General features: G+C 67.7%; 37 protein-coding genes, 1 tRNA gene and 1 other RNA gene. 20 read left to right on the top strand and 19 right to left on the bottom strand.

What is annotated here, in order from left to right; all coding sequences use genetic code 11:
- Positions 1-253: 253 nt before the first annotated feature.
- From AVE30378_RS28140 to AVE30378_RS28125, 4 genes are read right to left on the bottom strand one after another with little or no spacing between them, the layout of a single operon-like run.
- Positions 254-1,081: an IclR family transcriptional regulator domain-containing protein gene (locus AVE30378_RS28140; RefSeq protein ID WP_129245856.1), complete on the bottom strand. Its 828-nt coding sequence runs from the start codon at positions 1,079-1,081 to the stop codon at positions 254-256.
- Positions 1,081-1,722: a 3-oxoacid CoA-transferase subunit B gene (locus AVE30378_RS28135; protein WP_129245854.1), complete on the bottom strand. Its 642-nt coding sequence runs from the start codon at positions 1,720-1,722 to the stop codon at positions 1,081-1,083. Before AVE30378_RS28135 ends, AVE30378_RS28140 begins: the two co-directional genes overlap by 1 nt.
- Positions 1,723-1,732: 10 nt before the next feature.
- Positions 1,733-2,413 carry a 3-oxoacid CoA-transferase subunit A gene (locus tag AVE30378_RS28130; protein ID WP_129245852.1) on the bottom strand — a complete coding sequence of 227 codons (681 nt, stop codon included), beginning with the start codon at positions 2,411-2,413 and terminating at the stop codon, positions 1,733-1,735.
- A 47-nt stretch (positions 2,414-2,460) separates the two neighbouring features.
- Positions 2,461-3,480 (bottom strand): Bug family tripartite tricarboxylate transporter substrate binding protein, encoded by a 1,020-nt coding sequence (locus AVE30378_RS28125; RefSeq protein WP_129245850.1) that lies wholly within the window; start codon positions 3,478-3,480, stop codon positions 2,461-2,463.
- Between the two features lie 424 nt (positions 3,481-3,904).
- Here AVE30378_RS28125 and AVE30378_RS28120 point away from each other — a divergent pair, with 424 nt between their 5' ends.
- A complete protein-coding gene (locus AVE30378_RS28120; protein ID WP_129245862.1) occupies positions 3,905-4,927 on the top strand; it encodes an amino acid ABC transporter substrate-binding protein in 1,023 nt (340 codons plus the stop codon).
- Between the two features lie 112 nt (positions 4,928-5,039).
- Here the strand turns inward: AVE30378_RS28120 and AVE30378_RS28115 are convergent, their stop codons facing one another.
- The 4 genes from AVE30378_RS28115 to AVE30378_RS28100 are packed head-to-tail and all read right to left on the bottom strand — an operon-like array spanning position 5,040 to position 9,238.
- Positions 5,040-5,450 carry a Zn-ribbon domain-containing OB-fold protein gene (locus tag AVE30378_RS28115; RefSeq protein WP_129245848.1) on the bottom strand — a complete coding sequence of 137 codons (411 nt, stop codon included), beginning with the start codon at positions 5,448-5,450 and terminating at the stop codon, positions 5,040-5,042.
- Between the two features lie 3 nt (positions 5,451-5,453).
- A complete protein-coding gene (locus AVE30378_RS28110; protein ID WP_129245846.1) occupies positions 5,454-6,623 on the bottom strand; it encodes a thiolase domain-containing protein in 1,170 nt (389 codons plus the stop codon).
- A 14-nt stretch (positions 6,624-6,637) separates the two neighbouring features.
- Positions 6,638-7,618: a Bug family tripartite tricarboxylate transporter substrate binding protein gene (locus AVE30378_RS28105; protein ID WP_129245844.1), complete on the bottom strand. Its 981-nt coding sequence runs from the start codon at positions 7,616-7,618 to the stop codon at positions 6,638-6,640.
- Positions 7,619-7,666: 48 nt separating this feature from the next.
- A complete protein-coding gene (locus AVE30378_RS28100) occupies positions 7,667-9,238 on the bottom strand; it encodes an AMP-binding protein (protein ID WP_129245842.1) in 1,572 nt (523 codons plus the stop codon).
- Between the two features lie 183 nt (positions 9,239-9,421).
- Between AVE30378_RS28100 and AVE30378_RS28095 the strand changes: the two genes are divergently transcribed.
- Together AVE30378_RS28095 and AVE30378_RS28090 are read left to right on the top strand one after the other, a co-directional pair.
- On the top strand, positions 9,422-10,030 hold the full coding sequence (locus tag AVE30378_RS28095) for a TetR/AcrR family transcriptional regulator (protein WP_129245840.1): 609 nt from the start codon (positions 9,422-9,424) through the stop codon (positions 10,028-10,030).
- A 171-nt stretch (positions 10,031-10,201) separates the two neighbouring features.
- Complete coding sequence (locus AVE30378_RS28090) at positions 10,202-11,761, top strand: acetolactate synthase large subunit (RefSeq protein WP_129245838.1); 1,560 nt, start codon at positions 10,202-10,204, stop codon at positions 11,759-11,761.
- A 14-nt stretch (positions 11,762-11,775) separates the two neighbouring features.
- On the opposite strand, the gene AVE30378_RS28085 is transcribed toward AVE30378_RS28090, so the two are convergent.
- On the bottom strand, positions 11,776-12,732 hold the full coding sequence (locus AVE30378_RS28085) for a LysR family transcriptional regulator (RefSeq protein ID WP_129245836.1): 957 nt from the start codon (positions 12,730-12,732) through the stop codon (positions 11,776-11,778).
- A 108-nt stretch (positions 12,733-12,840) separates the two neighbouring features.
- Here AVE30378_RS28085 and AVE30378_RS28080 point away from each other — a divergent pair, with 108 nt between their 5' ends.
- The 6 genes from AVE30378_RS28080 (at position 12,841) to AVE30378_RS28050 (ending at position 19,017) form a co-directional block, all read left to right on the top strand.
- Positions 12,841-13,962, top strand: a complete 1,122-nt coding sequence (locus AVE30378_RS28080) for an ABC transporter substrate-binding protein (RefSeq protein WP_129245834.1) — start codon at positions 12,841-12,843, stop codon at positions 13,960-13,962.
- A 9-nt stretch (positions 13,963-13,971) separates the two neighbouring features.
- Entirely contained in the window at positions 13,972-15,612 is a 1,641-nt protein-coding gene (locus tag AVE30378_RS28075) for an amidohydrolase (protein WP_129245832.1), read from the top strand.
- Between the two features lie 3 nt (positions 15,613-15,615).
- The gene (locus tag AVE30378_RS28070; RefSeq protein WP_129245830.1) at positions 15,616-16,443 is read left to right on the top strand and encodes an ABC transporter permease; all 828 of its coding nucleotides are present in this window, start codon (positions 15,616-15,618) and stop codon (positions 16,441-16,443) included.
- Entirely contained in the window at positions 16,440-17,243 is an 804-nt protein-coding gene (locus AVE30378_RS28065; RefSeq protein WP_129245828.1) for an ABC transporter permease, read from the top strand. Before AVE30378_RS28070 ends, AVE30378_RS28065 begins: the two co-directional genes overlap by 4 nt.
- Positions 17,240-18,340: an ABC transporter ATP-binding protein gene (locus AVE30378_RS28060; RefSeq protein ID WP_129245826.1), complete on the top strand. Its 1,101-nt coding sequence runs from the start codon at positions 17,240-17,242 to the stop codon at positions 18,338-18,340. Before AVE30378_RS28065 ends, AVE30378_RS28060 begins: the two co-directional genes overlap by 4 nt.
- 233 nt (positions 18,341-18,573) lie before the next feature.
- Complete coding sequence (locus AVE30378_RS28050; protein ID WP_129245824.1) at positions 18,574-19,017, top strand: MaoC family dehydratase; 444 nt, start codon at positions 18,574-18,576, stop codon at positions 19,015-19,017.
- 32 nt (positions 19,018-19,049) lie between these two features.
- Here the strand turns inward: AVE30378_RS28050 and AVE30378_RS28045 are convergent, their stop codons facing one another.
- The 3 genes from AVE30378_RS28045 to AVE30378_RS28035 form a co-directional block, all read right to left on the bottom strand.
- Positions 19,050-20,039 (bottom strand): TRAP transporter substrate-binding protein, encoded by a 990-nt coding sequence (locus tag AVE30378_RS28045; RefSeq protein ID WP_129245822.1) that lies wholly within the window; start codon positions 20,037-20,039, stop codon positions 19,050-19,052.
- Between the two features lie 210 nt (positions 20,040-20,249).
- A complete protein-coding gene (locus AVE30378_RS28040) occupies positions 20,250-21,443 on the bottom strand; it encodes an acyl-CoA dehydrogenase (protein WP_129245820.1) in 1,194 nt (397 codons plus the stop codon).
- Positions 21,444-21,572: 129 nt separating this feature from the next.
- Positions 21,573-23,255 carry a thiamine pyrophosphate-binding protein gene (locus AVE30378_RS28035; RefSeq protein ID WP_129245860.1) on the bottom strand — a complete coding sequence of 561 codons (1,683 nt, stop codon included), beginning with the start codon at positions 23,253-23,255 and terminating at the stop codon, positions 21,573-21,575.
- Between the two features lie 184 nt (positions 23,256-23,439).
- Between AVE30378_RS28035 and AVE30378_RS28030 the strand changes: the two genes are divergently transcribed.
- The 4 genes from AVE30378_RS28030 to AVE30378_RS28015 all read left to right on the top strand — a co-directional run bounded on the left by AVE30378_RS28030 (position 23,440) and on the right by AVE30378_RS28015 (position 26,592).
- Positions 23,440-24,345: a LysR substrate-binding domain-containing protein gene (locus AVE30378_RS28030; RefSeq protein WP_129245818.1), complete on the top strand. Its 906-nt coding sequence runs from the start codon at positions 23,440-23,442 to the stop codon at positions 24,343-24,345.
- Between the two features lie 15 nt (positions 24,346-24,360).
- Complete coding sequence (gene xerD / locus AVE30378_RS28025) at positions 24,361-25,344, top strand: site-specific tyrosine recombinase XerD (RefSeq protein ID WP_129245816.1); 984 nt, start codon at positions 24,361-24,363, stop codon at positions 25,342-25,344.
- Between the two features lie 38 nt (positions 25,345-25,382).
- Positions 25,383-25,874, top strand: coding sequence for a Cys-tRNA(Pro) deacylase (gene ybaK / locus AVE30378_RS28020; RefSeq protein WP_129245815.1), 492 nt, complete (start codon positions 25,383-25,385; stop codon positions 25,872-25,874).
- A gap of 139 nt (positions 25,875-26,013) precedes the next feature.
- A complete protein-coding gene (locus AVE30378_RS28015) occupies positions 26,014-26,592 on the top strand; it encodes a DJ-1/PfpI family protein (protein WP_129245813.1) in 579 nt (192 codons plus the stop codon).
- A gap of 67 nt (positions 26,593-26,659) precedes the next feature.
- Here the strand turns inward: AVE30378_RS28015 and adhP are convergent, their stop codons facing one another.
- Positions 26,660-27,685, bottom strand: coding sequence for an alcohol dehydrogenase AdhP (adhP, locus tag AVE30378_RS28010; RefSeq protein WP_129245811.1), 1,026 nt, complete (start codon positions 27,683-27,685; stop codon positions 26,660-26,662).
- A 242-nt stretch (positions 27,686-27,927) separates the two neighbouring features.
- Here adhP and AVE30378_RS28005 point away from each other — a divergent pair, with 242 nt between their 5' ends.
- Positions 27,928-28,314: a ribbon-helix-helix domain-containing protein gene (locus tag AVE30378_RS28005; protein ID WP_129245809.1), complete on the top strand. Its 387-nt coding sequence runs from the start codon at positions 27,928-27,930 to the stop codon at positions 28,312-28,314.
- A 76-nt stretch (positions 28,315-28,390) separates the two neighbouring features.
- On the opposite strand, the gene pbpG is transcribed toward AVE30378_RS28005, so the two are convergent.
- The 6 genes from pbpG to AVE30378_RS27975 all read right to left on the bottom strand — a co-directional run bounded on the left by pbpG (position 28,391) and on the right by AVE30378_RS27975 (position 34,755).
- Positions 28,391-29,566, bottom strand: a complete 1,176-nt coding sequence (gene pbpG / locus AVE30378_RS28000) for a D-alanyl-D-alanine endopeptidase (RefSeq protein WP_165360332.1) — start codon at positions 29,564-29,566, stop codon at positions 28,391-28,393.
- A gap of 323 nt (positions 29,567-29,889) precedes the next feature.
- Positions 29,890-29,964: transfer RNA gene (locus tag AVE30378_RS27995), tRNA-Arg, on the bottom strand.
- A 165-nt stretch (positions 29,965-30,129) separates the two neighbouring features.
- Positions 30,130-30,786 carry a response regulator transcription factor gene (locus AVE30378_RS27990; RefSeq protein ID WP_129245808.1) on the bottom strand — a complete coding sequence of 219 codons (657 nt, stop codon included), beginning with the start codon at positions 30,784-30,786 and terminating at the stop codon, positions 30,130-30,132.
- Between the two features lie 7 nt (positions 30,787-30,793).
- Positions 30,794-32,749, bottom strand: coding sequence for an acetate--CoA ligase (gene acs / locus AVE30378_RS27985; protein WP_129245791.1), 1,956 nt, complete (start codon positions 32,747-32,749; stop codon positions 30,794-30,796).
- Positions 32,750-32,767: 18 nt separating this feature from the next.
- Positions 32,768-34,444 carry a cation/acetate symporter ActP gene (gene actP / locus AVE30378_RS27980; RefSeq protein ID WP_129245789.1) on the bottom strand — a complete coding sequence of 559 codons (1,677 nt, stop codon included), beginning with the start codon at positions 34,442-34,444 and terminating at the stop codon, positions 32,768-32,770.
- Positions 34,441-34,755: a DUF485 domain-containing protein gene (locus tag AVE30378_RS27975; protein ID WP_129245787.1), complete on the bottom strand. Its 315-nt coding sequence runs from the start codon at positions 34,753-34,755 to the stop codon at positions 34,441-34,443. Before AVE30378_RS27975 ends, actP begins: the two co-directional genes overlap by 4 nt.
- A 248-nt stretch (positions 34,756-35,003) precedes the next feature.
- Here AVE30378_RS27975 and AVE30378_RS27970 point away from each other — a divergent pair, with 248 nt between their 5' ends.
- The 6 genes from AVE30378_RS27970 to dnaX all read left to right on the top strand — a co-directional run.
- Entirely contained in the window at positions 35,004-36,203 is a 1,200-nt protein-coding gene (locus AVE30378_RS27970) for an MFS transporter (RefSeq protein WP_129245785.1), read from the top strand.
- A 22-nt stretch (positions 36,204-36,225) separates the two neighbouring features.
- On the top strand, positions 36,226-36,390 hold the full coding sequence (locus AVE30378_RS32660; RefSeq protein WP_165360331.1) for a hypothetical protein: 165 nt from the start codon (positions 36,226-36,228) through the stop codon (positions 36,388-36,390).
- Between the two features lie 88 nt (positions 36,391-36,478).
- Positions 36,479-39,142, top strand: a complete 2,664-nt coding sequence (locus AVE30378_RS27965; protein ID WP_129245783.1) for a PD-(D/E)XK nuclease family protein — start codon at positions 36,479-36,481, stop codon at positions 39,140-39,142.
- A 3-nt stretch (positions 39,143-39,145) separates the two neighbouring features.
- Positions 39,146-42,595, top strand: a complete 3,450-nt coding sequence (locus AVE30378_RS27960; protein ID WP_129245781.1) for a UvrD-helicase domain-containing protein — start codon at positions 39,146-39,148, stop codon at positions 42,593-42,595.
- Between the two features lie 553 nt (positions 42,596-43,148).
- An RNA gene (gene ffs, locus AVE30378_RS27955) (signal recognition particle sRNA small type) lies at positions 43,149-43,246 on the top strand.
- A 227-nt stretch (positions 43,247-43,473) separates the two neighbouring features.
- Positions 43,474-44,673, top strand: a 1,200-nt coding sequence (gene dnaX / locus AVE30378_RS27950; RefSeq protein ID WP_129245779.1) for a DNA polymerase III subunit gamma/tau, incomplete at its 3' end; no start/stop codon positions are given.

Genomic DNA, 44,673 nt, shown 5'->3' with positions numbered 1-44,673 from the left:
TGGATGGGTGTGTCCCGATCCCCAGCTCCCACTGAACACATTTCGGTGGGGGCTACAGAACCATACAAGGATGGGTGGAGCGCGAGATCCTCTCCACAAGAACGCTGCTCTTCAGCGCGCGAAACCCATGCTGTTGTGAGCAGACTGTTTTCAGGCCGCTGCCAGCCACCGTCTGCCCACAACAGCATGGGTTTCGCGCGTTGGAGGGCGGAGTCCTAGCTTAAGAACTCTCGCGCTCCACCCATCCTACCGGTCACGCTGCCAGGAATTCCCCTATCCGTTCCACCGCTTGCCGCAAGGGCGGCAGGAACTCGTCCGTCAGCCGGTTCAAGGGCACCCTGGCGGCCTTCACGCTGACGTTGACCGCGCCGCAGGCCTTGCCGCTGGCCGAGCACACCGCGACCGAGATGGCGCGCACGTTCAATTCCAGTTCCTGGTCGGCGACCGCGTAATCCTGCTCGCGGATGCGCGCGAGTTCGGCGCGCAGCCTGTCCTCGGTGGTCAGGGTGAATTCGGTATAGGGTTGCAGCTCGGTCGCGGCGAAGTAGCGGGCGAGGGCGGGCTCCGGCAATTGCGCCAGCAGCACGCGCCCGATGGACGTGCAATAGGCCGGCAGCCGGCTGCCCAGCCCCATCGAGGTGGCCAGCAGGCGGTTCACTTCCGAGCGCGCCAGGTACAGCATTTCGTGGCCTTCCATGATGGCCAGCGCGCAGGTTTCGTTCACCGTGGCGCTCAGTTCCTCCAGCACGGGCTGGGCCAGCGACACGAAGGGCGTCGATGAGAAGTACGCATAGCCCAGGCCCAGGATGCGGGGCGTCAGCACGTAGAGCCTGCCATGCTGTTCGGCCATGCCCAGCAGGATCAGCGTGTGCAGGCAGCGCTGCACGACGGCGCGGGGCAGGCCGGCGCGGCGGCTGAGTTCGGCGGCGGTCTGCGGCTGGCGGCGGGTGCCGAAGGCGCGGATCACGTGCAAGCCGCGGGCGAGCGTCAGCATGTAGTCCGGGTCGCCCCGCAACTGGTCGGGATGGTCTTCCGCCGCCGGCGGCGCGGCGTAGCCGGGAGGGGGAAGGTTGGGCCGCATCAGTCCGCGCGCAGGGGCGCGCCGGTGCGGCCTTGCAGTTCTTTCAGGGTCATGCCGTCGATCATATCCCGAACCCGCAGCCCGTCCGGCGTCACGTCGATGACGGCCAGGTCGGTATAGATGCGGTCCACCACGCCCGCGCCGGTCAGCGGATAGGTGCAGCGCTCGACGATCTTGGGATCGCCGTTCCTGGCGTTGTGCTCCATCATGATGTAGACGCTGCGCGCGCCCACCGCCAGGTCCATCGCGCCACCCACGGCGGGCGCCTCGCCCGGCCGGCCGAGCGACCAGTTGGCCAGGTCGCCGTTGGCGGCCACCTGCATGCCGCCCATGACGCAGATGTCCAGGTGGCCGCCGCGCATCATGGCGAACGAATCCGCGTGGTGGAAGTACGCGCCGCCTTCCAGCAGGGTCACCGGCTGCTTGCCGGCGTTGATCAGGTCGAGGTCGGCGTCGGCCTCCGCCGGGGGCGGACCCATGCCCAGGATGCCGTTTTCGCTGTGCAGCACGATCTCGCGGTCCGGCGGCAGGTGCGCGGCCACCAGCACGGGCATGCCGATGCCCAGGTTCACGTAGCTGCCGTCGGGGATGTCCCGGGCCAGGCGGCGCGCCATGGCCTCGCGGGTCAGGGGCTGGAACATGCGGACTCCTTCAACTGGAGAAGGCGGCGTCGGCCACCTGGGTGACGCGTTGCACGAAAATGCCGGGCGTGACCACGGCCTCGGGCGAGAGTTCGCCCAGCGCGGCCTTGGCGCGCACCTGCGCGATGGCGGTCTTGGCCGCCATGCACATGACGGGTCCGAAATTGCGGGCGCTTTTGTTGTAGGTGAGGTTGCCCCAGCGGTCGCCCAGCTCGGCCTTCACCAGCGCGAAGTCGCCGTGCAGGGGCTGTTCGAAGACATGGCCGCGGCCGTCGATCATGCGCGTTTCCTTGCCGCGCGCGAGTTCGGTGCCGTAGGCGGTGGGCGTGAAGAAGCCGCCCAGCCCGGCGCCGGCCGCCCGCAGGCGTTCGGCGATGGTGCCTTGCGGCACGCATTCGAGTTCGATGCGGCCCTGGCGGTAGAGATCGTCGAAGACCCAGGAATGCGACGCCTTGGGAAACGAGCAGATCACCTTGCGCACGCGCCCGGCCTTGATCAGCGCGGCCAGGCCGGTTTCCCGGTTGCCCGCGTTGTTGCTGACCACGGTAAGGTCGCGCGCGCCCTGTCCGATCAGCGCGTGGATGAGTTCCGTGGGCATGCCCGCGCCGCCGAAACCGCCGATCAGCACGGTGGCGCCGTCGTGAATATCCGAGACCGCGGCCTCGGGACTGTCGTAGAACTTGTCGATCATGATGAAGTCCCGTCCGGGCGGAGCGCGGCCGGCGCGCCCCGCCGCGTTCAATTCACTGTGATGCGCGCCTGCTTGATGATCTCGGCGTACCGCGCCGAGTCTTTCTCCATCAGCGTCGCGAACTGCCCGGTGGTGCCGCCCGCCGGCAGGAAGCCCGCGTCCAGGAACTTCTGCCTGACGTCGGGTTCCTTGACGATCTCGCTGATTTCGCGCGCCATGCGCTCGATGATGGGCTTGGGCGTGTTGGCGGGAGCCATCAGGCCGGCCCAGGAGCCCGTGACGAAGCCGGGCAGGCCGGCTTCCTCCATGGTGGGAATCCCGGGCTCGGTCGGCCACCGTTCCTTGCCGGTGAACGCCAGGGCCTTCAGCCGGTTCTGCTTCACGTACTGCATCGGAACCAGGATGGGATCGAACACCATGGACACGCGCCCGCCCAGCAGGTCGGTCAGGATGGGGGCGCTGCCCTTGTAGGCCACGTGCGTCATCGTGATCTTGTTTTGCAGGGCGAAGTCGGCGCCGGTCAGGTGCGCGCTGGACCCGTTGCCGCTGGAGGCGTAGGTCAGCTTGTCCGGATTCTTGCGCGCGTAGGCGACCAGGTCCGCCACCGTCTTCACCGGCAGGTCGTTGGCCACGAACAGGAACAGGGGCAGGTCCGCCATCTGCACCACCGGCGTCAGGTCGGCCGGGCTGTAGGTCAGCTTGTACAGGTGGAAGTTGATGATGTAGGCCGGCAGCATGGACAGGAAGGTGTAGCCGTCCGGCTCCGCCTTGGCGGCGATGGCCGAACCCACGCTGCTGTTGGCCCCGGGCCGGTTCTCGACGACGATGGTCTGCTTCAGGCGCGGGCCCAGTTTTTCCATCACGATGCGGGTGACGATGTCGGTCGATCCGCCGGGCGTGTAGGGCACGATGATCTTGATGGGCTTGCTTGGCCAGTCGTCCGCCGCGTGGGCGGAGCCGGCGGCCAGTCCCGCCATGGCGAGGACGGCGCACAACAGGGTCTTCAGGGTGTGACGGCGAGGGGGTGCCGCAAGGCGGCGAGCCCCCGGTTTGCTTGCATATGCCATGGAATTTGTCTCCTCCATGAATCGGCCGACTAGGAATGCGCGTCCGGACGTCGAGCTGGCATGCTCTTTTTTTTCCGTCGGGCCGCCCCAAGGCAAAGAGCGCTCCGTTGGGAGCAGCAAGTACGCGCGGCACGGGGCATTTTTTGCGTTGGCGGCCATGGCGGCGATGGCCAAAGCGCAAAAAAAGTATGGCACGCAAGGGAAGACGTCCGCGCCGTATGATGGGGCGATAAAGTTCGATCACCGGACAGCGGAGAAACCCAGGGGCAAGCCGTCATTTCTCCTCGGGTTTCCACTAGGCAGCGTCGCGTTGTTCACGCCGTGGACATCGCTTAATCTGGCGGCCGGCCCCGTAAAGCAGGGCTCGGTTTCAACCGCAGCCGGCTTACAAGCCGGCGCGGCATCCATCTCAGGAGAGGCAATGATGAAGCGGTCTATCTTGTTTGCAGCCGGCGCTATCGCCCTGGCTTGCGCGTCCCAGGCGGCGGTGGCCGGTCCCACCCTGGACGCGGTGAAGAAAAAGGGATTCGTGCAGTGCGGCCTGACCGACGGGGTCTCGGGCTTCTCCGCGACGAACAGCAAGGGCGAATGGGAAGGCATGGACGCGGACATCTGCCGCGCCGTCGCCGCGGCCGTGTTCGGTGATCCGACCAAATTCAAGGGAACCGCGCTGTCCACCCAGCAGCGCTTCACCGCGCTGCAATCGGGCGAGGTGGACGTGCTGCTGCGCACCGTCACGCTGACCCAGACGCGCGATACCTCGCTGGGCCTGTCGGCCGTCGCCGCCAGCTTCTACGACGGCCAGGGCATCCTGGTGAACAAGAAGCTGGGCGTGAAAAGCGCCAAGGAACTCAACGGCGCCACGGTCTGCGTGCAGCCGGGCACCACCACCGAACTCAACCTGGCCGACTGGTTCCGCTCCAACAACATCGAATTCAAGCCGGTCGTGATCGACAAGGTCACCGAAGTGGTGCGCGCCTTCGAATCCGGCCGCTGCGACGCCTTCACCGACGACGCCTCGCAGCTTGCCGCCGTGCGCGCCACGCAGGTCGCCAACCCGGACGACTACGAAATCCTGCCGGAACGCTTCTCCAAGGAACCGCTGGGCCCGATGGTGCGCCAGGGCGACGAGAACTGGCTGGGCATCGTGCGCTGGACGCTGTTCGCGCTGATGGAGGCCGAGGAATACGGCATCACGCAGAAGAACGTGGACGAGATGCTCAAGAGCAACAACCCCAACATCTCGCGCATCCTGGGCGTGACGCCGGGCGCCGGCAAGAACATGGGCCTGGACGAAAAGTGGGCCTACAACGCGATCAAGGCCGTGGGCAACTACAGCGAAGTCTTCGAACGCAACGTGGGCAAGGACAGCAAGCTGGGCTTGCAGCGCGGCACGAACGCGCTGTGGAGCCAGGGCGGCGCCATGTATCCGTGGCCGATCCGCTGATCCCGCGCGCTATGCCCCGCTGCGGGCCATAGTGCGACGAACCTCCGGCCTCTGCAAATCGTACGGTGATTTGCAGAGGTTTTCGTTTGGAGAGACGAGAGAAGCTCGCGGCCTACGCAAGGCGTGTAAAAAAGGGCGCGTATCGGCCATCCGGCGTTTGCCGGAATACGGCGGATACCCGCTGTCCGATCTTCGCGGCGCGAATATCGCAGTCGACGAGATTGCTCAAGATGATCGGACCCTCGTCCAGTTCGACATAGGCTAGTGCGTAGGGCGGATCGGCGCGTTCGATGATGCTGAACGCATAGAGACTGCCTTGGCCGCTTGCAGGCTTCCAGTCCGTGTCGTCACTGGCGCATAGCGGGCATACGATGCGCGGATACCAATGGGCGCGGTTGCATTGATTGCAGGTTCTCAGAAGCAATTGCCCCCGTTCCGCGGCGGCCCAGAATGGAGCGGTTTCCGGGTAGGCCTGGGCATAGGGATCGTTCAGGTAGGTGGAAAGCTCGCTTTGGCGGTTCACGCGTTACTCCCGTTCGAAAATCAGAGTGGAATGCGCATGGGCGACCCCCATGACCAAACCGGGCCCGGCAGCCAGCGCGAGATTGCAACCGGGGACTTGCACGGCGGGATGCGCTTCACCACGGAGTTGGCGCACGGCTTCGATCACTTTCGTCATGCCCCCCCGATTTGAGGGATGGTTGTTGCACAGCCCCCCACCGTCCGTATTGAAAGGCAGTTGGCCCCGGCCGGAGATCAAATTGCCTTCGGCTACGTAGGGGCCGGCCTGCCCCTTCTTGCAGAATCCCAGGTCCTCCAACTGCATCAACACCATGATGGTGAAGTTGTCGTAGAGGGAGGCGTAGTTGACGTCGCCGGGCGCGACGCCTGCTTCGGCGAACGCCAGCTTGCCGCTTGTGACGGCGCCCGAGGCGGTGAGCTCGATGTAGCCGCCCCGGCTGGTCTTGATGCTCTCGCCGGCCCCGATCAGCTTGACGAGAGGCCGTGACAGGCTCCGGGCGATCTCCGGACTCGTCAGTACCAGCGCGCCACCGCCGTCCGTGATGACGCAGCAATCCAGGCGGTGCAACGGACTGGCAATAATGGGCGACGCCAGCACGTCCTCGACGGTGACCGGCTTGCGCAACGCCGCAAACTCGTTGTGTTGCGCATGATGCGCCGCGGCCACCTTGACGGCGGCGAGCTGTGCGGAGGTCGTGCCGTACTCATGCATGTGGCGTTGGGAGAGCATCCCGTATATGCCGGTGATGGTGGAGCGATAGGGCCTGTCCCAGGGCGTTTCGGGCCGTTCCGGTCCCAGCTCGCGCGGCGCGGTTCCCGTCGCCATGCCGCTGCTTTTGGGCTTGCCCGCCAGCGTGATCAAGGCGACCGAGCATTTGCCTTGCGCGATGGCGAGCGCAGCGTGGCGCACATGTACCATGTACGAGCATCCACCTAGCTCGGTGCCGTCTACCCACTTCAGGTCCAGGTTCAGGTACTCCACCATGGATAGGGGATTGCCGCCCGGCGCGTCGCCCGCGCAGAAGTAGCCGTCTACGTCCTTGAGATCCAACCCCGCATCGCGCAGGGCGCCCAGCGCGCACTCGGCATGCAACTGGGTAACGGACTTGTCGGGTGCATATCGGGTCGGATGCTCGTATGCGCCCGCTATGTAGGCTTTGCCATTGAGTGTCATAAGCTGTCCGGAGGTCACAGTTTTGGGATGTTGCCGTCGCGAATGACGCGGCCCCATTTCGCATATTCGTCCTGCACGAATTTCGTCGTGCCGTCGGGCGTTGCCACCACCGGAATGAGCGCGGCCGCATCCAGCGTCTTGCGCAACTCCGGATTGGCCTGCGCGTCATTGATGACCTGGTTCAGGCGTGCCGTGACTTCGGGCGGCGCGCCTTTCGGCAAGAAGGCAGCCATCCAGCCCACGACTTCGAATCCGGGCACGCCCGACTCGGCGATGGTGGGCACGTCCGGCAACTGTGCCTCGCGTTTGGCTGTGGTGACCGCGATGGCCTTGATCTTTCCGGACTTGATCTGGGTGATCGCCGCCCCGATGTTGGCGAACATGAAATCCACGTGGCCGCCGATCAAGGCCGACATGGCTTCGGAGGGGCCGTTGTAGGGCACGTGCATGTAATCCAGGCCCTTGACTTCCTGCTTCAGCAACTCCGCGGCCAGGTGGGCGGAGCTGCCAACGCTGCCCGAGGCGTAGTTGATGTCGCCGGGCTTCTCCTTGACGTACTTGATGAACGCATCGAAGTCGTTCGCGGGAAATGAGGCATTGACGACCAGCACGTTGCCATTGAGCCCGAACATCGCCACGGGCTGGAAGTCCTTGATCGGGTCATAGGGCGTGGACGCCATCAATTGCGGGTTGATCGCGTGGGTGACATTGGTCCCGAGCAGCATCGTATAGCCGTCGGAAGGGGCGCGCGCCACGTAGTTCGCACCGATGAGCGCGCCCGCGCCGGGTTTGTTTTCCGTGATGAGCGGTTGCTTCAGCGCTTCGGACACGTACTTCGCGAAGGTGCGGCCCGTCAGGTCTGTGACACCTCCCGGTGCGAAGGGAATGACGAACTTGATGGGCCGGTTCGGGTAGGTCTCCTGTGCATGAAGATTCACGCTAACCATGCCGAGAGTCAAAAGGCATGCTTTGAAAAGGCAGTGTCTGATGCGCATCGTTGTCTCCTTGGTTGCCTGAAGGCCTGCCCATGGACGGGATGTAGGTCAGCTAACTTGGCGTCCCTGGTCGGCCCAGTACTTTCTTCTGAGGGTCTTGCGGTCGATCTTTCCCAACGCGGTGAGGGGAAGCTGGCTTTCGAACACCACGGTTTTGGGCGCATTCACCACGCCTTTTTTTTGCGTGACGTATTGGATGATCTCGGTCTCGTCGGCATTCGCGCCGGGCTTGAGCACCACGATCGCGGTAACGGCTTCGCCCCATTTCTCGTCGGGCACGCCAATGACGGCGGACATCGCGATACCGGGATGCAGCGCCAGGCAGTTCTCGACTTCGCTGGGGTAGACGTTGAAGCCGCCCGTAATGATCATGTCCTTCACACGGTCGACGATGTACAGATAACCGTCCCCATCCATGCGGGCCATGTCGCCGGTGTGCAGCCAATCTCCGGCGAAGACCTTTTCATCCTCCTCCGGCCGGTTCAGGTAGCCGTTCATGATGAGCGGGCTGCGCACGCACAGTTCACCGATTTCGCCTAGCGGCACTTCCCGCAGGTCCTGGTCGAGCAGCTTGACCTGATTGCCGGTCACGGGCTTGCCGCAGGAGCCCAGCAACCCGGGACGCGCGGGGTCGTGGTCCTGCTTGCGCAGGTAGCAGATGGTCATGGGCGCTTCGGCCTGGCCATACAGTTGGCCAAAAACCGGTCCGATCTTGCGCAGCGCTTCCAGCAGCCTGGAGGGCGCGATGGGGGCCGCGCCATAGAGCGCCAGTTCAAGGCTGGAGCAGTCGCCGTTGGCCAACCCCGGATGATCCAGCAGGCCGTAGATCTGGGTCGGCACAAGGAAGGTGAAGTTGATGCGATGCCGCCGCACTCGTTCGAGAAAGTCGACAGGCGTGAATTTCTCGCTCAGGTACACCGTGCCGCCTCGGATGAAGACAGGCAGAATCAAACCGCCCGCCGCATGCGAGATAGGCGTGGTCACGAGATACCTGATGCGTTCGGGCCATTCATACGCGGCCAGCATCTGGAGCACCATGGTGACCGCGGTGCGATGGGAATGCAGGATCCCCTTGGATCGGCCGGTCGTGCCGCCGGTGTAGGACAGCTTGGTGATATCGCCGGGGCGGGCGTCCAGGGCAAGATCGCCGCCATCCATCGTCGCCGCTTCGTCGAAAAGACCGGCGCCGCGGGTGTCGCCGTCAAGAGGCAGGATCAGCGGAACGATGCCGCGCGCCTCAATGGCCAGGGCGCGCTGCGCGTACTTGCCGTTGTCCACCACCAGGGCCTTCACCTGCGCATCCTGCAGCACGAAAGCGTGGTCTTCCTCCGAGGCCATCGGATGCAGCGATACCGATTTCAAGCCGATGAATTGCGCGGCGATGATGGCGATGATGGCTTCGGTTCGGTTTCCGACGAGAAAGGCGACGGCATCCTGTCTTTTCAGTCCCTTGGCGCGCAGGAGGCGCGCAATGCGGTAGCACTGTGCTTCCAGTTGCGAATAGGTGACGGTTTTCTCGTTGGAGACGATGGCCGGCGTCTCGGGAAACGCCTTGAATGCAGAGAGGTACAAGGACGCGACGGTGGCGCCTTCATACAGGGAGTTCGGGGAGGGCCGCATTCTGTCTCCATCTGTTCGGTACTTAATATTGTTTTCTGGTACCGATTTGAGATGACAAACGGTACTGTGTCAATATAATTAGTACCGAAATAATGGTTTGCAGCCTAGGTGTTTTACCTAGGCGTCGTAGAATTCCCGTCTTCACCAATCCTGTTTTTCACATTCAAAGGCAAGCGGCGATACATGGCCAAGCGGCGTACCGAAGAAGTTTTCCTCAAGGAACTGACGGCGTTGCTGATCGTCGAAGGCGTGTCTTCCCTGACGATTGCCGACATTGCGCAACGCATGCAATGTTCGCGCAGGCGCATATACGAAATTGCCGCCACCAAAGAAGAACTCTTCGTCAATATTTGCCGGCAGGTGCTGGACGCGAATCTGGAAAAGGGATTTGCCGCGGCGCGCGGCGAAGCCGACGGCGCCAAGGCGATTGCCACGTATTTGCGCGCAACCTTGAACGCATCGGGCCTGAGCAAGGCGGCGTTGACGGATCTCGATTCGACGGAGAGTGGCCGCGCGGTTTTCGACGCCTATCAGTTGGCGCGGGTGCGCGGCCTGGAAGACATGATCGACGATGGCGTGCGCCAGGGGCTGCTCGTGCCGCACAATCCGAGGGTGATCTCGGAAGCGATCCTCGGAGCGGCTCACCGCTTGAGGAATCAGCGATTCCTGGAGGAAACCGGTCTTTCGATTGGCGCCGCCTTCACCGAGTTCTACGAAATCGTGCTCAATGGCCTCCTGGTCAAGCCGCAGGCAGGCGCGCCGGCCATTGGCGCCGCGCGGCCTCGACGCTGACCAGACGCGGCGCTAATTCCGCTTGGCGGAAGAACCTGTTGCGGGATTCGGAATGGTTCCATGCGCGCAAGCTGAAATGGTTCTATCCCGTCTCGCTCCGGCTCCCTATTATGTCCCTGACGCGGGTGCGACGGCGCGCCGCAAGCTATTGATAACGACTAGGAAAATACGATGAACGGCGCAGACAGCCTTTGCGATACCTTGCTTGCCAACGACGTGGACGTGTGTTTCGCGAATCCGGGCACGTCGGAAATGCACTTTGTCGCGGCATTGGATCGCAAGCCCAGGATGCGTTGCGTGCTGGGCCTGTTCGAGGGCGTGGTGACGGGGGCGGCCGACGGCTATGCGCGCATGGCCGACAAGCCGGCCGCGACCCTGCTGCATCTGGGGCCGGGGCTGGGCAACGGCCTGGCCAACCTGCACAACGCCAAGCGCGCGCGCACGCCCATGGTCAATATCGTGGGCGACCACGCCACTTATCACGTCCAGTACGACGCGCCCTTGACCAGCGACGTCGAAGGCGTGGCGCGGCCGATGTCGCACTGGGTCAAGCGCACGATGACGGCCGCCGCGGTGTCCGCCGACGCGGCCGAGGCCGTGGGCGTGGCGCGGCAGTCGCCGGGCAATATCGCCACGCTGATCCTGCCCGCCGACACGGCCTGGACCGACCTGCCGGACGGCGCCGCCCAGCCGGTGCTGGCCCCGCGGGCGGAACTGGCCCGGACTTCGGCGGAAGCGGTGCGCGCGGCCGCCGCCGCGATCCGTTCCGGCGAAGTCGCGACGCTGATGCTGGGCGGGGCCGCGCTGCGCGAACGCGCGCTGGACGCCGCCGGCCGCATCGCGCGCGCCACGGGCGTGCGCCTGGTGTCGGAAACCTCCAACCGCCGCATCGAGCGCGGCGGCTCCCGCACGCCGGTCGACCGCCTGCCCTATCCCATCGACCTGGCGGTGGCCAAGCTGAAGGACGTGCGGCATCTGGTGCTGGTCGGCGCCAAGGCGCCGGTCGGTTTCTTCGCCTATCCCGGCAAGCCCAGCCTGCTGGCGCCGCCCGACTGCAACCAGGTGGTGCTGGCCACGGCCGAGCAGGACCTGGCCCACGCGCTGGAATGGCTGGCCGACGAGCTGGGGATCGCCGCGGACGCGCCCCGGCTGGTTCCGCCGGCAGCCAACTACGAAGTGCCGCAATCCGGGAAGCTGACCGGCGCCGCCGTCAACATCCTGGTCGCGCACCTGCTGCCCGAGCAGGCCATCGTGTGCGACGAGTCCATCACCCAGGGCCGGGAATTCCCGCTCTACAGCGCCAGCAGCGCGCCGCACGACTGGCTGATGCTGACCGGCGGCGCCATCGGCATCGGCCTGCCGCTGGCCACCGGCGCCGCGGTGGCGTGCCCGGACCGCAAGGTCGTCACCCTGCAGGCCGACGGCAGCGGCATGTACACCCTGCAGGCGCTGTGGACGCAGGCGCGCGAGAACCTCGACTGCCTCACGGTGATCCTGGCCAACCGTTCCTACGCCACGCTGCATGGCGAAATGAAGAACGTCGGCGTGAAAGAGCCGGGCCGCAACGCCCGCCGCATGCTGGACCTGCAGGAGCCCCACCTGGACTGGACGCACCTCGCGCGCGGCATGGGCGTGGAGGCGGTCAGCGTGGACACGGTGGAAGCATTCGCGCGCGCGCTCCAGGACGGCCTGAAGCGCCGCGGCCCGTTCCTGATCGAAGCGGTGATCTGACCGGTTCCCGCGCCTCAGCCCAGGAAGTACTCGGGCTGGGGCGCGGTGACGACGGCGCGGTACTCTTCCAGCAGCAGTTCGGCGTGCCGCGTCAGCGGCCGGATGCGCGAACGCACGATGCGGGAGTGGATGAGCAGGCTGGGACGAAACGGCCTGATCACGAACTGGTCCAGGGGAAAGGGGGCGATGGCGGCCGGTTCCACCAGGCCCACCCCGACGCCCGCGCGTATCAGCGCCAGCAGCGCGGCGGACGAGGTGACTTCCACCGCCACGGGCATGTGCAGGCCGGCCTCGGAGAAGGCGATCTCCAGAAAGCTCCCGAAATTCGTTTGCGGCCCGTAGGACAGGAAGGTTTCAGACTTGAGGTCCTGCGCGGCGACCTGCTCCAGGGCGGCATAGCGGTGGCCGCGGGCAGCGACGCAGACCAGATGCTGGGGGCCGAGATCCTCGTTGTGGGTGTCGGGCGACGAGGTGATGTCGTGCACCAGGCCGAAATCCGCCTGGCCGTTCAGCACGCGTTCGACGATAGGCTGGTTGGCCAGTATTTCCAGCGTGACGGTGATGCCGGGGTGCCGCGCGCGCAGTTGCTTCACGGCTTGCGGAAGAAAAGTCGCGGCCTGGGTGGGGATGGCCGCCACGGTCACATTGCCATGGTCGGGATTGGCGAGACTGCCGATCAGCCGTTGCACCACGCCGTAGGACCCATAAAGATGCTCGACGCTTTCGTGCAACTGGAGCGCCTGGGGCGTGGGAACCAGGCGCTGGTGGGTGCGTTCGAACAGCGTCAGGCCGGTGTCGTCTTCCAGTTGCCGCAGCATCTTGCTGGCGGCCGATTGGGTCATGCCCAGGAGCTTCGCCGCGCGCGATACGGAGCCTGAAATCATGATGGCGTTGAAGACGCCCAGTTGCGCGAAGCTGGGTTCGCGCGACTCATGGGATCGACTCAGGCCGAGATGCGAGCGTGGGCTCATAAGGGCGGGACTCAGGGGAAGTACGGATAGGTGCAAAACTCATATATTGCATGAAAGAACCCCCGTCGTCATCATGCCCGCTCCCTCTCTCCCCACAGGAGCAAGCAGATGAAGATGCCCCCGCAAGATCCTTGCCTGACCGATGCGGCGCGCCTTGCGCTGAACGATCCCACGCTGTCTTCCGCGCGCCGGCGCCAACTGCTGGCCTTGCTGGGCGCCGCGGGCGTGTCGGCGATGCTGCCGCTGCGGCGGGCGCATGCCGACGCGGCGAAGATCGTCGTCTGCAACTGGGGAGGCGACGCCATCAAGCACCAGCCGGCCGTCTGGGGAAAACCCTTCGAAAAGGCCACCGGGACCAAGGTGGAGTTCGACGGAACCGGCCCTTCCTTCGGCAAGATCCGCACCATGGTGGAGTCGAAGAACGTGGTGTGGGACGTGTGCGATGCCAACCTCGCCGCGGCGCATTCGCTGGGCAAGCGAGGCTACCTGGAGCCGATCGACTACTCCATCGTCGACCGGAACAAGGTTCGTCCGGGCTTCAGCAGCGAATACGGCGTTTCGCATTTCATCTACAGCTTCGTCCTGGCCTACGACAAGAAGGCCTTTGGCGACCGCGTGCCCAGGACCTGGGCCGACTTCTGGAACACCAAGGACTTTCCCGGCATGCGCATCCTGCCGGACCGCGTCCTGGCATCGCTCGAGGCCGCGTTGATGGCCGATGGCGTGCCGGCGGACGCCGCCAAGATCTATCCCATCGATGAAAAGCGGGCGCTGGACAAGATCGCCGCGATCAAGGAACACGCGATCTTCTGGAAGACGGGCGCGGAGAGCCAGCAACTGCTGCGCCAGGGAGAGGCCACCATGGGCCTGGTGTGGCACACGCGCGCGGCGGTGATGCGGCGCGAGCCCGGTTCCAGCATCGATTTCACCTGGAACCAGGGCATTCTGATACCGGCCGGTTGGCTGGTGCCCAAGGGGAATCCCGCGGGACGCAAGGTCTTCGACTTCATCGCGTCGACCCAGTCGCCGGAGAGCCAGATCGAACTGCTGCGGCTCATGGGCAACGGCCCGGCCAATCCCGCGGCCAGCGCGCTGGTGCCGCCGGAACTGCGCAAGGACAATCCCACGGACGACGAGAACTTCCGGCTGCAGATCGTGGCGGATGCGGTCTGGCACGGCGAGAACCAGGACCGCATCTACAACGAGTACGTCAAAGTGATCACCGGCTGAGCACGCAGCATGAGCGCATACGCAGATATGGTATTGCACGGCGGCCGCATCGCCACGCTGGACGCTTCCCTGGGCGTGGTGCAGGCGCTGGCGATACGCGGCGGCCGGATCGTCGGCGCGGGGACGGACGCCGACTGCCTGGCGCTGGCCGGGCCCGCGACGGCCAAGGTCGGCCTGGCGGGCGCGTTCGCCATGCCGGGGATCAACGACAGCCACTGCCATCCGGACGGGCAGGCGGTCAAGGCGGGACGCTGGGACGACCTCTCCGGGATCGATTCCCAGGCCGCCCTGCTCGGGCGCCTTGCGGCGTTCCACCGCCAGGCGCCGGCCGGCGCCTGGTATCTGGGCTTTCGCCTCGACGAGAACGACATCGGCGGCTATCCCATGCGCGCGGCGCTGGATGCCGCCGCGCCGGGACGCGCGGTATTCCTCCTGCGGCGCGATGCCCAGGTGGGCGTGGCCAGCCAGGCCGCGTTCGCCGAACTGGCCGTCAGCGGCCTGGCGCGCGCGGTGCCCGATCACTGCCTGGACGAACCGGCGGGCCTGGCGCGCGGCCGGGGCGTATTCGCTTTCACCACGCATATCGCGGCGGGCGACCGGGTCGAGGACTATCTCGGCGGTTATCCGGCGATCTTCGGCGAGATGGCGAGGCTGGGCATCACCAGCGTCCACAACGCCCTGACCAGCGCGCTGGCGTTGCGGGCGTATCGGCGCCTGCATGCGGCCGGAGCGTTGCGGGTGCGTGTGGGCATGATGCTCAATGGTCGCGATGAAGCGCTGGTCGACGACGTTCTGCGTTCCGGCGCGCGTTTCGGCGACGGCGACGAATTCCTGCACCTGCTTGGCGTGGAGTACGGATCGGACGGCAGCACCAGCGGCCGCACGGCCGCGTACTACCGGCCCTATTCCCCTCAGGCGGGCGCCGCCGCGACCGGGCCCGCCGAGTTCGGCGACGTGAATTTCTCGGCCGAGGAACTCGCGTTCAAGGTCGGCAGGGTCATGGCCGCGGGCCTGCAGGCGGCCGCGACTGGAAACGGCGACCGGGGCATCGATTTCGCGCTGGACGCGTTCGAACGGGCGCTGGCCGTCCATCCCGGCGCGGTCCCGCCGCGCATCGAACACTGCTGCTGCGCGCCGCCGCCCATCCAGCAGCGCATGGCGAGGCTGGGCGTGATCGATTCGTCCGCGGCCGGCTTCGCCTACAACCTGGGCGATGCCTACTTGCGCAACCGGCCCGAGTGCGACTGGCCCTGGCTGTGGCCCCATCGCGACATGCTGGACAGGGGCGTGCTGGTCTGCGGGCATTCGGACGCTCCGGTCTGCGACCGCAATCCGTTTCTCGGCATATGGTCCATGGTGACGCGCAAAACGGCATCGGGCGCCGAGATCGGAGCCGCGCAGGCGATCACCGTGGATGAAGCCATGCGCTGCTACACCGTCAATCCCGCGATCGCCGAGCGCCAGGCCGGATTCAAAGGCACGCTGGCGCCCGGCAAGCTGGCCGACCTGATCGTGCTGGACCGCAATCTGTACGAGATCCCGGCGGACGCGATCCGTGGCGCGGCGGTGCTCGCCACGCTGGTCGGCGGGCGCGTCGCGTTCCGGTCGCCGCTCGCGTCGTGGGCGGACGAACTTCCCGAGGAGGACTGAACCATGCAGCGCTCGCTTCCCGTCGCGCTGGTCTTGCCCGTGGTGTTGCTGGTCGGCGGCCTGTTCCTGCTGCCGGTACTGCGCATCCTGGCGATCAGTTTTACAGAGCCCGTGGCCGGCATCGGCAACTACGTGGCGCTGTTCACGCAGCCGCTCTACCTGAAAATCATGGCGACCACCGCCAGGATATGCGTCTGGACGACGCTGATCGCCCTGGTGCTGGGCTATGTCGTGGCCTACGTCATGGCCAACGTGCCCGCGCACGTGCGTAGCTGGATGACGATCTGCCTGCTGGTGCCGTTCTGGCTGTCGGTGCTGGTGCGGGCCTTCGCCTGGGTGCTGCTGCTGTCCAGGGAGGGCGCCGTCAATGCGACGCTCATGGCGCTGGGCCTGGCCGACCGGCCGCTGGCGCTGCTGCGCAACGAAACCGGCGTGCTGATCGGCATGGTGCATTACATGATCCCCTATGCGGTGCTGCCGATGCTGACCAACATGCTGGGCATGGACCGCTCGCTGATGGCGGCGTCGCGCGCCCTGGGGGCGGGGCCCGTGCGCACATTCCTGCGCGTGTACCTGCCGTTGTCGCTGCCGGGTGTGCTGGCTGCGGCGGTGCTCGTCTTCATCTTCTGCCTGGGGTTCTTCATCACCCCGGCCCTGCTGGGCGGCGGAAAGACCGTGATGGTGGCCCAGTACATCGAGTTCGGCATCAGCGAAACCATGAACTGGGGAATTTCCACCGCGTTCGCCAGCGCCTTGCTCGCCACCGTGGTGCTGAGCCTGGTCCTGATGTCGCGCTGCGTGCGGGTCCCTTCCTTGTTCGGTGCGCCATGACCATACGTCCATCCTGGTGGTTCCGGGCCGCGGCCGTGTGCGCAGCGCTGGTGCTTGCGTATCTGTTCCTGCCGGCGCTCGTCGTGATTCCCGTGTCGTTCACCGACCGCAGCTATCTGTCGTTTCCGGCGGAGTCATGGTCGCTGCAGCATTACCGTCAACTGGTGGAAAGCCCCGTTTGGCGGGAAAGCCTGCTGCAGAGCGTTGCCGTGTCGGCCGTCTCCACGCTGGCCGCGACCTGCCTGGGCTGCGCGGCTGCCATCGGCGCGTGGAAGCTCGGCGCGCGGCTGGGAGGCCTGGTCCGCATGCTGGCCTTGCTGCCCCTCATCGTTCCCACGATCGTGGGGGCGTTGGCGTACTACCGCCTGTACATCGACCTGGGCCTGCTCGACACCTACACGGGCGTGGTGCTTGCCCATGTGGTTGCCGCCACGCCTTTCGTCTTCGTGTCGGTGGGTTCGGCGCTGGCCAATTTCGATCCGCGCCTGGAGCAGGCGGCCCGTTCGATGGGAGCCCGGCCCCTGCAGGTACTGTCGCGCGTCACCTTGCCCGGCATCCGCCCGGGCATCGTATCGGGCGCCATTTTCGCGTTCATCGTGTCCTGGGACGAGTTGGTCGTGCTGCTGTTCATCACCACGCGCAACGTCTATCTGTTGCCGAGGGCGATGTGGGACGGCATCAACGAGAACGTGGATCCCACGATCGCGGCGGTGGCGACCCTGATGATCTTGATCACCTTCATATGCCTGTGCGTCGAGCGCCTGCTTGCGCACAGGAAAGGAAAGCGGGAGTCCTCATGAATTCATCTCATTCTCCGGCCGAGCCGCTCTTGCGGGTGCAGGGGCTGCGCAAGCTATTCGGTTCGACGGCGGCGCTGGACGGCATCGACTTTTCGCTGGCGCCGGGCGAGTTCCTGACGCTGCTCGGCCCGTCGGGATCCGGCAAGACGACGACCTTGATGTCGATCGCGGGCTTCGTCGCGCCCAGCGCCGGCGAAATCTTCCACCGCGGCGCGCCCATCACCAGCCGTCCGCCCGAGGACCGGGGCTTCGGCATGGTGTTCCAGGGATACGCGCTGTTCCCCCACATGACGGTGGAGCAGAACGTGAGGTTTCCCCTTTCGATACGCGGGGTTTCCGGCGGCGAGGCGCGCACCCGCGCGAGGGCGGCATTGGAACAGGTGCAACTGGGGGCGTACGCCGGACGCTATCCCCGCCAGCTTTCCGGCGGGCAGCAACAGCGTGTGGCGCTGGCCCGCGCGCTGGTCTACCGGCCCGACGCGCTGCTGCTGGACGAGCCCCTGTCGGCGCTGGACAAGAAGCTGCGCGCCGACCTGCAATGGGAGCTGCGCAAGCTGAACAAGGAATCCGGCGCATCCTTCCTGTACGTCACGCACGATCAGGAAGAAGCCCTGTCGATGTCCGACCGCATTGTCATCTTCAACCAGGGGCGCATCGCGCAGATCGGGTCGCCGTCCGAACTCTACGAGCGGCCGGCGAGCCTGTTCGTGGCCGAATTCCTGGGGCGCAGCAATGTGCTGCAGGGCACGGTGCGTTCGGCCGGGCAGGACGGGTTGGCGGTGGATTACGAGGGCGGGGTCATCCAGGTCGCGGGCGCGCCGCGCGCGTGCGCCGCCGGCGACAGCGTGAGCCTGGTGGTGCGGCCGCACAAGCTGCGGCTGGCGTCCGCGGGGCAGCCGGGCCTGCAGGCCCGCGTCGAAGCGGTCGGCTACGCGGGGAACCTGCTGAACTACCTGCTGCGCACGCCTCGCGGCACGCCGCTATACCTGGAATGCGTCGCCGGCGCGGGGCAGCATCCGGACCTGCGCCAGGGCGCCGACGTGCTTGTCGCGGTGGACGGCGAGGCCGTCAGCGTGCTTGAGGCGGCGCGGCCGTGAACGGAACGTCCACCTCGCATCCAGGTCCGGGGCCTGACGGGCATGGAACCGGACGCGTTGCGCGGCGTGACGGTGCAATCGGGCCGGGATTGGTCTATCCTGCATGATGCGCCGCGCCGTGAAGGGCGGCTGCATTTCGAGACTGACCGGTTTCGGAACGTAGGATCCGAAAAACATGCGACGGCCGGCGCGCGGTGGCGCGCCGGCCGCATTTGCGGGGGGAATTCCACAACATGAAGTTCGCCGATTTCAAAGACGGCATGCTCATCAAGGCCGGCCCCGTCACCGTGACGGAAGCGGAGATCCTGGAGTTTGCGCGCAAATACGATCCCCAGTGGTTCCACACCGATCCCCAGCGCGCCTCCGAAGGCCGGTGGGGCGGGCTGATCGCCAGCGGCTGGCATACCTGCGCGCTGACCATGCGCATGGCCGTGGACGCGGCGCTGCACGATTCCGAATCGTTCGGCTCTCCCGGCCTGGGCGAAGTGCGCTGGCGCACCCCCGTGCGTCCGGGCGACACGCTGCGCCTGGAGGCGCGGGTGCAGGGCGTGCGCACCTCGTCGTCGCGCCCCGACCTGGGCATCATCACCTGGGCCTGGACGGTCTACAACCAGCACGACGAAGGCGTGCTGGAACTGGACGCGACCAGCCTGTTCGACCTTACCGGCGAGAACTAGCGGACCAGGGGGGCGGGAACGCCGCCGCCGCGCTACCGCTTGCCGCCCGCCTGCTTCAGAATGGCGGCGGCATCGGGGCCGGCCGCGGCCTTCCAGGCGTTCACCGAGTCCGCCGCCGCGTCCTTCAGCGCGTTGCGCACGGGCAGCGGCACCGAGGTATTGATGACCACGCCGTTCTTGCGCATGTTGGCGTAATTCTGCTGCAGGCGGCCGTCGATCCGCTTCCATTGTTCGGTTTCGGTCTGCGCCGCCGCCTGGTCGATGGCGCGCCGGGTGCGCGCGTCCAGGGCCTGGTAGGCCTGCAGGTTCATCGTCGCGATCGAGACCGGCATGGCGTAGTTGATCTCGGCGAAGTTGGGCAGGTGTTCCCACAGCTTGCGGCCCGCGCCGCCGTCGCCCGAGGACAGCACGGCGTTCACTTCGCCCGAGGCGATCCGCGGCATGGCGTCGGCGAACGAGATGTTCTGCGCGCGGGCGCCGGCTTTCTGCATCACGTCCTGCGAGGTGGCGTCATAGGTGCGGATGCTCAGGCCCTTCAGCGCCGCGACGCCGTCGATCTTCTGCTTCGACCAGATGCCCGAGGCCGGCCAGGGCGTGGTGTACAGCAGTTTCTGCCCGTGCGCCGCCAGCAGTTTTTCATAGGCCGGCCGCGCGGCCTTGTTCAGGTTCCGCGCCTTGGACAGCGAGTCGGCCAGGAAGGGCAGGGACGAGACGCCGAAGATCGGGTACTTGGTGGCCAGGGCGCCCGCGAACGCATCGCCCGCGTCGACCTTGCGCGCCTCCACGGCGTCGATCATGTCGCCGGACTTGATCCCCTTGGCGGCGTCGTAGCTCGCGTCGATGACCACGGCGCCCGAGGTCTTCGCGCGGACCAGTTCGGCGAAGGTGGACACGCCCTGGCCGGGCATGGAGGTGGCCGGGTATTCGGTGGCCATCGTCAGGGTGGTGGCGGCATAGGCGCCATGGGCCATGAAGGCCATGGCGATGCCCGCCAGCAGGCGGAGGGATGGATTGCCTTGCATGCGCGACTCCTGGTTGGTTGGGTCGGGCACGTGGGACGGCGCGGGAGCGCCCGGGCCCGTGCCTGGCCGATGCCGCAAAGCGTACGGCCTGCGCGGGGCCGCGGCTATTCGGGCTTTCGGCAATGCGCGGGCGCGGTTCGATTGCCCAAGGACGAAATGACAAGGCCGCCCCGAGGGGCGGCCTTGTTCAGGGCCGGGATAGGCGGGCGATCAATAGAACGCCTGGATGCCCGTCTGCGCGCGGCCCAGGATCAGGGCGTGCACGTCGTGGGTGCCTTCGTAGGTGTTGACCACTTCCAGGTTCACCAGGTGGCGGGCCACGCCGAACTCGTCGGAGATGCCGTTGCCGCCGAGCATGTCGCGCGCCAGGCGGGCGATGTCCAGGGCCTTGCCGCAGGAGTTGCGCTTCATGATGGACGTGATTTCCACGGCGGCGGTGCCTTCGTCCTTCATGCGGCCCAGGCGCAGGCAGCCTTGCAGGGCCAGCGTGATCTCGGTCTGCATGTCGGCCAGCTTCTTCTGGATCAACTGGTTGGCGGCCAGCGGACGGCCGAACTGCTTGCGGTCCAGGGTGTACTGGCGGGCGGTGTGCCAGCAGGCCTCGGCGGCGCCGACGGCGCCCCAGGCGATGCCGTAGCGGGCGGAGTTCAGGCAGGTGAACGGACCCTTCAGGCCGGACACGCCGGGCATCATCTGTTCGTCGGACACTTCCACTTCGTCCATGACGATTTCGCCGGTGATCGAGGCGCGCAGGCCGACCTTGCCGTGGATGGCCGGGGCCGACAGGCCCTTCATGCCCTTTTCCAGGATGAAGCCGCGGATCTTGCCGTCGAAGTCGCCGCCGACGCACTTGGCCCACACCACGAAGACGTCGGCGATGGGCGAGTTGGTGATCCACATCTTGTTGCCGGAAACCTTGTAGCCGTCGGACGTCTTGACGGCGCGGGTTTCCATGCCGCCGGGGTCGGAGCCGTGGTTGGGTTCGGTCAGGCCGAAGCAGCCGATCCATTCGCCGCGGGCGAGCTTGGGCAGGTACTTCTGCTTTTGCGCTTCGCTGCCGAATTCGTTGATGGGCACCATCACCAGGGACGACTGCACGCTCATCATGGAGCGGTAGCCGGAGTCGATGCGTTCGACTTCGCGGGCGATCAGGCCGTAGCTGACGTAGTTCAGGCCGGCGCCGCCGTATTCGACGGGGATGGTGGCGCCCAGGAGGCCCAGTTCGCCCATTTCGGAGAAGATGGCCGGATCGGTCTGTTCATTGCGGAACGCGTTCAGGACGCGCGGAGCAAGCTTGTCCTGCGCATAGGCGTAGGCAGCGTCGCGCACCATGCGTTCTTCTTCGGTCAGTTGCTGGTCCAGCAACAGGGGATCTTGCCAGTGAAAGGAAGGATTCGAGGACATGCTGGTCTCCGCTATGGATTTCCGTGTTCGGAATGCTAGAAAGTTTAAACCTAAAATAATTGCGACGGCAAGCTGCGGGTTGCCCGGCGCGCCTTGCGCGCCGCCGGCGCCCGCCGTGTCCTTGCCGTGTCAGTGCTGGGCTTTCAGGGCCGCGTCGCGGATCTTTTCCAGGGTCGTGGACGGCGTGATGGTTTCCGGATCGATGAAGCAGTGCAGGATCGCCGGCTTGCCGCTGGCCAGGGCGCGCTCGAAGGCGGGCCCGAACTGCTCGGTGGTCTCGACGCGTTCGCCGTGGCCGCCGAAGGCGCGCGCGTAGTCGGCGAAATCCGGGTTTTTCAGCGCGGTCGCGGAAATGCGGCCGGGGTAGTGCTTTTCCTGGTGCATGCGGATCGTGCCGTACATGCCGTTGTCCACCAGCACCACCACGATGGGCAGGTCGTACTGCACGGCCGTGGCGAATTCCTGGCCGTGCATCAGGAAGCACCCGTCGCCGGCGAAGCACACCACCGTCTTGTCGGGCCAGACGCGCTTGGCGCCCACGGCCGCGGGCAGACCGTAGCCCATGGAGCCCGACGTGGGCGCCAGTTGCGTGCCGTAGCGGTTGAAGCGGTGGAAGCGGTGCAGCCAGGTGGCGTAGTTGCCGGCGCCGTTGGTCATGATGGCATCGGCCGGCAGCGTTTTTTCCAGATAGGCCATCACCTGGCCCATCTGGAGCGCGCCCGGCGTCGTGATCGCGGAGGGATCGCTCCATTGCAGGTACGACTCGCGCATGGCCTGCGTGCCTTCGGCCCAGGCGGGCTTGGCGGGCGCCTTCAGGCCGGCGAGCGCCTGCGCGAAGGCGGCGGGCGAGGTGTTGATGGCCAGCGTGGGGCGATAGACGCGCGCCAGTTCGCCGGAGTCGGGGTGCACGTGCACCAGCTTTTGCCGGGGCACCGGGATGTCCAGCAGGGTATAGGCCTGGCTGGGGTTTTCCGACATGCGGCCGCCCACCAGCAGGACCAGGTCCGCGTCGGCGACGCGCTTGAGCAAGGCCGGATTGATGCCCAGGCCCACGTCGCCGATGAAGCAGGGGTGGTCGGCGGGGAACAGCATCTGGCGGCGGAACGACACCGCCGTGGGCAGCGCGTGGCGCTGCGCGAAATCGGCGAACTGCTGCACGGCGCGGGCGTCCCAGCGCGTGCCGCCCAGGATCGCGACCGGGTTCTTGGCGTCGGCCAGCAGCTTTTCCAGGTCGGCCAACTGGCCGGCGGTGGGCGCGGAGTCGATGATTTCGTAGCGGGGCGCGTCGGCGACCGCCGCCGCTTCGACGAGCATGTCCTCGGGCAGGGCGATGACGACCGGGCCGGGGCGGCCCGAGGTGGCGACGTGGAAGGCGCGCGAAATCAGTTCGGGGATCCGTTCGACCTGGTCGATTTCGGTGACCCACTTGGCCTGCGTGCCGAACACGGCGCGGTAATCCATTTCCTGGAAGGCTTCGCGTTCGCGCATGCCGCGTTCGATCTGGCCCACGAAGAGGATCAGCGGGGTGGAGTCCTGCTTGGCGATGTGCACGCCGGCCAGCGCGTTGGACGCGCCGGGGCCGCGGGTCACCATGCAGATGCCGGGTTCGCCGGTCAGCTTGCCGTGGGCGTCGGCCATCATGGCCGCGCCGCCTTCCTGGCGGCACACCGTGACCTTGATATCCGCGTCGTGCAGGCCGTCCAGCACCGCGAGGTAGCTTTCGCCGGGAACACAGAAAACATGCTTGACGCCCTGCGCAACCAGTTGGTCGACCAGGATGTGTCCGCCTAGGCGGGATTCTTGCTGGGACATGGGGGTGGTAGTCATGATGAGCCGAGGTTAGGACATCCGAGCATAATGTTCCTCGATCGCACAATGCAATTGATAAAATTGCACAATCTATTGACCCACCGGCACGACGTGCCATGTTGCGCCGCGGCAAGCGCCGCGCCCCGAGCGCCGCAGCACCCGGCCCGCACAAGGCGGTTCCCGCTCTATGAGAAACGGCATTCCCAACCTGAGCGCCTTGCAGGCGTTCGAAGCCTCCGCCCGCCTGGGCAGCTTTTCCCGCGCGGCCGAGGAACTGTCCCTGACCCACAGCGCGGTCTACCGCCAGGTGGCCAGCCTGGAGTCGCGCCTGGGCGTGCAACTGTTCACCCGGGTGCGGCGGCGCATCGTGCTGACCGACCACGGGGCGGAATACGCCGGCCGCATCCGCCACCACCTGGACCAGATCGAAAAAGACACCTTCGGCCTGGTCAGCCGCACCGGCATGGGCCGCAGCATCCACATCGCCGTCGTGCCCACCCTGGCCACGACCTGGCTGATCCCGCGCCTGGCGGACTTCCAGCGGGAACACGGCGACATCACCGTCAGCCTGTCGGTGCGCACGCTGCCCTTCCAGTTCAAGGACCAGCCCTTCGACGGCGCGCTGTACCACGGGGACGGATTGTGGCCGGGAACGCAGGGCGTGCTGCTGTTTCCCGAGCGCGAGCTGGTGCCGGTGTGCGCGCCGGAACTGGCGGCGCGCGCGGCGGACTCCGGCGCCGGCGCCCTGTCCGGCATGACGCACCTGCACCTGGCTTCGCGCCCCGACGCCTGGCGCCAGTGGTACGGCGCCAATAACCATCTGTACGGCCCCCAGGCCGCGGGCGGGCCCCGCTACGAACTGTTCACCATGGTGATGGCGGCGGTGCAGGCCGGGCTGGGGGTGGGGCTGATGCCGCGCTTCCTGGCGCAGCCCGCGCTGGACCAGGGCACGCTGGCGATGCCGGTGCCGCAGTCGCTGACGGTCAGCCAGGGCTATTATTTCGGCTATCCGCAGCGCAGCGAACGCTCCGAGGCGCTCCAGCTCTTCGAGAGCTGGCTGAAGTCGGCCGCTTCGGGCGTGGGCGGGCGCTGAGCCGTAGAATCAATCATGTCCGACATTCGCCCGCCGCTCGCCTCCCAGGCCGATATCGACGCTTTCATAGACGCCGTATGGCTCGAGGACGGCCTGTCGGCCAACACCCTGGCCGCCTACCGGCGCGACCTGACCGGCTTCGCGCGATGGCTCGAAGACCCCGAGGCCTATGCCCGCGAAATGGCCGACCGCCACGGCGCCGGCGGGCAGGCCCACGCGCTGCCCGCGGGGCCCGCCATCCCCCTGCGCGATGCTGGAAAAGCCGACATCGAGGCCTGGTTCGCCTTCCGCCACGAGGAAACGCGCGCCACCACCGCCAACCGCCGGCTGGCCGCGCTGCGCCGTTTCTATGCCTGGGCCCTGCGCGAACACCGGTGCGAGCGCGATCCCTGTCTGACGCTGGTCGCCGCCAAGCAGCCGCCGCGCATGCCCAAGACCCTGTCCGAGCAGCAGGTGGACGCCCTGCTGCGCGCGCCCGACCTGGAGCAGGCCCGGGGCCTGCGCGACCGCGCCATGCTGGAAACGCTGTACGCCACCGGCCTGCGGGTGTCCGAGCTGGTGGGCGTGCGGACCCTGGACGTGAGCCTGAACGAAGGCGTGGTGCGCGTGGTGCTGGGCAAGGGCGGCAAGGACAGGCTGGTGCCCCTGGGCGCGGAGGCGGCGCACTGGATCGACCGCTACCTGAAGGCCGGGCGGCCGGAACTGGCGGCCGGCCGCGTGAGCGACGCGCTCTTCATCACCGGCCGGGCCGAGCCGATGTCGCGCCAGGCCTTCTGGCAACTGGTGAAGAAGTACGCCTTGCTGGCGGACGTCCGCGCGCCCCTGTCGCCGCACGTCCTGCGGCATGCGTTCGCCACGCACCTGCTGAACCACGGCGCCGACCTGCGCGTGGTGCAGATGCTGCTGGGCCACGCGGACATCTCCACCACGCAGATCTACACGCACGTCGCGCGCGAACGCCTGAAGGCGCTGCACGCGGTGCACCATCCCCGCGGCTAGCCGCGCGGCGCCTTTTCCCACATCAGTCCGGCATTCTCATGAGCAAAGCCCGCCACGTATCTGAAACGCCCGCCACCCAGTTCCTCAAGCAGCACAAGGTGGCCTATACGGAACATACCTACGACTACGTCGACCACGGGGGCGCCGGCGAGGCCGCGCGCCAACTGGGCCTGGACCCGCATGCGGTGGTCAAGACGCTGATCATGGAGGACGAGTCCGCCAGGCCGCTCATCATCGTCATGCACGGCGACCGGGAGGTCTCCACCAAGAACCTGGCCCGCCAGGCGGGGCTGAAGAGGGTCGAACCCTGCAAGCCCGAGGTGGCGCAGCGCCATTCCGGCTACCAGGTGGGCGGCACCTCGCCTTTCGGCACGCGCAAGAAGATGCCGGTATGGGTCGAGGCGGAGGTGCTGGACTATCCCGTGGTCTACATCAACGGCGGGCGGCGCGGCTACTTGATAGGGATCGATCCCAAGGCGCTGGTCGGCCTGCTGGGCGCGAAAGGCGTCTCCGTCGCGCTGGAGCAGTAGCGCCGGCCGCGGCGCTTGCGGTATCCCGATACCACCTCGCGGGCCGATGGCGGAGCCACAATAGGGACGAAGACCAAGAACCGGAACCCCGCCCCGCGGGGTGCAGAACCGGCTTTCCGCCATCCCTAGGAGACTTTCCATGAGCAAGCGACTGTTGATGCTGGTCGGCGACTACGCCGAAGACTACGAGACCATGGTGCCGTTCCAGACCCTGCTGACGGTGGGGCATACGGTGCATGCGGTATGCCCGGACAAGAAGGCCGGCGATACCGTCGCCACGGCCATCCACGATTTCGAGGGCGCGCAGACCTACAGCGAAAAGCGCGGCCACAATTTCGCGCTGAACTACGACTTCGACCGCGTCGAGCCCTCGTCCTACGACGGCCTGGTCATTCCGGGCGGACGCGCGCCGGAGTACCTGCGCCTGAATGAAAAGGTGCTGGACATCGTGCGCGCCTTCGACCAGGCCGGGAAGCCCATCGCGGCGGTGTGCCACGGCGCGCAACTGCTTGCCGCGGCGGGGATCCTGAAGGGGCGCACCTGCTCGGCGTATCCGGCGTGCGCGCCGGAAGTCCGCCTGGCCGGCGGCACCTATGCCGAGATCGGGATCGACCAGGCCTACACCGACGGCAACCTGGTGACCGCGCCCGCGTGGCCCGCGCATCCGGCCTGGCTGTCGCAGTTCCTGGCGGTGCTGGGCACCAAGATCGTCCCCTGATAGCGGCGGAAAAAAAGGCGTCCGGGACCGCCCCGGGCGCCTTTCGCGTTTCTGCCGCGCGTAGTGCTCAGGCGAAGTCGAGCACGACGCGGCCTTCGATCTGGCCGCGGCGCATGCGGTCGAAAACGTCGTTGATGTTTTCGAGGCTTTCGGTGGCGACCGTGGCGTGCACCTTGCCCTCTTCCGCGAATTGCAGCGACTCTTGCAGGTCCAGGCGCGAACCCACGATCGAGCCGCGCACGGTGACGCCGTTGAGCACCATGTCGAAGATCGACAGCGGGAAGTCGCCCGGGGGCAGCCCGTTGAGCGCCACGGTGCCGCCGCGGCGCACCATGCCCAGCGCCTGCTCGAACGCCTTGGGCGACACGGCCGTGATCAGCGCGCCGTGCGCGCCGCCGATTTCACGCTTCAGGTAGGCGGCCGGATCCGTGGTCTTGGCGTTGACGGTGACCTCCGCGCCCAGGCGGCGGGCGAAATCCAGCTTGGCGTCGTCGATGTCCACCGCGGCGACGTTCAGGCCCATGGCCTTCGCGTACTGCACCGCCATGTGGCCCAGCCCGCCGATGCCGGAGACCACCACCCAGTTGCCCGGGCGGGTGTCGGTCATCTTCAGGCCCTTGTACACGGTGACGCCGGCGCACAGCACGGGCGCGATCTCGACGAAACCGACGTTCTTGGGCAGCAGCCCCACGTAGTCCGCGGCGGCCAGGGCGTACTCGGCGAAGCCGCCGTTCACGGAGTAGCCGGCGTTCTGCTGCTGTTCGCACAGGGTTTCCCAGCCGCCCAGGCAGTGTTCGCAGTGCCCGCAGGCGGAATAGAGCCAGGGGATGCCGACGCGGTCGCCTTCCTTCACGTGGGTGACGCCGGCGCCCGCCGCCACGACGTGGCCGACGCCTTCGTGGCCGGGGATGAAGGGCGGATTGGGCTTGACGGGCCAGTCGCCCTCGACCGCGTGCAGGTCGGTGTGGCACACCCCGCAGGCTTCGATCTTCACCAGGAGTTCGCCCGGACCCGGGCGCGGCACCGCGACTTCTTCGATGACGAGGGGCTTGCCGAATGCCCGCGCGACCGCTGCCTTCATGGTTTTATCCATCACTACCTCCGAAGTCTGATCAGTTTGACTATCCTCGAACGCGTGTGTTTTCCCGACCATGATTTATATCAATACAGAGAAAGCGCGGGGAGACCGGAAACGTGTGGTTTCAGAATGGCGGCGGCGCCCTCCGGGAATCCCTGCGGCGCATCGCCTTGCGGGGGCGCCGCCAAACGGCGTACAGTGGGCCAAAGGCGTCCCGGCCCAGGCGGGCGCCTTGCCCCGAGCCCCAGGATCCTCCCATGTGTGAAATCTTCATCCGCGCCAGCGAGCAGTCCTATGCGCCCGAGACCCGGTCCCTGCGTTTGCACGGGGCGGCCACCAGCCTGCGGCTCGAACGGCTGTTCTGGCAGGTCCTGGAAGAGATCGCGGGCCGCGACGGCATGCGCGTGACGCAACTGATCGAACGCCTGTACGACGAACTGATCGAATACCGGGGCGAGGCCGCCAACTTCACCTCCTTCCTGCGCGTGTGCTGCCTGCGCTACCAGTTGTTGCAGGCCGAAGGCCGGATTCCGCTGGACGCCGGCGTGCCGATCCGCTCGCTCAACGCCCAGGCCGTGCTGGAAGGGTTGCCGCCCTCGCTGTACGACGCGCAGCCCCTGCGCCCGAAACGTCGGGCCGCGTAGGCCGGGCCGCGTAGCAAAGAAAAGGGCCCGATTGGATCGGGCCCTTCGCTTATGCGGGGGAGGAAGCTGCCGGCATTCAGCCGCCGGACTGGATCGAGGCCAGCGCCACTTCGCTTTGCACGATGCGGCGGATGCGCACCGCATCGCCGATGCGCGAGAGCTTGCCTTGGGAATCCAGCAGCACGATGGCCAGATCGCGGCCGTTGATGCGCGCCAGCATCACCAGGCATTCGCCGGCCTCGTTGATGTAGCCGGTCTTGGAAACCTTGATGTCCCAGTCGGGCTTGCGCACCAGCAGGTTGGTGTTGCGGAACGTCTGCGTGCGGTTGTTGATCTCGACGTCGTACTCGGTGTCGGTGGAGTAGCGGTGGATCAGCGGGCGCTGGGCCGCGGCGCGCAGCAGGCGGGCCAGGTCGTGGGGCGACGAAACGTTGTTGCTGGACAGGCCGGTGGGTTCGATGAAATGCGTGCTGGCCATGCCCAGCGCCTGCGCCTTGGCGTTCATGGCGGCCACGAAAGCGGGCAGGCCGCCCGGATAATGGCGGCCCAGCGCGTTGGCGGCGCGGTTTTCCGACGACATCAGCGCCAGGTGCAGCATGTCCCCGCGGGACAGCTTGGTGCCCACGCGCAGGCGCGAGGTGGTGTGCTTGAGGCCGTCGACGTCGTCGTCGGTGATTTCGAGCATCTCGTCCATGGGCAGGTTGGCGTCCACCACGACGACGGCGGTCATCAGCTTCGAGATGGAAGCGATGGGGCGCACCACGTTTTCGTTCTTGGCGAAGACGACGGTGGAGGTTTCCAGGTCCTGCACGTAGGCGGTGCTGGAGCGCAGGGCGGCGGCCTCGGCGCGCGCCGAGGCGGCGGGCGGCGGCATGGCGGCGGCGCCCGCCGCGGCGGCGGCGCGCTGCGCGCGCGACGGTTTGTTGGGTTTGCCGTTCTTGCCGGCGGCGCCCTTCTTGGGCGGCGTGGCCTTCGCGGAGGCCTGCTTGCCGCCCTTGGGGGAGGCGGCCTTCTTGCCGGCCGAGGCCTTGGGCGGAGCCTTCTTGGCGGCCGGAGCGGCCTGTTTGGCGGAACCGGCCTTCGGGGCCGGCGACTTCTTGGCTTGTTGCGCCTTGCAGGCCGACGACTTCGCGTTGGTCTTGCAGGGATCGGAATTCTTGGCGGCTTGCGCGGCGGGGGGCAGGAGCGCGCACATCGCCAGCGCCACAGGCGCTATCGCGTTCGCAATCGCACGTTTCCAGGAAAAGGCCATGGTTTGAGCAGGCTTGTCAGTCTGTGAAAAAATATTTCTTAAGCCGGCGTTGCGTCGGATCAGGAAAAGTCCAGATGAATTAGAGGCTTACGCGTCGAATTTAAACAGCAATTTCAAGTGATGCGCAAGACGATTCGCTATCTTCGCCGAAAAAAATATCGGTGACGTATTGACGCGGGTTCAATTCGTCACAAGACGCGTCACGAGAAGCTAATGGCGCGCGGCGCGTGAGCGTAGCCCGGATTAACCCTCATTTGGCTGAACGGGGGGATGCGAAGGGGGGAAGGCGGGAACGGGCGGGGCGTCGGATCCGACGCCGGAAGTGGCCTCGCCGGGTGGAATCGAACCACCAATTGACCCTTAGGAGGGGCCGGTTATATCCATTTAACTACGGCGAGACGTGTCGGCTTTTGCAAACCGACCTGCGCAACGGGCTGAAAAACCAGGATTCGCCAGCGATGCGTATCGATTCGAGACCAGGATTCTAGCATCTGGAACCGGTTTGAACGGCTGGCCGGCGCCCAGCCCGGCTGCGGGGGGCGCCGGCCCCGGGGGGGGCGCCCTCAGGACCTGGCGCCATAGCGCCACGTCTTCAGTCCCAGGCGTTCCGCGATGACCACGGCTTGCGTGCGGTTGGAGACGCGCAGCTTGCGCATGATGGCGGTCATGTGGGCCTTGACGGTGGCTTCCGAGACCTGCAATTCATGGGCGATCTGCTTGTTCATCAGGCCCGCGCCCACCATCTGCAACACGCGGAATTGCTGAGGCGTGAGTTCGCGCACGCTGGTGGCGAGGGCGGCTTCGCGGGACGGGTCGCCGCCGCCGGCGATGCCGGACGGGGGGAGCCAGGTGCCGCCGTCCAGCACGTGCAGCACGGCGGCGCCCAGGGTTTCGGATCCGGCGGACTTCGGAACGTATCCCGCCACGCCGTGCGCCAGCGCGCGGCGCATCAGGAGCGGGTCCTCGTGCGCGGAAACGACGACGATGGGCAGTCGGGGGTGCCGCCCGCGCAGGCGGACCACCGAGTCCAGGCCGACGGCCCCCGGCATGTCCAGGTCCAGCAGCAGCAGGTCGGCGCCGGGATGGGCGTCGACCAGGTCGTAGAGCGCGCCGGCCTCGCCGGCTTCATGGACGACGCTGCCCGGCAGCACCCGGCCGATCATCCCGCGCAGGGCCTCGCGGAACAGCGGATGGTCGTCGGCGATCAGGAGTACGCGCATGGGCCGATCATGCCATACGCCGCTCCCGCACCAGCGTCTGCACGACCGTGGGATCGGCCAGGGTGGTGATGTCGCCGAGGTCGTCGACGGTGTTGTCGGCGATCTTGCGCAGGATGCGGCGCATGATCTTGCCCGAACGCGTCTTCGGCAGGCCGGGCGCCCATTGCAGGTGGTCCGGCGTGGCGATGGGACCGATTTCGCGGCGCACGTGGGCCACCAGTTCCTGGCGCAGGCTTTCGGATTCCTGGGTGCCCGCCTTCAGCGTGACGTAGACGTAAATGCCCTGGCCCTTGATGTCGTGGGCAAAGCCCACGGCCGCGGCCTCGGCGACCTTGGGGTGCGATACCAGCGCGCTTTCCAGTTCGGCGGTGCCGATGCGGTGTCCGCTGACGTTGAGCACGTCGTCCACGCGTCCGGTGATCCAGTAGTCGCCGTCGGCGTCGCGGCGGCAGCGGTCGCCCGTGAAATACATGCCGGGGTAGTCCTTGAAGCAACTGTCGACGTAGCGCTGGGCGTCGCCGTGGATGCTGCGGGCCTGGCCGGGCCACGAGTCGCGGATGTAGAGGTTGCCTTCGCCGGGGCCGTCGATCAGGGCGCCGGTCTTCACGTCGACCAGTTCGGGCCGGATGCCGAAAAAGGGAGTGCTGGCCGCGCCGGGCTTGCACGCCTTGGCGCCGGGCAGCGGGGAAATCAGGATGCCGCCCGTTTCCGTCTGCCACCAGGTGTCGACGATGGGGCAGCGTCCGGCGCCGACCACGTCGTGATACCAGCGCCACGCTTCGGGGTTGATCGGTTCGCCCACCGTGCCCAGCAGCCGCAGCGATGTCCGGGCCGTGCGCAGCACGGGTTCCTGGCCTTCGCGCATCAGGGCGCGGATGGCGGTGGGCGCGGTGTAGAAGATGCTGACGCGGTGCTTGTCGACGACCTGCCAGAAGCGCGAGGCGTCCGGGTAGCTGGGCACGCCCTCGAAGACCAGCGAGGTGGCTCCGTTGGCCAGCGGGCCGTAGGCCAGGTAGCTGTGCCCGGTGATCCAGCCCACGTCCGCCGTGCACCAGAATACGTCGTCGTCGCGGAGGTCGAAGACGGTGGCGTGCGTGTACGCGGCATAGACCAGGTAGCCGCCCGTGGTGTGCAGCATGCCCTTGGGTTTGCCGGTGCTGCCCGAGGTATAGAGGATGAACAGCGGGTCCTCGGCGTTCATGCGCTCGGGTTCGCATTCGGCGGATTCGCGTTCCATCAGCGGGCCCAGCCAGTAGTCGCGCTCGGCCGTCATGTCGACCGGCGTGCCGGTGTTTTTCGCGACCAGCACGGTGCGCACGCTTTCCATGCCCGGCATCCGCAGCGCGGCGTCGACGTTGGCCTTGAGCGCGATGGCGCGGCCCGCGCGGCGGCCTTCGTCGGCGGTGATGATGGCCGTGGCGCCGCAGTCGCGCACGCGGTCGGCGATCGAGGCCGGCGCGAAGCCGCCGAACACGACGTTGTGGACGGCGCCGATGCGCGCGCAGGCCAGCATGGCGGTCACGGCTTCCACGATCATCGGCATATAGAGCGTGACGCGGTCGCCGCGGCCGATGCCCGCGCGGCGCAGGGCGTTGCCCATCTTGCAGACCTGGGCGTGCAGTTCCCGGTAGCTGACATGCCGGGAGGGGACGGCCGGGTCGTCCGATTCCCAGATCAGGGCGGTCTTGCCGCCACGGGTTTCCAGATGGCGGTCCAGGCAGTTGACGCTGACGTTCAGTTCGCCGTCGGCGTACCAGCGGATGCGGAAGTCCTCGGCCGCGAAACTGACGTCGCGGATCTGCGTGGGTTCGCGGTACCACTGCAGGCGCCCGGCCGCGTTCGACCAGAACGCATCGGGATCGCCCAGCGAGGCCGCGTACCGTGCCTCGTACTGTTCCTGCGTTACCGTATCCGGGCCGGCGAAGCCCTCGGGCACGGGATAGAGATCGCGGATAGGGTCCATGGTGGCTCCTCTGAACGGTTAATGATCGACCGCGCTGGCGGCGCCGATGCCCGTCTGGCTGCGGACGGTCAGGGCGTCGAACGCGGCGGCTTCCCGGGCGGCCCGCGGGCTGCGGTCCAGCTTGGAGAACAGCCAGATCGCGAAGAACGCCAGGGGAATGGACAGGATTCCCGGGTTGGGGAAGGGGACGACCGGGGTCTTGAAGCCGAAGACGTCCACCCAGACGGTCTGGCTCAGCACGACCCAGACCGTGGCCGAGGCCAGTCCCAGGAATCCGCCGATGGTGGCGCCGCGGGTAGTGCAGCCGCGCCACGAAATCGACAGCACCAGCACCGGGAAATTGGCGCTGGCGGCAATGGCGAAGGCCAGGCCCACCATGAACGCCACGTTCTGGTTCTCGAACACGATGCCGAGCAGGATGGCCATCACGCCCAGCGCGATGGTGGACAGGCGGGAGATCCGCATCTGCTGGTGTTCCGTGGCGCGTCCGCGGGCGATGACGTTGGCGTAAAGGTCGTGCGCGATGGCCGCCGCACCGGCCAGCGCCAGCCCCGCCACCACCGCCACGATGGTGGCGAAGGTGACCGCGGCCAGGAAGCCCAGCAGCAGGCTGCCGCCCACCGCGTTGGCCAGATGCACCGCGACCATGTTGGTTCCGCCGATCAGGTTTTTCAACATATCGAAGCCGCCCTGCGGACCGGTGGAGAAGTACTCCGGATGGCGCACCAGCAGTGCGACCGCGCCAAAGCCGATGATGAAGGTGAGCAGGTAGAAGTAGCCGATGAAGGAGCTGGCGTAGATGACGGACTTGCGCGCCTCCTTGGCGTTGGACACGGTGAAGAAGCGCATCAGGATGTGCGGCAGCCCGGCGGTGCCGAAGGCCAGCGCGATGCCCAGCGACAGGGCGTTCAGCGGATTGCTGCTGACCTGCGCGCCCGGCGCCAGCAGCTCCAGGCCGGCCGGGTGCACGCGCGTGGCCTCGGCCAGCAGGGCGTCGGGGTTGTAGTCGAAGGCGGCCAGCACCAGCGCCGTCATCAGCGTGGCGCCCACCAGCATCAGCACGGCCTTGATGATCTGCACCCAGGTCGTGGCGGTCATGCCGCCGAAGGCCACGTAGATCATCATCAGCGATCCGACGATGAGCACGGCGATGTTGTAGTCCAGCCCGAACAGCAGCACGATCAGCTTGCCGGCGCCGACCATCTGCGCGATCAGGTACAGCGCGATGATCAGCAGCGACGCGCTGGCCGCCAGCAGGCGCATCGGGGTCTGCGCCAGGCGGAACGAGGTCACGTCGGCGAAGTTGTAGCGGCCCAGGTTGCGCAGGCGCTCGGCGATCAGGAACATGACCACCGGCCAGCCGAAGAGAAAGCCGATGGCGTAGATCATGCCGTCGAAGCCGCTGACGTAGACCATGCCCGCGATGCCCAGGAACGAGGCGGCGGAGAGATAGTCGCCGGCGATGGCGAGGCCGTTCTGGAAGCCCGACAGGCCCCCGCCCGCCGTGTAGAAGTCGGACGTGGTGCGCGTGCGCTTGGCGGCCCAGTAGGTGATGCCCATGGTGGCCGCGATGAAGACCAGGAACATGACGATGGCGGACGTGCTGGTCTGCCCGGCCGGGGCGGCGTGGGCCGGGCCCGCCAGCGCACAGGCCGATGCCGCGGCCCCGGCGGCGATGCGTTTTCCGTGTTTCATGAGACGTCCTTGATGATGGTGGCCAGCAACGGGTCGAACACGGTGTTGGAAATGTGGACGTAGGCCGAGATCAGGACCACGGCGCTGCACACCACGAGCGTGCCGGTCAGCACGCCGATGCTCATCGTCATGCCGGGCAGGGGGCGGGCGAAGAACACGGGGTCGAACGCAAGGGTCAGGATGAAGCCGGCGTAGATTGCGCCGGTGACGGCGAAGAAGAGCAGGCTGGTGCGGCTGCGCCGGCGCAGCAATTCCTGGTATCGGGGATGCCGCAGGACGGCGGCAACGGTTCCTTTCTGGAGTGCGGTCACTGCGGGTCTCCTTTGTCGTGGCCGGCGGGATGCGGCGTTGCGGTCTGGCCCGGGCAGCGGGGCCGGCCGGGCATTGACCCAATATAGAGACGCATCCGGCGGCGGGACACTCGACCTTAGTCGTAGGGGGGAGCCCTGGGGGAAGGGGCTCCTGCCCGGGACTTGTATATGATGTGCGGATCCGGCCTGTGCGCCGGATCCGCACCGAGGAGGGGGCGGAAAACCAAAAACAACGAGACACGGGTTTCATGTCCAGTCAATCCGATACGATTTCCATGCGCACCATCATGCTGGGCACGCTGGTCGTGCTGCTTGCCATGGGGGTGCGCGCCACCTTCGGCCTGTTCATGCAGCCGATGGGCCTGGCCCAGGGCTGGGGCCGCGAGGTGTTTTCGATGGCCTTCGCGCTGCAGAACCTGGTGTGGGGCGTGGCCTGCATCTTCATGGGCATCCTGGCCGACCGCTACGGCTCGGGCCGCACCATCGCCCTGGGCGCGGTGCTGTACATGCTGGGCATGATCGGCACGCGCTTCGCCACGGACGAAACCACGCTCTACCTGACCGCCGGCGTGCTGGTCGGGCTGGGCCAGGCGGGCACGACCTTCCCGGTGATCCTGCCCGTCGTGGCCCGTTCGGTGCCGCCCGCCTACCGCAGCACGGCCATGGGCATCGCCAGCGCGGGCGGCTCGATGGGGCAGTTCGCCGTGGTGCCCACCGGCCAGATGCTGATCAGCGGCCTGGACTGGACGGGCGCGCTGTGGGTGCTGTCGCTGTTCGTGGCCTGCTGCGCGCCGCTGGCCTATTTCCTTCGCGGACGGCCGCAGGTCCACGCGGGTCCGCAGCAGTCGCTGGCTTCGGCGGTCAGGCAGGCCGTGCGCCATCCCTCGTTCCATTTCCTGTTCTGGAGCTATTTCGTCTGCGGCTTCCACACGGCCTTCATCACGCTGCACCTGCCGGCTTACGTCACCGACGGCGGCCTGACGGCGGGGCAGGGCGCCACCGCCATCGCGCTGATCGGCCTGTTCAACGTGCTGGGTTCGTTCTACGCGGGCAAGCTGGGCGGCAAGTACAGCAAGAAGCGCCTGCTGGCGGGCGTGTACGGCATGCGCGCCTTCGGCATTCTCCTGTTGCTGTGGATGCCGCTGTCGCCCTGGGTGCTGTATGCCTTCGCGGCCTGGATGGGCCTGTTCTGGCTGGGGACCGTGCCGCTCACGCAGGGGCTGATCGGCCAGATCTACGGCCTGCGCTACGCGGCCACGCTGTCGGGCATCGTCTTCCTGGGCCACCAGATCGGCAGCTTCATCGGCGTCTGGCTGGGCGGATATGCCTACGCCAAGACCGGCAACTACGACCTGGTGTGGTGGCTGGGCGTGGTGCTGGCCATCGTCGCCGCGCTGCTGTGCCTGCCGGTGCGGGAGCAGCCGGTGGCCCAGCCGGCTCCCGCCTGACCCCGGCATGCCAGGAACCGCCATGACGCCCAAGCCTTCCGCCCCTAGTTCCGCCCGCCGCCATCGCGGCTGGCGCGCGGCCGGCGCGCTGGCCCTTGCGGCGGTGCTGGGGTTGGCGTTCTGGGGCTACAGATCGCCCGAGATGCAGATCCACTGGGAAAACCTGGCCGCCCTCTGCGGCTTCTAGCCGCATTTTCCGCCGCCGGCTCGCGGTATCCTACGGCGGTGCTTTTCTCCGTCATAGCCGCCGCCCGCGGGCGGGGCCCTGGGTGCCCATGCAGGACACATCGATTTCCTATCCCGACCTATCGCTGCCGGACATCGGCGGCATGCCCGCCGCCGGCACGCTCGTGCTGACGGTGAACAACCGCCTGTCGCGCCGGCTGACGCTGGAGCTTGCCGGCCTGCTGCGCCAGGAGCGCCAGGTCAGCGAGCTGCCGCGCATCCTGCCGCTGTCCGCCTGGCTGGCCGAATCGGCCAACGAACTCGCGTTCGAGGCCGATGACGGCGTGCCCGCCTACCGGCTCGACAGCTTCGCCACGCAACTGGTGTGGACCGAGGCGATCCGCGCGGAGGAGGCCGAGCGCGTCCTGCTGGACGCCAGCCAGGCCGCGCGCCTGGCCATGGATGCCGACCTGCTGATGGACGAGTGGGACCTGCAAGTGCCTTCGGGCGCCGATACGGACGAATACCGCGGTTTCGCGAAATGGCGCGACCGCTACCGCCGGACGCTGGCCGGCATCGACGCCGAGGACGCCAACCAGGGCTATGCGCGCGTGCTGCGGGCGCTGGAAGAAGGGCGCCTGGCCACTCCCCGGCAGCTTGTGCTGGCGGGCTTCACCGACCTGTCGCCGCGCTTCCGGCGGCTGCTGCAGGCTTTCGAGGCGCAGGGCACCGCCGTCGCGCAGTGGCGCGACGCGCAGCGGGCCGAGGCCGTGGCGCGGCGGTACGAAGCGGCGGACCAGGGGGCGGAGTGGCGCGCCGCGGCCGCCTGGGCGGCCGGCTGCCTGAAGGCGCATCCCCAGGGCCGTTACGCCATCGTGTCGCCCCAGCTAGAGGCGGAATCGCCCTTTGCCCGGCGCGTGCTGAGCCAGGCCCTGGCCGGGCGCGGCGGCGAACCCGCCCACGCCTTCAACGTGGCCGTGGGCCGGCCGCTGAACGAATGGCCGATGGCGCGCGCCGCGCTGGCCTGGCTGCGCGCCCTGGCCGAGTGCGCGGCGGGCAAGGGCTGCGGCGTGGAGGTGCTGGGCGCGGCCCTGCTGGCCGGGCATTGCGCGGGCGACGTGCGCGACCGCGCCCGGCTGGCCGCCATCGATGCGCGTTGGCGCCGCCAGGCCCGCCTGCACGTCGGCCCGCAGGAATGGCGCAAGCTGCTGGCGGACCTGCCGCTCTTGGCGCAGGCCTGGAACCAGGCGTTGGAAATCTGGACGCAGGGCGGCCGGCAGGCCACCTGCGACGTCTGGATGCTGCGCATGAAGGCCGCCTTGACGGCGCTGGGCTTTCCCGGCGAAGCCGTGCTGGACAGCGTGGGCTACCAGGTGATGGGCGCGCTGGGCGACGCCCTGGGCAGTTTTTCGGCGCTGGCGCCGGCCGCCGGCCGCCTGGGCGGACTGGCCGCCGTGAACCTGCTGGAAAGCGTGGCGCGGTCCGCTTCGTTCCAGCCGCAGCGCGACCCGCTGGCGCGCCTGGACGTGCTGGGCCTGCTGGAGGCCGAAGGCGGCTACTGGGACGGCATCTGGATCCTGGGCCTGACCGACGACGTGCTGCCCGCGTCGCCCAAGCCCAATCCCCTGCTGCCGCTGGCCGTGCTGCGCCAGGCCAAGGCGCCGCGCGCCACGCCCGAGCGCGAACGCGAATGGGCGGAAGGCATGTACGCCGCGCTGTGCCGCTGCGCGCCCGAGATCATCGTCAGCCATGCGCACATGGACGGCGAGCGCGAATTGCGCCCGTCGCCCTTGATCGCCGGCGCCGCGCCGGCGGATTGGGCTCCGCCTGCCGCCGCGGCGCCGGCGGCGCTGCCGCAGGAATCCCTGGACGACACGCAAGGGCCGCCCCTGGCCGCCGGCAACCGGGGCGGCGGCGGCCTGGACGTGCTCGACACGCAGGCCCGCAATCCCTTGTGGGCCTTCGTGCGGCACCGCCTGGGCGGACGCGAACTGGCGCCCTATGCCGACGCCGCCACCGTGAACGTGCGCGGCCAGTTCCTGCACAAGGCGCTGGAACTGGTGTGGGGAATGATGCCCGACCAGGACGCGCTGCACGAGGTCATGGCGGCGGGCCGTTTGCCCGCCTTGCTGGAACAGGCCGTGGCGCAGGCGGCGGAAGAGGAACTGCAGGACTACGCGCCCGCCTTGAAGGCGCTGGAATGCCAGCGCGCCCAGGCGGTGCTGGCGTCCTGGCTCGACATGGAGGCGCAGCGCCTGCCGTTCGCGGTGGCGCAGGTGGAAAAGAACCACCAGTGGCAGCGCGGCGCGCTCACCCTGAAACTGCGGCTCGACCGCATCGACAGCCTGGACGACGGGCGCAGCGTCATCGTGGACTACAAGACCGGCGTGGCCGCGGCCAAACCCGAACCGGACTGGTCGCGCAGCCGGCCCGTCAACGTCCAGTTGCCGTTCTACGCGTCGGTGCTGGCGGAGGCCGCCGGCGGCGACGTGGCGGGCCTGGTCCTGGCGCAGGTCCATGCGCGGCAGGTCGCCGCGCAAGGCCTGGCCGACGAGGACCTCGGCATGCCGGGCGTCACCCTGGCCAGCGAGAGCAAGTACTTCGACGGCCTGCCGTGGCCGCGGATACGCGAGCGCTGGCGCATGGCGATCGAGGCGCTGGCCGATGAATACGTCGCCGGATACGCGGCCAACGTGGCCTATCGCCGCGACGACCTGAAATACTGCGATGCATTGCCGTTCCTGCGTTTGCATCTGGACGACGAGGACGCATGAGCCATGGCTGAACAAGAACGCTTGCCACACGACCACGCCGCGCGCGCCGCCGCGCTGGACCCGACACGCTCGTTCCTGGTGCAGGCGCCGGCGGGCTCGGGCAAGACCGAACTGCTGACGGACCGGATCCTGGCGCTGCTGGCCACGGTGAACCGCCCGGAAGAAATCGTCGCCATCACCTTCACCCGCAAGGCCGCCTCGGAAATGCACGCGCGCGTGCTCAGCAAGCTGCGCCGCGGGCTCGACGGCCCGCCCGAGGCCATGCACGAGCGCCGTAGCTGGGAACTGGCCCGCGCCGCGCTGGCGCGCAACGCGGAGCAGGGCTGGCACCTGCTGGAGCATCCGGCCCGCCTGGCCATCCGCACCATCGACTCCTTCTGCGCGGGGCTGGTGCGCAGCATGCCCTGGCTGTCGGAACTGGGCGGCATGCCCGAGATCACCGACGACGCGCGCGCCCATTACGAGGCCGCGGCGCGCGCCACGCTGGAACTGGCGGACGATTACGAGGCGGTGCGCATCCTGCTCAAGCACCTGGACGTGGACGTGCAGGCGGCCAAGGAGGCCATCGCCGACATGCTGGGCCAGCGCGACCAATGGCTGCCGCTGCTGCGCCACGGGTCCGACCGCGAGGCGATGGAGGCCACGCTGGCCGATGCCATCGGCGAAGACCTGGACGCGCTCTGCGAGGCCATGCCCTTCGGCTGGGCCGAAGCGCTTTGCGGCCCGGCCCGCCTGGCCGCCGCCCACTTGCAGGACGGCGAAGATGAAAACAAGCTGCTGGCGCTCGTGGACTGGACCGAGGAACTGCTGCCCGACGCCGGCATGCTGGACCAGTGGCGGGCCGTGGCGCACCTGCTGCTGACCGGCACCGGCACGCTGCGCAAGACCGTCAACAAGAACCTGGGCTTTCCGGCCAAGTGCGCGCACAAGGAACCCTTCGTGGCCTGGCTGGAGGCCGCCGACGCCCAGGCGCCCTGGGTGCGCCGTCTTCATGCGGTGCGCGACGTTCCCGCGCCGCGTTTCACCGACGCGCAATGGGAAGTGCTGGGGGCGCAGTTGATGACCCTGGCGCTGGCGGTGGCGCAACTGCGGCTGCGTTTCGCCGACACGGGCGAAGTCGACTTCATCGAGATCGCCCAGCGCGCCGCGTCGGCGCTGGGCAGCGCCGACGATCCGGGCGAACTGCTGCTGAAGCTGGATGCGTCGATCCGCCACCTGCTCATCGACGAATTCCAGGACACCAGCCAGACCCAACTGGACCTGCTGCGCACGCTGACCTCCGGCTGGCAGGCCGGCGACGGCCGCAGCCTGTTTCTGGTGGGCGACCCGATGCAATCCATCTACCGCTTCCGCAAGGCGGAGGTGGGGCTGTTCCTTGAAGTCGCAGAGATCGGCGTGGGCGAATTGCAGCCGGACTTCCTGAACCTGACCGACAACTTCCGTTCGCAGGCGGGCATCGTGGACTGGGTGAACCGGTCGTTCGCGGAGCTGCTGCCCCGGCGCAGCGACGCCACGGCCGGTGCCATCGCCTACAGCCCGTCCACCGCCTTCCACGAGGCGCTGCCGGAACCGGCCGTGCGCTTCCATCCGGCCTGGTCTCGCGAAGGCGCGGCGCCGGCCGAAGCGCAGGCCGAGGACATCGCGGTGGGCCTGGTGCGCCAGGCGCTGATCGACCACAAAGGCGCCAAACACCCCGTCGCCGTGCTGGTGCGGGCGCGCAGCCACCTGGGCAACCTGACCCGCCGGCTGGCCCAGGAGGGCATACGCTGCCGCGCGGTGGACCTGGTGCCGCTGGCCTTGCGGCCGGTGGTCGCCGACCTGGTGCAATTGGTGCGGGCCCTGTCCCATCCCGGCGACCGGCTGGCCTGGCTGTCGGTGCTGCGCGCGCCGTATTGCGGGCTGACGCTGACATCCTTGCAGCGCCTGTTCGGCGACGACCACGTCACGCCGGTGCCGGTCCTGCTGGAACGCGCACTGCGCATCGCGCCCCAGGCCCCGCCGGCCGCGGCCGGCGCCGGTCCGCAGGGCAGCCTGTTCGACGCCGCGCCCGAGGCGCCGGAGACCCCGTCCGCCCAGGAAGCGCTGGGCGCGGACGAGTTCGCGCGCCTGCGGCAGGTGGCGGCCGTCCTGCTGGACAAGCGCAACGCATCGGGCGCCATGCCGTTCGCGGCCTGGGTGGAATCGCTGTGGCGCCGCCTGGGCGGGCCGGGCCTGTACGCGGGCCTGTCGGTGGCCAACGACGCGGAAAGCCTGTTCCAACTGGTCGAGCGCCTGGCGCCGCACGGCGCCATCGATCCGGCGGCGCTGGACGCGGGGATTGCGCGCCTCTTCGCCGCGCCGGACGCGGCGGACGAGGACGAGGGCGCGGTCGAGATCATGACCATGCACAAATCCAAGGGCCTGCAATTCGAAACCGTCATCCTGTACGGCCTGCACCGCGCGCCGCGCGGAGACCAGCCGCCGCTCGTGCGCTTCGAGCAAAGCGGCGGCCGCGTGCTGTTCGGCCCGGTCAAGCCGCGCGCGGAAACCGAGGCCGACCCGGTGTCGCGCTACCTGGGCGCGCGCGAGGCGCGCCGGGCCTCCTACGAGGTCGACCGGCTGCTGTACGTGGCGGCGACGCGGGCGCGCAAGCGTCTGCATCTGGTGGGCCATCTGTCGGTGGACGAGGCCAGCGGCCAGGTCAAGGCGCCGCCGTCGGCCAGCCTGCTGGGCCGCCTGTGGCCCTGCCTTGCCGCCCCGGTCCCGCCGGCGCTGGAAGACGAAGCCGCGCCCGAGGCCGCCGACGGCCCCGAGTGGCAGGGCGAACCCTTGCGGCGCGTGGACGGCGCGGGCCTGGCGCAGTTGTCGCGCGTGGCCGACGAGGTGGCCAGCCCCGGCTTTGCCACCGCCTCGCGCGGCGTCTGGGGCGAGGGCGGCGAACATCCGGCGTGGCAGTTGGAAGCCGGCTACGACGCGGCCATCGGCACCCTGGCGCATGCCTGGCTGGCCCGCATCGGACAGGACGGCGTGGACGCGTGGCCGGCCGGGGTCCTGGCCGAACGCCTGCCCGCGATGCGCCGCCAACTGACCCGGGCCGGCATCCCCGCGAGCCAGGCGGACGCGGCTTCCGAAGCCGTGCTGGAAACCCTGCAGGCCACGCTGGCCGACGAGCGCGGCCTGTGGCTGCTATCGCAGTCCGGCGCGCGCCGGGAATGGCCGCTGATCGACGCCGCGGGCAAGGTGTCGGTGATCGACCTGGCCCTGAGCACCGAAGACGGCTGGCTCATCGTCGATTACAAAACGGGCCGCCCGCACCCCGGCGAACCCCCCGAGTCCTTCGCCCAGCGCATGCGCCAGCGGCACGGCGAACAACTGCTGCGCTATTGCACCCAGGTGACCGCGCTGGACGGCCGCAAGGCGAGGGCGGCGCTGTACTTCCCCCGGGCGCGCGCGTGGATCGACTTGAAGCATTGATGTGATTGGGTTGGTGTCAGACACCCGGGCAGGCCTGTTGGGTTTGGATGGGGGTTTCGTACGGGTGTCAGACACAGGTCGGAGCAGGCCGGAGTAGGACGGCAAGGCGAAGCGAGCCAGAGTGTGTCAGACACCCGGACAGATCCGTTTGGTCTGGACGGCCATCTCGTACGGGTGTCAGACACAGACCGGAGCGGGACGGCAAGGCGAAGCGAGCCAGGGTGTCAGACACCCGGGCAGATCCATCAGGTCTGGACGGCTATCTCGTACGGGTGTCAGACACAGACCAGAGCGGGACGGCAAAGCGAAGCGAGCAGAGTGTCAGACACCCGGGCAGATCCGTTAGGTTTGGACGCCCATCCCGTACGGGTGTCAGACACAGGCCGTAAGAGCAAGGCAAAGCGAAGCGAGCCGAAAGGACCAGCGAAGCGAGGTCCTAACCCCCTCCCCCCCGGGGGGAGGGCTGGGGCGGGGGCCCACATCCCGCCCCTCGGGGCCCGCCACTTGGAATTCGAGCGAGCAAGCGAAGCGCAGCTCTGCTAGAATTCCAAGTGGCGGGCCCCTTCGCATGGTTCGACGGTGAACCTGGTCAGGTCGGGAACGAAGCAGCCATAGTCGTTTAGGGTCAGTGCCGGAGTAAGGCTCGCCATCCGGATTCTTCAAAACAAAGGGTCATGATTACCGCATGACCCTTTGTTTTCTTCGGGGACGGGGTTATTTTCCATGGACGCGCTCCACGAAAATAAACCCGTCCCCTTTGCATTTCAGGCCTCGGCGGGAGTCCCCTCGGGCATGGGCGCCGGGGCTTGCGCGCCGAACTCCAGGAGCTGGGCCCGCCTTTTCGAGCCAGCTCTCAAAACAGGCTCTACAATCCACCCATGACTTATCTGGTACTGGCCCGCAAGTGGCGGCCGCGATCGTTCGATACCCTCGTGGGACAGGATCACGTGGTGCGCGCGCTGACGCATGCGCTCGACACGCAACGCCTGCACCACGCCTGGCTGTTCACCGGAACCCGCGGCGTGGGCAAGACCACGCTTTCGCGCATTCTGGCCAAATCGCTCAACTGCGAAACGGGCATCACGTCCAAGCCTTGCGGCGTGTGCCGCGCGTGCACGGAAATCGATGCGGGCCGCTTCGTCGACTACCTCGAACTGGACGCGGCCTCGAACCGCGGCGTCGAGGAAATGACGCAGTTGCTGGAACAGGCGGTATACGCGCCCGGCGCGGGACGCTTCAAGGTCTACATGATCGACGAAGTCCACATGCTGACCGGGCATGCGTTCAACGCCATGCTCAAGACGCTGGAAGAACCGCCGCCCCACGTCAAGTTCATCCTCGCCACGACCGACCCGCAGAAGATCCCGGTGACGGTGCTGTCGCGCTGCCTCCAGTTCAACCTGAAGCAGATGCCGGCCGATTCCATCGTCGGGCACTTGCAGGCCGTGCTGGGCCAGGAAGAGGTGGGCTTCGAAGTCCCGGCCTTGCGGCTGATCGGGCAGGCGGCCTCCGGGTCCATGCGCGACGCCCTGTCGCTGACCGACCAGGCCATCGCCTATAGCGCCGGCAACCTGACCGAGGACGCCGTGCGCGGCATGCTCGGCACCATCGACCAGCGGCACCTGGTGCGCCTGCTGGACGCGCTGTCCACGGGCGACGCCAAGGGCGTGCTGGCGGTCGCCGACGAACTGGCGATCCGCGGGCTGTCCTATGCCGGCGCGCTGGCCGACCTGGCCGTGCTGCTGTCGCGCGTGGCCATCGAGCAGCGCGTGGCCGGGGTCACGGCCGCCGAGGATCCGCTGGCCGCGGACATCGCGCGCCTGGCGCAGACCCTGCATCCGGACGCCGTGCAGTTGTTCTATTCCGTGGCGGTGCACAGCCGCAGCGAACTGACGCTGGCGCCCGACGAATACGCGGGCTTCATCATGGCTTGCCTGCGCATGCTGGCCCTCAATGGCGAGGCCGGCCCGCAGACCGCGCTGGAAGCGCCCGCCGCGCCGGCCCGCCAGACGGCCGACCCGGTTGCCGCCGTGACTTCCGCCGCGCCGCCGCCGGCCGCCGTGCCTGCGCCCGCCGCG

Source organism: Achromobacter veterisilvae (genome assembly GCF_900496975.1).
Classification (GTDB): Bacteria; Pseudomonadota; Gammaproteobacteria; order Burkholderiales; family Burkholderiaceae_B; genus Achromobacter; species Achromobacter veterisilvae.
This window is presented reverse-complemented; position numbering and strand designations above follow the sequence as displayed.

Bases quoted from the DNA above. Each gene is read 5' to 3' on its own strand.
- ybaK (WP_129245815.1), top strand. From the start codon at position 25,383: ATGAGCAAAGCCCGCCACGTATCTGAAACGCCCGCCACCCAGTTCCTC.
- AVE30378_RS28130 (WP_129245852.1), bottom strand. From the start codon at position 2,413: ATGATCGACAAGTTCTACGACAGTCCCGAGGCCGCGGTCTCGGATATT.
- AVE30378_RS28080 (WP_129245834.1), top strand. From the start codon at position 12,841: ATGAAGATGCCCCCGCAAGATCCTTGCCTGACCGATGCGGCGCGCCTT.
- AVE30378_RS28090 (WP_129245838.1), top strand. From the start codon at position 10,202: ATGAACGGCGCAGACAGCCTTTGCGATACCTTGCTTGCCAACGACGTG.
- AVE30378_RS28060 (WP_129245826.1), top strand. From the start codon at position 17,240: ATGAATTCATCTCATTCTCCGGCCGAGCCGCTCTTGCGGGTGCAGGGG.
- AVE30378_RS28005 (WP_129245809.1), top strand. From the start codon at position 27,928: ATGTGTGAAATCTTCATCCGCGCCAGCGAGCAGTCCTATGCGCCCGAG.
- AVE30378_RS27990 (WP_129245808.1), bottom strand. From the start codon at position 30,786: ATGCGCGTACTCCTGATCGCCGACGACCATCCGCTGTTCCGCGAGGCC.
- xerD (WP_129245816.1), top strand. From the start codon at position 24,361: ATGTCCGACATTCGCCCGCCGCTCGCCTCCCAGGCCGATATCGACGCT.
- AVE30378_RS27965 (WP_129245783.1), top strand. From the start codon at position 36,479: ATGCAGGACACATCGATTTCCTATCCCGACCTATCGCTGCCGGACATC.
- AVE30378_RS28135 (WP_129245854.1), bottom strand. From the start codon at position 1,722: ATGTTCCAGCCCCTGACCCGCGAGGCCATGGCGCGCCGCCTGGCCCGG.
- AVE30378_RS27970 (WP_129245785.1), top strand. From the start codon at position 35,004: ATGTCCAGTCAATCCGATACGATTTCCATGCGCACCATCATGCTGGGC.
- AVE30378_RS28100 (WP_129245842.1), bottom strand. From the start codon at position 9,238: ATGCGGCCCTCCCCGAACTCCCTGTATGAAGGCGCCACCGTCGCGTCC.
- AVE30378_RS28050 (WP_129245824.1), top strand. From the start codon at position 18,574: ATGAAGTTCGCCGATTTCAAAGACGGCATGCTCATCAAGGCCGGCCCC.
- AVE30378_RS28075 (WP_129245832.1), top strand. From the start codon at position 13,972: ATGAGCGCATACGCAGATATGGTATTGCACGGCGGCCGCATCGCCACG.
- AVE30378_RS28110 (WP_129245846.1), bottom strand. From the start codon at position 6,623: ATGACACTCAATGGCAAAGCCTACATAGCGGGCGCATACGAGCATCCG.
- actP (WP_129245789.1), bottom strand. From the start codon at position 34,444: ATGAAACACGGAAAACGCATCGCCGCCGGGGCCGCGGCATCGGCCTGT.
- AVE30378_RS28125 (WP_129245850.1), bottom strand. From the start codon at position 3,480: ATGGCATATGCAAGCAAACCGGGGGCTCGCCGCCTTGCGGCACCCCCT.
- AVE30378_RS28015 (WP_129245813.1), top strand. From the start codon at position 26,014: ATGAGCAAGCGACTGTTGATGCTGGTCGGCGACTACGCCGAAGACTAC.
- AVE30378_RS28120 (WP_129245862.1), top strand. From the start codon at position 3,905: ATGAAGCGGTCTATCTTGTTTGCAGCCGGCGCTATCGCCCTGGCTTGC.
- AVE30378_RS32660 (WP_165360331.1), top strand. From the start codon at position 36,226: ATGACGCCCAAGCCTTCCGCCCCTAGTTCCGCCCGCCGCCATCGCGGC.
- AVE30378_RS28040 (WP_129245820.1), bottom strand. From the start codon at position 21,443: ATGTCCTCGAATCCTTCCTTTCACTGGCAAGATCCCCTGTTGCTGGAC.
- AVE30378_RS28095 (WP_129245840.1), top strand. From the start codon at position 9,422: ATGGCCAAGCGGCGTACCGAAGAAGTTTTCCTCAAGGAACTGACGGCG.
- AVE30378_RS28105 (WP_129245844.1), bottom strand. From the start codon at position 7,618: ATGCGCATCAGACACTGCCTTTTCAAAGCATGCCTTTTGACTCTCGGC.
- AVE30378_RS28085 (WP_129245836.1), bottom strand. From the start codon at position 12,732: ATGAGCCCACGCTCGCATCTCGGCCTGAGTCGATCCCATGAGTCGCGC.
- AVE30378_RS28065 (WP_129245828.1), top strand. From the start codon at position 16,440: ATGACCATACGTCCATCCTGGTGGTTCCGGGCCGCGGCCGTGTGCGCA.
- AVE30378_RS27960 (WP_129245781.1), top strand. From the start codon at position 39,146: ATGGCTGAACAAGAACGCTTGCCACACGACCACGCCGCGCGCGCCGCC.
- acs (WP_129245791.1), bottom strand. From the start codon at position 32,749: ATGGACCCTATCCGCGATCTCTATCCCGTGCCCGAGGGCTTCGCCGGC.
- AVE30378_RS28035 (WP_129245860.1), bottom strand. From the start codon at position 23,255: ATGTCCCAGCAAGAATCCCGCCTAGGCGGACACATCCTGGTCGACCAA.
- AVE30378_RS28030 (WP_129245818.1), top strand. From the start codon at position 23,440: ATGAGAAACGGCATTCCCAACCTGAGCGCCTTGCAGGCGTTCGAAGCC.
- adhP (WP_129245811.1), bottom strand. From the start codon at position 27,685: ATGGATAAAACCATGAAGGCAGCGGTCGCGCGGGCATTCGGCAAGCCC.
- AVE30378_RS28140 (WP_129245856.1), bottom strand. From the start codon at position 1,081: ATGCGGCCCAACCTTCCCCCTCCCGGCTACGCCGCGCCGCCGGCGGCG.
- AVE30378_RS28045 (WP_129245822.1), bottom strand. From the start codon at position 20,039: ATGCAAGGCAATCCATCCCTCCGCCTGCTGGCGGGCATCGCCATGGCC.
- AVE30378_RS28070 (WP_129245830.1), top strand. From the start codon at position 15,616: ATGCAGCGCTCGCTTCCCGTCGCGCTGGTCTTGCCCGTGGTGTTGCTG.
- pbpG (WP_165360332.1), bottom strand. From the start codon at position 29,566: ATGGCCTTTTCCTGGAAACGTGCGATTGCGAACGCGATAGCGCCTGTG.